Genomic DNA, 55,853 nt, shown 5'->3' on the forward strand with positions numbered 1-55,853 from the left:
CCGGGAAGTCTGTCTCGCCCCCTCTCCGCGAGCGCCCGTGGGTCGGTCGGCAAAGGAGTCGATGCCGGTGGCAACCGCGCCCCTTCATCGTCGTGTCTCGGCACCGTCCCCCCGGAGCACCGGTCCGCGCCGGGCGCTTACCCGGTTGCTCGCCCTGGTCGCCGCCGTCGCCGTCGGCGCCGGGCTGCTCGCCACACCGGCGTACGCGGAGCCCACGGTCGACGAGATCGAGGCGCAGATCGACAAGCAGTGGCGACAGCTGGAGCCCACCATCGAGCAGTACAACAAGGTGCGCTCCCAGCTGAAGGTGAACCGCCGCAAGTCGGCCGACCTGGAGAAGAAGATCCTGCCGCTCCAGATGGAGAGCGAGCTGGCGATGAACCGGATCGGTGAGCTGGCCAGCCGCTACTACGTCATCGGCCCGTCCCAGGAGTTGGGCGCGGTGCTGCTGAACAGCCGGCCCGGTGCGCTCGGTGAACAGCTCACCATGCTTGACCGGGTGGCCATCCAGGAGCGCAAGGAGATCGAGGGCGTCCTGGCCATGCAGGCCAAGTACGGCACCCAGAAGCAGAAGCTCGACACGCTGGTGGCCACCCAGGTCAAGCAGGAGAAGGAGCTGGCCGCCAAGCGCAAGAGCATCACCGCCGAGATCAAGCGCCTTGAGGCGTCGATGCCGAAGACCACGGTGAAGACGGCGAACTGCCCGACCATCGACGGGGTGGTCAACGAGGCCGCACGGGTCGCCATCCGGACGGCGTGCGCCCAGGTCGGCAAGCCGTACGTGTTCGGCTCCACCGGGCCGAACTCCTTCGACTGCTCCGGCCTCACCCAGTACGCGTACAAGGCCGCCGGGATCAGCCTGACCCACTTCACCGGGGCCCAGTGGAACGAGGGCAAGGCCATCCCGCGCAACGAGGCCCGCCCGGGTGACCTGGTCTTCTTCTTCAGCGACCTGCACCACGTCGGCCTCTACCTGGGCAACGACACGATGGTGCACGCGGCCCGCGCCGGCAAGCCGGTGAACGTCTCCAGCATCAACACCATGCCGGTCGCCGGATTCCGCCGGCCCGGCTGACCGGCCGCACCGACCACGAGGGCCCCCGACGGCGCGTCGGGGGCCCTCGCCGTCGTGGGAGCGGGTCCGCGAGTGAGCAAACGTGAGACGGAGTGTCATGGCCGAATCCGTTGCGGATCGATGGGGGCCTCTCTACGCTGGTGAATCGTCGGCCGGTCGCAGGTCCGCCCAACCCGGGCGGTAACGGCCGACACCGCCGAGTCGCCGCCCCAGGCGATCCGGGGACCCAGGTACGCCGGGGTGAATCCACAGCCACTGTGGTAGGGCGTCCCCTTCCGCCCGAACCCGTCAGCTAACCCGGTAGGCGGTTCGTCAGAAGGAGTACCGAGCCCGGTGGCACACCATGCCCCGCGGCCACCGTCGACCCGGTCGGCCTCCGCCGACCAGGTGACGGCTGCGCCGCGCCTTCGCTGGTTCCGCTGCACCACCGTCCTCGCCGCGCTGGCGGTGACCGCCGGCATCCTGACCGGGGTGCCCGGCGCGGCCCACGCCGACCCGTCGGTGTCGGACATCGAACGCCAGATCGACCAGGACTGGAACCGACTCGAACCGATCATCGAGCGACACAACGCCGTCCGTCAGGACCTGGCCGAAAAACGCCGGGAGGCCGCTGCTCTCGGCGCCCGGATCGAGCCGCTGCGACGCCAGGTGGACGCGGCGCTGAGGAAGGTCAGCGCGCTCGCCGTCCAGGCGTACAAGGGTGAGACCGTCTCGGCGGTCAACGCGCTGCTGGCCGGCCGTACGCCGGGTGAGCTGATGAGCCGGATCGAGCTGGTCGACCGGTTCGCCCACCGGCAGCAGGAGCAGGTCCGGGCGGTACGGCTGCTCCGCGACGAGCTGGCCGCCCGCAAGGCGCCCCTGGACCGGATGATCATCCAACTCAGCCGCACCGAGGCGGGGTTGGCCGCCAGTCGGAAACAGATCGACGCCGAGATCGCCCGGCTGCAGAAACTCCGGCTCCGGGTCTACGGTCGGGGCGGCGGTGGCTCGTTGCGTCCGGCGCCCTGCCCGGCCACGTACCCGGGAGGCGCGGCCGGGAAGGCGGTCACCTTCGCCTGCGCCCAGATCGGCAAGCCGTACGTCTGGGGGGCCGAGGGGCCCGACGCGTACGACTGCTCCGGTCTGATGCTCGCCGCCTGGGCGAAGGCCGGCGTCCGGCTGCCGCACAACGCGGCCCGGCAGCGCAAGGTGACCCCGTCGGTGAGCCGGACCGAGCTGCGCCCCGGCGACCTGGTCTTCTACTACCGCGACCTGCACCACGTCGGGATGTACGTCGGTGCCGGCTGGGTGGTGCACGCCTCCCGGGCCGGGGTGCCGGTCCGGATGAAGCGCCTCGACGACAGTCCCGTGCACAGCTTCGGCCGCCCCGGCTAGGGGCGACCTCGCCGCCGCTGCCGGTGGTGAACCGGGGTCCCCGCACCAGGATCCCGGCCACCCCGGTCAGCCGCGGGGCCCGGGTACCCGCCGCCCGGCGGGGCCCTGTGCGCCGCCCCCGCCGGTCCCGCGGGGGCGGCGCCGGGTCCCGTCGAGGCTCGGCGTCCCGTCGGCGCTCGGCGTTTCGCCGGTCAGCGGGTGGGCCAGGTCTGCCAGCTCTGCCAGGAACGGCTCGGGGTGGGGCCCCGCTGGCCCTGGTACCGGGAGCCGTACCGGGCGGAGCCGTAGGGATGCTCGGCGGCGGAGGAGAGCCGGAAGATGCAGAGCTGGCCGATCTTCATGCCCGGCCAGAGGGTGATCGGCAGGTTCGCCACGTTCGACAGCTCCAGCGTGACGTGGCCGGAGAAGCCCGGGTCGATGAAGCCGGCGGTCGAGTGGGTGAGCAGCCCCAGCCGGCCCAGGCTCGACTTGCCCTCCAGTCGGGCGGCGAGGGTGTCGGCGAGGGTGACCACCTCAAGCGTGGAGGCGAGCACGAACTCGCCGGGGTGCAGCACGTACGGCTCCCCGTCGGGCACCTCGACCTCGGTGGTCAGGTCGTCCTGCTGCTGCGCCGGATCGATGTGGGTGTACAGGTGGTTGTTGAAGACCCGGAAGAGCCGGTCCAGGCGTACGTCGATGCTGGACGGCTGCAACAACTCGGGCTCGAACGGCTCCAGCGCGAGCGTGCCCGCCTTGATCTCGTCGAGCAGGTCGCGGTCGGAGAGGAGCATCGGATCACCTTAGCGACCGCCGGACGCGGAACTCGATCCGGTGCCGGTGACCAGCGCGTCGGGTCGCTTGTCGTACACGTGTTCGATAAGATGTCCACATGGCATCCTGGTCCGAATTCGCCGCTGACGAGCCTCGCCTCGCCGACGGGATCCGCGTTCTCATGCAGCAGTACGGGCCGGGCTTCGGCTACCTGGCCACCGTCCGCGCCGACGGTGGGCCCCGGGTGCACCCGGTCTCCCCGGTGATCACCGACGAGGGGCTGTTCTGCTTCGTCATCGACTCACCCAAGCGCCGCGACCTGGAGCGCGACGGGCGTTACGCGCTGCACTCGTTCCCGCCGGAGGAGAGCGACGACGAGGCGTACGTCGCCGGCCGCGCCCGCCCGGTGACCGACCAGCGCCGGGTCGCCCGGCTGGCCGAGATCGGGCGGGCCGCGCCGCAGGTCGACTGGCGGCTCTTCGAGTTCACCGTCGACGTGGCGATGCTGGCCCGGCACGGGCAGGGCCAGGCGGTGCCGGGTCAGGCCCCTGAGCGCCCGGCGGTGCAGGTCTGGCTCGACCCGCACGGCGGTGCCGGCGCCACCCGCCTCGTCACCGCCGACGTGCCGGACCAGTGGGCCGGTCGACGACGCGACCGTGACCCGCACTACTCCGCCGCCTGACGGCGGATATCCGCCGTGCGCCGCGCCGCCGGGTGCCGGCCCCGTCGTGCGGAGCCGGCACCACGGGCACAACCCCGGTCAGACCGCCCGGTACGCGCTCCACGCGCTGCTCATCCGGCTCGCCTGACCAGCGGTGAACTGGTACATGCACGAGTCGTAGCTGTAGTCCATGAAGTTGGTGATCGGGTCGAGCCCCGCCGCGCTGCAGGTGTCCCGGCCGGTCGGGCAACCCGAGGCCGCCGACGCCTCGGCCGGGGTGTCGCTGACGCTGTCACCCGTGCTGGAGCAGCCGCCCTGGAAGGTGTGGTACAGGTTCAGCCAGTGCCCCACCTCGTGGGTGCCGGTGTCGCCCTGGTTGTAGTTGGTGGCGGTGCCACCTGGCAGTGACTCGCTCAGAACCACCACGCCGTCCATGGTGCTCAGCGTGCGCTGCGGGAAGGTCGCCCAGCCCAGCAGGTTGTTGCTCAGCTGGCCGAGGTAGATGTTGAGGGTGTTCTTGCCGCCCGTACGCAGCGAGGACTTCATCGACCGCTCCGCCGAGGAGCCCTGCCTGATCGGATACCACGCCGAGTTGGTGACCCGGTTGATCTGCTGCAGCTGGAACCCGAACGCGGTGGACGCCCCGCCGGTGGCCCCGCTGAACGCCTGGTTCAACACGCTGATCTGCGAGTTGACCATCGAGTCCGGGATGTTGCCGCCGGCCCGGGTGCTGTCCCGCTGGATCACGTGCACCACCACCGGGATCGTGATGGCGGCCAGCGGACCCACGATCGCGTTACGCGAGGAGGCCCGCTCCCGCAGCGCGGCGGCCAGGTCGGCCTCCCGCGCCTGCACCTGCGCGGCGGTCAGCTCGTTGGGCTCCTGCGCCGCCACACCACCCGGCCTGATCCGGGCGTCGGCATGGCTCTCCGCGGGCTCGACGCAGACCTCGTCGGCTGCGGCGGGTACGGCGGCGACCGCGGGTGCCACACCCACGGCGGCGGTGCTGAGCAGCAGCGCCAAGGTCGTCGAGGCGACACCGGCGGCACGCCGGGTCAGCAGGGAGGGACGGGGTCCCATGGGCCCACCTCTTTCTGGCGACGCGACCGGGGGTGTGTCGCGTCGGGGCGAAAACGTGGGCCAGACGTTACAACCCATCCAAGTATTTGAGAACGTCTAAATGTTGCCGGCGTGAAACTTCTTGCCGGTGAGCCCTCCGCCGTGGGCTCTGGAGGTGGGGCTGTCGAGGGGCTCTGGGTTGGAGCCGCCGAAGGGCCGGGGATGGGGGCCGCCGAAGGGCCGGGGGCGGGGCGGTCCGGCTCGTCCGGGGGCGGCTGCTGCGTGGTGGGGGTGACTCAGGTACAGTGGTGCCGCCTGCGGGTGTAGTTCAATGGCAGAACATCAGCTTCCCAAGCTGACAGTGCGGGTTCGATTCCCGTCACCCGCTCCAGCGTGAAGGCCCTGACCAGGATGTGAATCCGAGTCAGGGCCTTCGATGTTCTGACACCCGGGCGCGAGTGCAGTCCGACGTCAGCCGTACGCCTGCGCCTGCTCCCGATACAGCTGCGCGTACCGGCCACCGGCGGCCAGCAGGCTGCGGTGATCTCCGGTCTCGACGACCTGGCCCTGCGCCAGGACGACGATCAGGTCGGCCGACGCGACGGTGGAGAACCGGTGCGAGATGAAGACCGTGACCGCGCCGCTGGCCTGACCGGCCTGCTTCGCCGTCGTGGCCAGCCGTTCGAACAGCAGGTGCTCAGCCTGCGGATCCAACGCCGAGCTGGGCTCGTCGAGCACCAACAGCAGCGGAGTACGCCGCATGAACCCCCGGGCCAGGGCCAGCTTCTGCCACTGCCCCCCGGACAGTTCCGTACCGGCCGCGTACGCCGTGCCCAGCGTGGTGTCCAGCCCCGCCGGCAGCTGCGCCGTCAGGTCGGCCGCGTCGGCGCGGCGCAGCGCCTCCCGCACTGCGTCGTCGTCGTCCAGCCGCGGCAGGTCACCCAGACCGACGCTGTGCCGGGCCGACAACTCGAACCGGACGAAGTCCTGGAAGCCGACCGCCATGCGCTCCCGCCACCGGTGCACGGGGAACCGGCGCTGGTCCACCCCGTCGATCAGGATCCGGCCGGCGGTCGGCTCGTACAGCCCGCACAGCACCTTCACGAAGGTCGACTTGCCGGCGCCGTTGTCGCCGATCACCGCCACGGTCGAACCGGCCGGCAGGCTCACCCGGACCTCGCGTAGGGCGGCGCGGTCCGCGCCGGGATGGACGAACGACACCCCGTCGAAGGTGATCCCCTGCGTCAGGCGCGGCGGCGGATCGCGGTCCGCGTCGCTGGTCGGCGGCAACAGTTCGGCCCGCAGCTCGTCGACGTGCCGGTACGCGCTGGCGATTCGGTACAGGTCCCGCACCAGCGCGACCGCGGCGGTGATCTGGTGGTTGACCTGCATGGCCAACGCGACCACCAGCACGACGCCGCCGAGGTCGCCACCGCCGACGACCGCCTGGCGGACCGCGACCAGGACGGCACCGCAGTAGGCCAACGCGAAGAGTCCCTGACCTGCGGCACGTACCCAGGCCGACCGCAGGTGCCCGGCCCAGAGCCGGTCGGTGGCGGCCCTCCAGAGGGTGTCGTGGCGGCGGCGCAGCTGCGCACCGAGCCCGAAGATCCGCAGCTCACCCGCGTACCGCACCGAGGTGCTCAACCCGAAGAGGTTGCGGGCGACCCGGGTGTTCTCGGCCGACCCGGTGCGGGCCCGGTCCTGGATCCGCTCGGCCAGCCGGGCGGCGATCAGGGGCGGCGCCACCGCCAGCGGGAACAGCAGCAGCAGCGGGCTCACCTGCGCCAGCAGTACGACGGTGACGGCCATCGCGACGGCCAGCCCACCGAGGCTGAGCACGGCGCCGAGCCCGGTGTGGAACTGCCGGGTCTCCCGCTGCAGGACGGTGAACCGGTCGGCGAGATCGGGCCGTTCGTGGTGCGCGATGCCGGGCGGCCCGTGCGACAGGTCGGCCAGTTCCCGGTCGAAGTCCAGCTCGGTGAGCTCGGCCAGTTCGAAGTAGGCGACGTGGCTGAAGTGCGCGCAGACCAGCGCCGCGACCGCGGCCACCGCCACGGCCAGACCGGCGAGCGCGGCCGAGGTGGTGTTGCCGGCCACCACCTCCCGGGTCAGCGAGGCGAGCCCGACCGCGACGAGCGGGGTGGCCACCGCCCCGACGACGGTCAGCGCGCCGGCGGTCAGGGTCCGGCCACGGCTGGCCCGCCACGCCGTCCCCAGCATCCGGCCGATCGCCCGGATCACGCCCGCACCTGGCCGAACCGGGCGGCCTGCAACCGGAACATGCCCGCGTAGCGGCCCTGTTGAGCCAGCAGCTGCGCGTGGCTGCCCTGCTCGGCGACCCGACCGCCGTCGAGCACGACGATGTGGTCGGCGCGCCGCACGGTCGAGAACCGGTGGGAGATCAACACCGTCGTCGCCCCACCCACCAGGTCGGTGAACTCGTCGAAGAAGCGCGCTTCGCTGCGGACGTCCAGGCTCGCGGTCGGCTCGTCGAGCACCAGGATCGGGCAGCCGTGCCGCAGCGCGAACACCGCGCGGGCCAGGGCGATGCGCTGCCACTGGCCCCCGGAGAGCTGCACCCCGCCGCCGATGTGCCGGGCCAGCGGCGCGTCCGGCCCGCCGGGCAGCCGGTCCAGGTCCGCCGCGATGCCGGCGGCCTCTGCGGCGGCGCGGATCCCGGACTGGTCGTCGATCGCCCGCACCGCACCGAAGCCGATGTTGTCGGTGGCCGAAACCTCGTACCGGGCGAAGTCCTGGAAGATGACCGCGAGCTTGCGCCGCCAGGCGTCCAGCGGATAGTCGGCGATGTCGGTGCCGTCCAGCCGCACCGCCCCCTGGTCCGGGGCGTGCAGCCGGGCGAGCAGTTTGACGATCGTGGACTTACCGGCTCCGTTCGCCCCGACGATCGCCGTGCACTGTCCGGCGGCGAGGGTGAGGTCGAGGCGGTCGAGCACGGCTTCCCGGCGCCCCGGGTAGCGGAAGGTCACCTGGTCGAAGTGAATCCCGTCGCGAGGGTCGGGCACGCGGGACTGCGCCGGGTCCGGGATTCGGGGGGTGACCGTGGCACCACCGGTGCGCGGCCGGTCCGGGACCTTGGCCACCTCGGTCCGGAACCGCCGCACCGCGTCGTACGCCCGCATCCCGACTGTGACCTGCAGGTCGGTCTCCGGGTAGAACTCCCCCAGCCGGACGGCACCCAGCGTGGCCTGGGTGACCAGGAAGAATCCGGTGAGGCTCAGCGCACCCGACGCGGTCGCGCCCAGCCCGGCGAGGACCCCGCCGACCGCCACCACGCCGACTGCGGTGACCAGGTAGAACGGTCCCAGGTAGGCCTTCCGGCGGGCGGCCCACACCGGCGTCAGCCAGGCCCGGTACGCCGCGCCCAACTCGTCCCACAGCCAGCCTCGCAGGCCGAAGACCCGGATCTCCGGGCCGGCGCCCGGCTCGACCGAGAGTCGGCGCAGGTAGTCGACGCGCCGCTCGGCGCCGTCCAGCGCGGCCCGGGCCTCGGCGTAGCGCCGCAGCCCGCGCCGCTGCGCCCGACGGAACAGCAACACGACCGCGCCGAGGACGAGCCCGGCCCACCAGGCGAACAGCACCGCCACCGCCAGGCAGTAGCCGAGCCACTCGACCACCCGGGCCAGCAGCGCGAACGCGCCGGCGGCCGCCTGGCCGGGGCTGCGCACCCCCTCCTCCAACTCCCGCACCGCCGTCCGCAGCGCGTCGGTGACCCGCGGGTCGGTCAGCGGCACGAGGTCGTCGGTGCCGAGGGCCGCAGCCATCAGGTCGTCGATCAGGACACCGTCGATCCGCCGGGCGAGCAGCTCACCCACCGCGTCCCGCAGCGGGGTCAGCGCCTCCCGCAGCAGCAGGGCCCCCACCGCCACCGCGAAGTTGGTGACCAGCAGTCGCTGGGTGGAGGCGTTCCAGCCGGCGTCGGCGACCTGCGGCACCGCGCCGAGCAGCCGGCTGCTCGCCACCACGAACACGATCGGCAGTACGCCGACTGCGGTGTTCAGGACAAGCAGGGCGGTCACCGGGCCGGGGCCGGCCAGCGGCGCGAGCCGCAGGGCCCGCGCCGGGGTCCACTGGCGGATCACGGGTTGGCGCCCAGCACGTCGGCGCAGCGGGGGAGGTCGAGGTGATCCGCCACCTGGTCCAGGTTGAACGGGTTGATGGTCGGGATCGCGGGGAGCAGCCGGACGGTCGGGGTGTCGTACTTGGCGGCGATGTAGCAGTAGTTCGGCACCAGGGTGGTCAGGTTGTCCGCGAAGAGCTTGTCGTGCGGATAGTGCAGCGAGGCCGCCGCCCGATCGACGACGAACCGCGCCCCGGCCAGGTGCAGCCGGATGCCCAGGTCGACGTCCTCCCCGCCCCAGCTGCGGAAGGTCTCGTCGAAGGCGCCGACCTCACGCAGCGTCGCGGTGCGCACGGAGACGTTGCAGGTCCAGAAGACCGTCCAGGGTGCCCGGAGCGTCGCGATGTCGTCGTCGTGGCTGCGGTAGAAGTCCTCCCGCATGTCGGGCCAACGGCCGTCGGCCGCGAGGGCCTTGATTGCGGCGTCCGCGTCGGTCGGATCCACCAACCCCCGGATCGCCTCGGCGTCCTCGTTGTCCAGGTTGAAGCCGTAGACGTAACCGATGACCGCCTGTGGTGGTCCGTCGGCGGCGTGGCTGTCCAGGTGGGCGCGGAGGCACCCGGAGTGCGGCAGTACCCCGGAGTCGAGCAGGACGCAGACGTCGTTGCGGGCCGCGTTGATTCCCACGTTGCGGGCGGCGGCGACGCGGTAGCCGTCGTCCGGCTGGAAGTGGTAGCTCAGGTCGAGCCGGTCCCGGTACGCCTCGACGACGGCTGCGGTGTCGTCACTGGATCCGTCGTCGACGACGACGACCTCGAACCGGTCCGCCGACAGGTCCTGGCGGGTCAGCGCGGCCAGGGTGTACCCGAGCAGCTGAGCCCGGTTGTACGTGGGGACGACCACGGTGGCGGTAAGCGATTGCGCCATGGCGGGTTGCTCTCTCCTGTCCTAGCTGGCGGCGCGCACGGCCGCGACGAACCGGTCGATCCGCTCGTGGGTGACGCCCGGGGTGCAGACGATGTGGCTGATCTCGCCGACCGCCGGCATGGGCCACCGGTCGAGCACGGCCGGCGGTGGGGTCCGGAACACCACGGTCAGGGCGTACCGGTGTGCCCGCCACGCCGGCCAACCGGCGGCGCTGAGGCGCCGGGCCGCGTACTCGGCCACGGCCTGGCAGCGCAGCGCCATCCGCCGCAGGCCGCCGGCTCCGTGCCGCCGTAGGTGGTACCAGAGGAGCAGGGCCGCATGACCGTTGCGGGAGCTACTCGTGCCGTCGGGTGCCCCGCACAGGGTGCTTCCCGGGACGGCCGTGGGTAGCGGGCCGGACCGGGCGAGCAGCAGTCCGGTGGGGAATGGAGTGCCGAGGAACTTGTGGCCGCTGATGGAGAGGCTGTCCCCGCCCTGGTTGTGCAGGCCGAAGCTCGGCGGACACCCGCTGGCCAGGGCGATCGGCATACCGGCCAGCGCGGCGTCCACGTGCAGGTACTGGTCGGTCACGCCGGCGTCGGCCAGGACGGCGCGGATGCGGGGCACGTCGTCGACCGCCTCGGTCAGGGTGGTGCCGACCGTCGCGACGACGACCGCCGCACTGCCGGGGGTCCGTGCGCACCGGCTACGCAGGGCGGCGTAGTCCAGCTCGCCGCGCCCGTCGGTGGGGACCGCCACCGCCGGCATCCGCAGCAGCGCCGCGGCCCGGAGCACGCTGGGGTGGGCAGCGGTGGAGTGGAAGACGCAGGCGTGTGGGAAGCGCTGACGGGCGTGCCAGAGTCCGTACAGGATGGCCTCACCGCTGCCGACCGTGACCATTCCCCAACGACTGTCCAGACGTGCCCCGAACATCTCCGCGACCTGGTCGATCACCTCACGTTCGAGGTCCTTGGTGTGCCAGGGGAACACCGGGTCGCCGTCCGGGTCGCCGTAGTTGTTCAGCTCGTGGGAGAAGAACGGCAGCAGCGCCTCCGGCATCGGTGTCGACCAGCCCGGAAACCCCACCTTGTACGGCTCGGCCGAACGCAGCCGGTCCAGTCGATCGGCCAGGGCGGCGGGCAGCGCGCCGTCGCGTACCGGCATCACCGTCACCGGCGGGCCCGCCCCGGCGCATGGGCCTCGACCAGGTCGGCGATCGTGCCCAGCGGGTCGAAGCGGGACAGTTCGTCCTGCAACGCCCGCGCGTTGCGCCGGAAACTGTCGTCACCGAGGACCTTGCGGACCGCTGCGGCGACCGCGTCCGGGCCGGGATGCCCGGTGCGCAGGTCGAGGCCGACCCCCGACCACTCGACCCGGGCGGCCACGTCTGGCTTGTCCTCCGTGTCGCCGCAGACGACCAGCGGCACCCCGTTACGCAGGGCCGCCTGCACCCCGCCGTACCCGCCGTTGGTCACCAGCACGTCGGCGTGCGGCAGTAGCTGGTCGAAGGGGATGTAGCCCTCGACCCTCGCGTTGTCGGGCAGGTTGGGCAGCGACCGGCGCAGGTCTGTGGGCCCGTCCGGGCGGGCGGTCGCGACGACCAGCAGCAGGTCCATCCCGGCGAGTCCGCGGACGGTGGGTTCGATGAGTTCGGAAAGGTCCTCGTTGGCGAGGGTCCCCTGGGTGACCACCACCACGGGCCGGTCGTCGGCCAGTTCGGGCCACCAGGTCGGCTGCTGGAATCCGGGGGTGGGCTGCTGGGGCAGGGCTCCGACGCACCGGAAGGTCTCTGGCGCGTCGGAGCGGGGAAACTCGAAGCCCGGCGCGGTCAACTGCAGGTAGTGGTCCGGTGCCGCAGTCACGCAGTCGAAGATGAAGCCGGGCAGCTTGACGTCGACCTGCGCGAGGACCTGCTCGATGTAGTGCTGCATGCCGGCGTAGACCGTTCGGATCTCCTCGTTGAGTTGCCGGTGCCGGTCGGCCGCACCGGGGCCGGGCAGTGGGCGCTGCCCGGTCGTGAACGGCGGCGCGTCCGCGCTCAGCAGCATCGGTGGCAGGACTCCGACGCAGACTGTGGTGGGCCGGGTGGCGGCGGGCTCGCGCAGGGGGAACGGCAGTGCGCCCAGAAAGATCGTGTCATGGATGAGCACGGTGGCGGGGAAGTCGGCGAGGATCTGCCGCAGCTGGTGGTACTGGGCCACCGCCGCGTCGGCGAAGACCCGCTGCCAGAAGAAGATGTGCAGCTGCGGGCCGGGTGCCACGGTGGCGAACTCCGGGAACTCGTCTGACATCACCCGGTCGTCGAAGTCCGCGCTGGGGTCGAGCGCGACGAAGCGCATCCCCGACTCTGTGATCTTCTCTGCGAACCGCGCGCCGGTCAGGAACAGCACCTCGTGTCCGCGCCGGGAAAGGTCGGCCGCCACCGCGTACAGCGGGGTCACGTGCCCGTGAAACGGCGTTGCCGCCACGATGATTTGCGCCATGGGGTTTCCTCGACTAAGTCATCTGTACTTGAACCCCGTGATATGGCGCGTAAGGCTACGGAGCAGTCAGTCAGGCAGTAAATGCGCAGGCGTTGTGATCATCATGACCCATGGGAGCGCTTCCATATACCCATGCAGGCCGCTACGATGCCTCGCGGTTTGGGGTGGTCGCCGGTCTCACTGGGCGGTGCCGGCCAGCAGCCACCGGCGTACCGGCACCTCCAGCAGCACCCGGTCGTCGCCCCGGATGTCCCAACCGGCGTACTTGCCGGCGAACGCGGTCACGATCGGCGCGGGGAAGTCGGCGTGGTGCACCCGGGCGGCACCTTCGGCGACCACCGGGGCGACCCCGTCCTCCAGGGCCAGGGACACCCGGGGATCGGCCCGGACGTTGCGGACCTTGACGCTTCGCCCGTCGCAACCGATCCACCAGACGCAGTCGAGGTACACGAACCAGACCGGGGTCACGTGCGGGGAACCGTCGCCGCGCAGCGTGCAGAGCCAGACGTTGCGCTCATCCGCCAACCGCAGCCGGACGTCGTGCGGCAGCGGAACCGTCGAACCACTCATCGAGCCATGGAACCAGGTCGACGCCCACCGCACCCCCAGCGCGGCGCAGCCCAGCGGCGGGGTCCCGCCCTCCTCCTGCCGTCGTAGGCTGGCGGCCATGCGGATCGGCATCGTGATTCTTCCCGACCAACGCTGGGCGCGGGTCGAGCACCGGTGGCGGCAGGTGGAGCAGTGGGGCTTCGACCACGCCTGGACGTACGACCACCTGGGCTGGCGGGATCTGGTGGACGGGCCGTGGTTCGACGCGGTGCCGACGCTGACCGCCGCCGCCGCAGTGACCTCACGGATCCGGCTGGGCACGCTGGTGGCGTCGCCGAACTTCCGGCATCCGGTCTCGTTCGCCCGACAGGTGACCGCGCTCGACGACATCTCCGCCGGTCGGTTGCTGCTCGGTGTCGGCGCCGGCGGGATCGGTTTCGACGCGACCGTCCTCGGTGGTGAGACGTTGCCGCCGCGACGGCGGGTGGACCGGTTCGCCGAGTTCACCGAGCTGCTCGACCGGGTGCTGCGGACCGACGGTACGACCTGGCGCGGCGAGTGGTACGCGGCGGTGGACGCGCGGAACAACCCGGGTTGCGTGCAGCGGCCCCGGGTGCCGTTCGTGGTGGCCGCGAACGGTCCCCGGTCGATGCGGTTGGCGGCCCGGTTCGGGCAGGGCTGGGTCACCATCGGGGCGGACGTCGAGGATCTGGAGGCCTGGTGGGACAGCGTGGCCGAGTTGGCCGAGCGGTTCGACCGGACGTTGGCCGCGCAGGGCCGCGACGCTGCCACGGTGGACCGGTACCTGTCGTTGGACTCGGCACCGGTCTTCTCGCTGAGCAGCGCCGAGTTCTTCGCCGCGCAGGTACGCCGGGCCGCCGACCTCGGCTTCACCGACGTGATCACGCACTGGCCACGGGAGCGCAGCTGGTACGCCGGTGACGAGGCGGTGCTGACCGAGGTGGCGACCTCGGTCCTGCCGGAGATTCAAGCCAGCTGATCGAGGCGGGCCGGGTCGAGCAGGCCGCGTATCCGTAGTGTCGTGGCGATCTCGGGTGGGCAGGTGACGACGACGGCGGCGGTGCCGACCAGCAGTGCTCCCCGGGCCGCGCAGATCTCGGCGATCGCCCGGACCTGTGCCCCGGTGGCCACCCAGTCGTCGACCACCAGGACCCGGTCGGAGGCGTCGAGGTGCTGGTCGCGGAGGCCGAGTGCGACCCGTCGGCCCCGGAAGTCCGGTGCGCTCTGCGCCCAGGTCGTCGCCCCGGGTGGCAGCCGGCCGTCGGTCGGTTTGTGTGCCGGCACGAAGCCGACCCCGAGGGCGGTCGCCGCGAGCGGGCCGAGGATCAGGCCGGTCACGGCGGGTGAGACCACCACCGTGGGACGCTCGCCCCGGAACGGCGCGACCAACGCAGGCCCCAGCTCGGCCAGGATCTCCGGGTCGCGCCACCACCCGGAGACGTCGCTTACCAGGTGACTACTGGCCGGCCCCGGATCAACCCAGCGGAACCGGCTGACCAGCCGCTCGGCCAGGTCGGCGCGGCGCGTAACCAGGTCGGCCCGGCGGTCGTCCGAGTCGGCGTGGCGCTCGCGCAGGTCGGGGCGGTCGCCCGGGTAAGTAGGGCACTCACCCAGGTCGGGGCGGTCGCCCGGGTCGGTACGGCGGTCGTCCGGGCCAGGACGGGTCGGATGATCGGCCACACGTATCCCCTCAAATGCAGACTTAACATCATGATCAGGTTGACTTCGTAAGTGCTTCTCTCGTTACGGTCCGACCGATTTGTTGCAACGGTGAAAGGACCGGCCGGTGACTGGCAGCTCCCTGCGTACCCGAATCCTCTCCTCGCCGGCCGGGATCGCGGCCACCGCCGTCGTCGGTGTCGCGCTGGCCGTCGGCGGCACCGTCGGTGCCGTACAGCTGACCGCCGGACCGGCCGGGACGGCGCCGCAGCCGGCGTTCGTCGATCCGCTGCCGCCCAGCTCCGTCCCGGTCGAACCGAGTGTGACGGGGTCACCCGGCGTGACCGCTTCTCCGAGCCCGACCACCTCACCGAGCGCCTCGCCCAGCCCGAAGCCGAGCCGTACCGAGGCGGCGTCGCGCAGCCGGGCCCGCACCACCGCGCCGAAGCCGAAGCCGAGCCCACCGAAGTCGACGGCCGCGAAGCCGGCCGCACCGGCGACGACCGCGGCGAAGAAGCCCACCGCGACCGTGGTCGACAGCGGCACCTGCGGGGCCTCCTTCTACGCCTCCGGGCAGGTCACCGCGAACGGTGAGGCGTTCAACCCGAACGAGTTGACCGCCGCGCACAAGACCCTGCCCTTCAACACCCGGGTCCGGGTCACCAACCCGGACACCGGCGCCTCGGTCACGGTACGCATCAACGACCGCGGCCCGTTCATCGCCGGCCGCTGCCTGGACCTGTCCCGTGCCGCGTTCGCCGAGATCGCCTCGCTGGACGTTGGCGCGTTCACGGTGCGTTACGAGGTGCTCGGCTGAGCCCGGTTTCCGTCGGCCGTCGGTCCGGCGCGGGGGTCCAGCCGGGCAGAACCGGCTAGGACGACGGGCCAGGTTCATTCACCTGTTCACGAGGATCAGGCATGCTGTCCCTCGTACGCACGCATCCCTCCCAGTCGGGTCGCGGCCCGCTGAACCCCGGATCCCGCGCCGGCCTCGGCGCGGCCGTCGTCCTGCTCGCGTTCGTCTGCGTGCTGGAGCTGGCCGACCGCAGCACCGTCCGGTTCGTACCGTTGGCCGCCGCCGCGCCGCTGCTGGCCGCGGCGGTCACCTCCTGGCGGGTGGTGCTGGGGGTGGGCGCGGCGGCGACCGTCGTCGGCGCGGTCTTCGCGCTGACCGAGCCGACCATGTCGGTGGTGGCTGCCGTCGGCGTGACCACGGTGGCGGTGGCCACCGTGCTCTCCGGGGTGGTGGCGGCGATCCGGCAGCGGCAGGCCGAGCAGCTCGTCGAGTTGTCGAAGCTCGCCACCGTGGCCCAGCAGGCGGTGCTCCGGCCGCTCGGCCCGCAGGTAGGCACGCTCGCGGTCGCCGGCCGGTACATCTCCTCCACCGCCACCGCCGAGATCGGTGGTGACCTCTACGAGGCGATCGACACCCCGTACGGCGTCCGCATGATCATCGGCGACGTGCGGGGCAAGGGGCTGGACGCGGTCCGGCTGGCCAGCATCGTGCTGGGCTCCTACCGGCACGTGGCGTTCGAGCGGGCGGATCTGCGGGCGATCGTGGCCGACCTGGACCGGGCGGTGGCCCGCAACGTGGGCGACGAGGACTTCGTGACCGCCGCCCTGGTGGAGGAGCGTGGCGGCACGCTGACCATTGTGAACTGCGGCCATCCGCCGCCGCTGCTGTTGCGCCGGGGCAAGGTGATCCCGCTGGAGCCGCCCGCCCCGGCACCACCGCTGGGCTTCATGCCGGTGGTCCGGACCCGGGTGGAGCGGCTCGAACCCGGCGACCGGTTGCTGCTGTTCACCGACGGGTTGGGTGAGGCGCGTCGGGACGGTGAGTTCTTCCCCACCGCCGACCGGGCCTGGCGGTTGCTCGGCCACGGCACCGTCGGCGACGGTCTGGCCTCCCTGGAGGCCGCGCTTGTCGAGTGGGTGCACGGCCAGCTCGACGACGACATCGCCCTGGTCCTGATGGAGTACGCCGGGCCGCGCAGCACTCGGGCCGTGGCGGTGCCGAGCTGGGAGGTGGGCGCCGCTGAGGCGTGAGCGTCCGCCTACCCACCGCGAGAAAATTCGGGTTGTCGCTGCCTACCGGTCGGTAATATAGTGTGGTTACTGATCGGTAACGCCTGTCCGGGAAGCGGGGCCAGCGGAACATGACCCACTACAAGAGCAACCTCCGGGACCTTGAGTTCAACCTGTTCGAGGTCTTCGCCGCGGATCGGGCGTTCGGCCAGGCGCCGTACTCGGATCTGGACGTCGACACCGCACGCAGCTTCCTCGCCGAGGTCGACCGACTCGCCCGCGAGGACCTCGCCGCCAGCTATCTCGACGGCGACCGCAACCCGCCGGTGTACGACCCGGCCACCCACACCGCACCGCTGCCGGAGTCGTTCAAGAAGTCGTACCAGGCGTTCATGGACTCCGAGTTCTGGCGGCTGGACCTCCCGGGCGACCTGGACGGCACCCCCGCCCCGCGTACCCTCTGGTGGTCGCTCGCCGAGATGGTGCTCGGCGCGAACGCCCCGGTCTGGATGTACGCCTCCGGCCCCTCCTTCGCCCACGTGCTGCACGTCGAGGGCACCGAGGAGCAGAAGCGGTGGGCGAAGTTCTTCATCGAACGGCAGTGGGGCTCCACCATGGTCCTCACCGAGCCGGACGCCGGTTCGGACGTCGGCGCCGGCCGGACCCGGGCGATCCCGCAGCCGGACGGCTCGTGGCACCTGGAGGGCGTCAAGCGCTTCATCACCTCCGGCGAGCACGACCTGAGCGAGAACATCGTGCACTACGTGCTGGCCCGCCCGGTCGGCGTCGAGGGCGTCGGCGGCCCCGGCACCAAGGGGCTCTCGCTCTTCGTGGTGCCGAAGTTCCACTTCGACTCCACCACCGGTGACCTGGGTGAGCGCAACGGCGTCTACGCCACCAACGTCGAGCACAAGATGGGGCTGAAGGTCTCCAACACCTGCGAGGTGACCTTCGGCGAGCACGGCGTACCGGCCAGGGGCTGGCTGCTCGGCGAGAAGCACGACGGCATCCGGCAGATGTTCATGATCATCGAGTACGCCCGGATGATGGTCGGCACCAAGGCCATCGCCACCCTCTCCACCGGCTACCTCAACGCCCTGGAGTACGCGAAGAACCGGGTGCAGGGTGCCGACCTGACCCAGATGGCCGACAAGACCGCGCCCCGGGTCACCATCACCCACCACCCGGACGTCCGCCGTTCGCTGATGCTGCAGAAGTCGTACGCCGAGGGGTTGCGGGCCCTGGTCTGCTACACCGCCTCCTGGCAGGACCGGGTGGCCATCGCCGAGGCGGCCGGTGACGAGCCGACCGTGGCCCTGGGCAAGCGGGTGAACGACCTGCTCCTGCCGCTGGTCAAGGGGGTCGGCTCGGAGCGCGCCTACGAGCTGCTCGGTCACGAGTCGTTGCAGACCTTCGGCGGCTCCGGTTTCCTCCAGGACTACCCGCTGGAGCAGTACGTCCGGGACGCCAAGATCGACACCCTGTACGAGGGCACCACCGCCATCCAGAGCCTCGACCTGGTCTTCCGGAAGATCGTCCGGGACCAGGGCAAGGCCCTGCTGACGGTGGCCGGCGAGATCCAGGAGTTCATCACCGCCGAGGGCGGCAACGGCCAGCTCAAGCAGGAGCGGCAGGCGCTCGGCAAGGCGCTCACCGAGGTGCAGAGCATCCTCGCCGTGCTGACCGGCTGGCTGGGCGAGGCCCAGGCCGGTGACACCCGCGCCCTCTACAAGGTGGGGCTGAGCAGCCGCCGGTTCCTGCTGGCGATCGGTGACGTGATCGTGGGCTGGCTGCTGCAGCGGCAGGCCGACGTGGCCCTGCGCGCCCTGGCCGGCGAGGTCTCCCCGACCGACCAGGCGTTCTACACCGGCAAGGTCGCCGCCGCCCGGTTCTTCGCCCGCGAGGTGCTGCCCCGCATCGGCGCCGACCGGCGGATCGTCGAAGGCACCGACCTGGACCTGATGGACCTCCCGGAAGAGGCCTTCTGACCGCTTCCACCCACCCTGGCCGGCGAGCTCCACCCACCCTGGCCGGCGAGCTCCGCTCGCCGGCCAGCGCGCTTCCGCTCTTTCCTGGATGTGGTGGACGTCCGCCCGTCCGCATCGCCTCTTTCCTGGATGTGGTGGCCTGATGGGGGCGTGGCGCGCTGAATCAGGGATGTGGTGACCTGATGTGGGTGTTGGCGCGCTGAATCAGGGATGTAGTCCGGTCAGGGCGACGGGAGACCACTGTTTCCTGGAAAGAGAGCTGCCGTCTGCCGTGGGGCGGTTCCGGGCGCGGTATCGGTGGGGCGCGGGCGGGTAGGGGCGGGACAGGTCGGGTATGCGGGGGTCGGCAGCAGACGAGCACGCCCGCAGGCCACCGCACGGGGGAGTGCAGCGCACATGGGTATTGGTAGCGGCATCTTCCTGATCGCCATCGGCGCGATCCTGACCTTCGCCCTCAGAGCCAACATCTGGTGGGTCGACCTGCGCGCGGTCGGCTGGGTGTTCATCCTGGCCGGGCTGGCCGTACTGCTTACCACGCTCTGGTTCTGGCAGGACCGGCGCAAGCGGGCCCGGACGCTGATCGTGGAGGAGAACCGGCTGTCGCACCCGACGGCGATGATGCCGCCACCGCCGGACCCGCCGCCGCCCACCGCACCTCCGTCCTGACCCGCCCGGCCGCCTGGCCGAGATGCCCGCCCGGCGCCTGGCCGAGGTGCCCGCCCGGCGCCTGGCCGAGGTGCCCGCCCGGCCGCCTGGCCGAGGTGCCCGCCCGGTCGCTTGGCCGAGGTGCCCGCCCGGTCGCTTGGCCGAGGTGCCCGCCCGGCCGCCCGGCCGAGGTGCCCGCCCGGCCGAAGTACCGGGCCGCTGCGGCCAGGCTGCGGGGATCAGTCGAGCAGGCGGTGTTCCCAGGCCCAGGCGGCGATCCCGGCGTTGGTGGCACCCCGGGCGACCAGCCGCGCCACCTCCAGCTCCCGTGGGGAGAAGGCTGCCCGGTGGGGCGCCGGCCGGGGTGGTCGGCGCGTTGAGGTGCCGCAGCAGTCGTACCGTGATCGAGGGGCTGATCAGCGCGTCGCCGGAGGCGGCGGCGCGGACCGTCTCCACCACGGAGTCCCCCGGGGACGCCGTAACCCTCGCTACGGCCTGATCGGCGCGCTGCTCGGCCTGCTGCTGGCGGGACCGTACGCGACCCTGGCGGTGCTGGCCGTCGGCGAGCACGCGCCGGTCACCTTCCCGACAGGACAGTTGCTCCTGGTGGCCGTGGCGTTGACGGGGGCGACCGCGCTGGCCGGGCTGTTGCCGGCAGACCGGGCCGCCCGGGTCAGCCCGGTCACCGCGCTGGCCGCCGGCGACTGAGCCGTCACCGGTTCCGGGGGGCCCGGCCGGCGGCCAGCGTCGACCAGGGTCCCCGGAACCGGTGCGTCGCCAGTTCGGCGGTACGCAGTTCGACCGGGACCCCGGCCGGATCCAGCAGGCCGGAGAGCAGCGACACCCCCGGGTTGTGGCCGACCAGCAGGACCGTGGTCGCCGTCGACGGCACCGTCCGGAGCAGCGCCAACAGGGTCTGTGGCAGGGCCTGGTAGATGCCGGCCTCGGCGCGGACGACCGGGGTGGCGCCGGCCGGGCCACCCTCCGGCGGATCGCCGGTCATCCCCACCGCCACGGACTGCCAGGTTTCCCGGGTCCGGCGGGCCGGTGAGCAGAGCACCACATCCGGCAGCAGGGTGTGCCGGGCCAGCCAGGCCCCGACGGCCGAGGCGTCGGTCTCGCCCCGGGCGCTCAGCGGCCGGTCGACATCCGGGACGCCCCGGGGCGATTCGGCCTTGGCGTGCCGCAACAGCAGCAGGGTGCGTTCGGTACCCGGGTCGTCCGTCATGGTGCCAGCTTGCCGGATTGGTGATCTCGATGCCGGGGTATGTCGATGGGAGCCGCAACCTCAGCAGTGGCCGCGGCGGTAGGAAACGCCAGCTGGACGCCAAGGAGGCGACAAGATGGGCATCGGTGGCAGTATCTTCCTCATCGCGGTGGGGGCGATCTTCGCGTTCGCCGTGGAGGCGAATCTCGGGTGGCTCAACCTGAGTGTCGTCGGCTGGGTGCTGATGCTCGCCGGGCTCGCCGGCCTGATCACCACCCTCTACTTCTGGAACTCCCGCCGCCGCCCGGTGGTCGCGGCCCCGGTCGCCGAGAACCGGGTGGTCACCGAGCGCGCCGTGCCCGTCCGCGAGCAGGTGGTGCGGGAGCACCGCGAGGTACGCGGCCCGGGCTACCCCGTCTGACCCGAACCACCCGGACCTCTCGGGGGACCCGCAACGACGCGGGTCCCCCGAGTGCTGTCCTGGGGTGTCCGGGACTCGGTCGAACAGGGACTCAGGCGAACAGGGACTCAGGCGGACAGGGTCTCAGGCGACAGGGTCTCAGGCGAACAGGGCGAAGTAGATGGCGATGTGGTGGCAGATCGCGGCCACCAGGGTGCAGGCGTGGAAGAACTCGTGGTGGCCGAAGACCGTGGGCCACGGGTTGGGCCGGCGCAGCGCGTAGCAGACCGCGCCGACGCTGTAGATCGCGCCGCCGACGGCCAGCAGCACCAGCGCGGTCACCCCGCCGACGTGCAGGATCGCCGGCAGCATCACCACCGACACCCAGCCCAGGGCCAGGTAGAGCGGGGCGGAGACCCAGCGCGGCGCGTGCGGCCAGATCAGCTTCACCGCCACGCCGCCCAGCGCGCCGCCCCAGACCAGGGCGAGCATCGCGGTCGCCGGTCGGGGCTCCAGCAGCAGGACGCAGAACGGGGTGTACGTGCCGGCGATGAACACGAAGATCATCGAGTGGTCCATCCGGCGCATCACCTGGTAGCCGCGCTCCGTCCAGACCCGACGGTGGTAGAGCGCGCTGGTGCCGAAGAGCCCGCACACGGTCAGGCTGTAGATGGCCGTGCTGACCAGTGGGGCCCAGCCTGGTCGGGAGGCCGCGATCGAGCAGAGGACGATGCCGCAGACGAGCGCGACGAAGAACGCGTAGGTGTGCAGCCAGCCGCGCATCCGGGGTTTGCCGATGTCGACCGGCTTCATGCGAAGCGGTGCGGAGGTGGTCACGACTAAAGGTTACGGCACCGTAGGTTACTTTCAGGTAGTGGCACCGGTCACGATGTTCGCGTCGCCGGATGCGGCAGGATGACGGGATGCGGATCCGACCCGTCGGCCGACACGCCCTGTTGCTCGACTGCGCCGACCCGGCACAGGTCGAGGCGTGGCGCGCGGAGCTGTGGCGACGCCGCCAGGGCGGGGAGCTGACCGCCGTCGAGATCGTGCCGGGGGCGCAGACCCTGCTGCTCGACGGGGTGCCCGACCCGCACCGCCTCGCCGCCCGGCTCACCGACTGGACCCCGGGCCCGGCACCCACCGCCGAACCGGATCCCACCAACGCCGGCACGCGGCCCACCACCGCCGAACCGGATCCCACCAACGCCGGCACGCAGCCCACCAGCGCCGGCACGCGGCCCACCAACGCCGGCACGCGGCCCACCAGCGCCGGCACGCGGCCCACCAGCGCCGAGCCGCAGCCCACCAGCGCCGGCCCGGGTGCCGGCTGGCTGGTCGAGGTGCCCACCGAGTGGAACGGCCCGGACCTCGCCGCCGTCGCGGAACACTGGCGGACCGGCGTACCCGAGGTGATCCGGCGGCTGACCGGCACCGAGTTCCGGGTGGCCTTCTGCGGCTTCGCACCCGGCTTCGCGTACCTGACCGGGCTCCCCGCCGAGCAGGCGGTGCCCCGACGGGCCACCCCGCGGACCCGGGTGCCGGCCGGCTCGGTGGCGCTGGCCGGGCCGTACGCCGGGATCTACCCGACCGAGTCACCGGGCGGGTGGCAGCTGGTCGGCCGCACCGACCTGCCCCTCTTCGACGTACACGCCGACCCGCCCGCCCGGCTCACCCCCGGCACCCGGGTCCGGCTGGTGTCCGCGTGACGTCGGCTCCCGCCGGGACGCTGACCGTGCTCCGGGCCGGCGCGTTGACCACCGTGCAGGACCTCGGCCGGCCCGGCTGGGCGCACCTGGGCGTACCCCGGTCCGGTGCGCTCGACCCGGGGGCGCTGCGGCTGGCCAACCGGCTGGTAGGCAACCCGGAGACGGCCGCCGGCCTGGAGATCACCCTGACCGGCTGTGAGCTGACCCTGTCCCGGGCCGGCACGGTCGCCGTCACCGGCCCGCCCGCGCGGGTCCGGGTCGGGAACCGGCCGGCGGACGTCGGCCTGCCGATCGCCGTACCGGCCGGGGTGCGGTTGCGGATCGGCCCGGCAGACCAGGGGGTACGCAGCTACCTGGCGGTGGCCGGCGGCCTCGACGTGCCACCGGTGCTCGGCAGCCGCGCCACCGACCTGCTCTCCGGCCTCGGCCCACCCCCGCTCCGCGACGGCGACCGGCTGCCCCTGGGCACCCCGGTCGGCGGCCCGGCCGGGGTCGACGTCACCCTCGGCCGGCCGGTGCCCGAGCAGCTGCGGCTGGACCTGCGACTCGGCCCGCGGGAGGACTGGTTCACCCCGCAGGCGGTGGAGCGGCTGCTCGGCACCCCGTACACGGTGGGGGTGCGGAGCAACCGGATCGGGGCGCGACTGACCGGCGCGCCGCTGCCCCGCGCGGTGGCCGGGGAACTGCCAAGCGAACCCCTGGTGCTGGGGGCGGTGCAGGTGCCGGCGGACGGCCAGCCGTTGATCTTCCTGGCCGACCATCCGACCACCGGCGGGTACCCGGTGATCGGGGTGGTGACCGACGTGACCGGGCTCGCGCAGGCCCGGCCGGGGACTACGGTGACATTCCATGGACCTCAACGCTGACCTCGGCGAGGGATTCGGGATCTGGCGGCTCGGCGACGACGAGGCGCTGCTCGACGTGATCACCTCGGCCAACGTGGCCTGCGGCTTCCACGCCGGTGACCCGTCCACCATGCGCCGGGTCTGCGCCGCCGCCGCCGAACGCGGCGTCGCCGTCGGCGCCCAGGTCGGCTACCGCGACCTGGCCGGCTTCGGCCGCCGGCACATCGCGTACGACTTCACGGAGCTGCGCGACGAGGTGACGTACCAGCTCGCGGCCCTGGACGGGTTCTGCCGGCTGTACCGGACCCGGGTGCGCTACCTGAAGCCGCACGGGGCGCTCTACCACGCGGCGGCCACCGACGAGACACAGGCAGCGGCGCTGGTGGCGGCGGTCAACGACGTCGACCACGAACTGCCGCTGCTCTGCTCACCCGGCTCGGTGCTGGCCCAACTCGCGGTCGGGGCCGGGCTGCGGGTGGTCGCCGAGGGCTTCGCCGACCGGGGTTACCTGCCCACCGGCGCGCTCACCCCGCGCACCCACCCCGGTGCCCTGCTCACCGACCCCGACGCGGTGGCCGCCCAGGCGGTCCGGCTGGCCACCGAGCGGACCGTCGTCGCCGTCGACGGCACCGTGGTCGCCTGCCCCGTCGAGTCGATCTGCCTGCACGGCGACACCCCCGGCGCGGTCGCCGCCGCGACGGCGGTACGGGCCGCGCTCACCGCCGCCGGGGTCACGCTCACCCCCTTCGCGTGAAAGGAAGGGCCCCTTCCTAACGCTTTCTGTACTAAAAGGGCCCCCTCCTTACACCTCAGGGGTCCAGGCCGCGCAGGACTAGCGGGAGCCGGGTGGGGGCACCGTCGACCACCCGGACCGGCACGCCCCAGTCCTGACGGGTGAGGTGGCAGGCCGCGTGCTCGACGTCCGCGTCGCAGGTCGCGGCCTGCGCCACCACCTGGAGCACCCCCTCGGCGACCGCCGGATTGACCACCAGCGGCCGGGACAGGTCGGTGCCGGTGCCCGCCCCGGAGAGCAGCAGCTCCGGTGGCGAGGCGGAGACCACCAGCCGGGTCGACGGTCCGTACGTCTCGTCGAGCTTCTGCCCCGGCGCGGGCGTGAAGACCACCTCCAGGGTGACCTCACCCGGAGCCAGGTCGGTGGGGCGGCGCTCGGTCCGGTGCCGGGGCCCGGCCACGGTGTCCGCGCCGGTCGCGGTGAGCGCCCCCGGGGCGAGCTGGGTCAGCCGGTGCGCCGTCGACTCGACCACGAGCACCGCGCCGTCGGCGGTCAGCACCAGGTCGCTCGGCTCGGCGAGCCCACCGGCCACCGTGCCGACCAGCCCGGTTGCCGGGTCGAACCGCCGGACCGCCCCGTTGTACGTGTCCGCCACCAGCACCGAACCGTCCGGCAGCGCGCAGACCCCGAGCGGATGCTGCAGAAGCGCCTGGTCGGCCGGCCCGTCCACGTGCCCGAAGTCGAACAGCCCCTGCCCCACCGCGGTGCTCAACACGCCGTCCTCGACGTACCGCAGGGCACTGGTCTCGCTGTCGGCGACCCACAGCCGGGTGCCGTCGGCGGAGGCGGCGAGGCCGGAGGGCTGGGCCAGCCAGACGTCCGGCAGCGGGCCGTCGCGCAACGCCTCCACCGTGGTGCCGGCGTACATTCCGGCGGTCCGCTTTACCGGGTCGAACCACCAGAGCTGGTGAATGCCGGCCATCGCCACGATCACCTTGCCGTCGTACCAGGCCAGGTCCCAGGGGGAGGAGAGGTCGACGGAGACCGCGTCGTGCGCGTGGTCGTCCACCGTGGAGCGCCACGGCCGGCCCGTCCCGGCCACCGTCGTCACCTCACCGGTGGTCAGCCGTACGCCGCGCAGCAGGTGGTTGACGGTGTCCGCGACGACCAGGTCGTACCCGGCCACCTCGGCGACGTGCCTCGGCAGCAGGCACAGCCCCTGCGGTTCGGCGAAGCTGGCCGCCTCGGCCGGTCCGTCGGCCCGCCCCCGCTGACCGCTGCCGATCACCCGGACCGGGGTCTCGCCGTCCGGCTCCAACTCGACCAGCCGGTGCCGGGCCGAGTCGGAGACCAGCAGGTGCCCGTCGGGCAGCGCCACCGCCTTGCCGGGGAAGCGCAGCGCCGTCTCCGGCTCGGCGGGCGGCACGTACGGGCCGTCGCCCCGGCGCAGGGTGCCCTTGGCCTCGTGTACCCCGATCAGCTCGTCGATCAGCCGGGTCAGTCCCTCGGCGTGACCCTCGCCGGCCATGGTGGCCACCACGTACCCTTCGGGGTCGACCACCGCCAGCGTCGGCCAGGCGCGGGCCGCGTACTGCTGCCACATGTCCAGCTCCGGGTCGTCGAGGACCGGATGGTGTACCCCGTACCGCTCGACCGCCGCCGCCAGTGCCGCCGGGTCCTTCTCGTGCTCGAACTTGGGCGAGTGGACGCCGACGGCGACCAGGACGTCGGCGTACTTCTGCTCCAACGGCCGTAGCTCGTCCAGGACGTGCAGGCAGTTGATGCAGCAGAACGTCCAGAAGTCCAAGATCAGAATGCGCCCGCGCAGGTCGGCGAGGGTGAGGTCCCGTCCGCCGGTGTTCAACCACTGACGGCCCTTGAGTTCGGGCGCACGGACGCGGGGCGAGGTAGCCATGCGATCAACCCTGCCACGCCACGGTGCACCCCGCCCGGCACCCCCGGCAACCCGCCGCCGGCCGGGCCCGCAATGCGAACGGCGCGGGTCCGGCGTCAGCGGTGGGTCACCGGGGGTGAGGCGGCTGGCCGGAGATCAACTATCGGTCACGGGCCCTTCGGCGCGGCCTTCCTGCTGCTTGCCTGTCCATACTGTTGTCCCTGCTGGGCGGGGGGCTGACCGCTGCCAGGGCCCTGCCCGGAGCCCCCGGCCGGGAAACTGGACTGCCGCATGGCCGCGGCCCTTGCGATTTCCCGCTCGACGTCAGTCGCAGTCTGGGACGTGTGGGTCTGCCGCGAACTGAAGGCCGCGGAAGGCTGCTGGCTGCTGCTCGCTCCGCTGGTCGGCCCCTGACCCGAGAAGGGGACCGGCGTGTACGCGGCCTGTGCCGTCTGCTGTTGCCTCAGGTCAGCGGCATTCTCCTGCTCGCGACGGGTCAGAAAGCTGCTGTAGACGTTGAGGCCATCGCTGGCCTCGTTCATCCTGCCGAGGTACCGCTCATCACGCTGCCTGTCGGACAGACTTCTGCCGTCGGACGGGTCGACGCCAGTCGCCGCGTACCAGCTGTTGCTTGCGCGGGCTCCCTGATAGGCATTCGCCAGCCTCTGCTGATCGTCGGAGTCGAACGGGTTGTAATTCGGCGGGCCGTGTGAAGGCATGTCGGACCCTCTCCAGTTCTTGGTCACCCTCCGTGGGTGACCGACCTCCTCGACTACGGTCCGGAGGCCCTGCGGTTCAAGAGGAACCGAGTCGATAGAGCGACGAACCTCACTGTTTATCCCGCCCGACACCGCAGCCGGGTCCGGCTCGTACGGCAGATGGGATGGACGCCGACGGGGGCTGCGGTGTCGCACCGCAGCCCCCGTGACGTGCCGGGTGGTTACTTGGCCGGTTTCAGGCAGAGCACCTTGTTCGGTACGTTGCCGCGCAACTCCGCGTGCGGCTGGCTCGGGTCGGCGCACTTGTCCTTGGCGTCGACCTTGGACACGATCGTGAAGGCGCCCTCGTCCTCGCAGTTGGCCGCGAGTGCCCGCTCACCGGACTGCTTGACGCAGGAGTTGACCGCCGGGTCGAAGGCCGCCGGGTCGTCACCGCCGCCGATCTTGCCCAACAGCAACAACAGACCCAGCGGTACGGCGAGGATCAGCGCCGCCGCGACCAGGACCGCTGCCAGCACCCGTCCGTTGCGGACCTTCGGTGCCGGCGCCTCGGGCTTCGGCTCGGTTGCCTCGGGCTTGAACGAGTCGAAGCGGCTCTGGTCCGCCTCGCTGCCACCGGTGGCGCCCGGCCAACCCGGCCCGGTCTGCTGTCCACCCGCCTGGTACGGGGGCGGGAAGGCACCCGGGCCCGGCTCGTTGCCCGGCACCGCGTGCTGCACCGCCGTACCACCGACCACCGGGGACTGCGGACCGCCGAAGCGGTCGTCGCCCTCCGGCGGGGCGTCGTGCGGCCGGGTGCCGTTCATCGGGCGCTTGACGCTGGTCGGCTCGCCGAACGACGGGGCTGCGGCGGGCGGGAAGGCCGGCGGAGCGGAGGTGGGGTGCGGCTCGCCGAAGCCCTGCGGGTGTGCGGTGGTCCGCTCGTGCTCGTCGAAGCGCGACTGCGGAGTCGGCCCGGGGCCCGGCCCGAAGCGGTCGGCACCTGCCCCGAACTGGTCCGGCCCCGGCCCGAATCCTCCGGAGCCCGGCTCGAGTCCGCCGGCTGCCGGCCCGAAGCCACCCGGGCCCTGGTCGGATCCGCCGGGGCCCTGGTCGAACTGGCCCGGCGCGCGGCCGTACGGCTCCGGACCCCGGTCGTGCTGCCCGGGAGCGGGGCCGAAGCGGTCGCCGCCCTGGTCGGCACGGTCCGCAGCCGGCGGGAAGCCCTGGCCGAACTGCCCCGGCGGCTGGCCGAAACCGCCCGGCCCCTGCTCGAATTGGCCCCGGCCCTGGTCGAACTGGCCCGGCCCCTGCGTGAAACGCCCTGTCGCCTCGTCGAACTCTCCCCGGCCCTGGTCGAACTGCCCGGCCGCCTGGTCGAACTGGCCCGGTCCCTGATCGGGTCGGCCCGGCCCGTCGTCGACCTGCCCACGGCCCTGGTCGAACGGGGCCTGGGCACCGTACGGGGCCGGCTCGGGGTCGCTCTGCTCGTCGCCTTCGGCGCGGGCCGGGCGACCGTAGACCCGGGGTTGGGGGACCGGCTGTCCGCCGGGCGGCAGCTCCTGGTCGGTCGGGGTGATGCGGCTGCCGGTCGGCACCGACGCGCTGGCCGAGACGCTGCCCTGGCCACCGGCCTCGTCGGCCTCGGCCGGTACGGCAGCCCGACCGCTGCCGGCCTCGACGGCGGCACGCGGGGACGGCACCAGCGGCCCCGCCGGGGGCTGGGACTGCTCCTGCGGGCTGTCGGCCGGCGGCCAGCCGCCGCCGGAGCCGTACTCGTGTCCGCCGGAGTTGCCCGGCTCGTAGGCCTGCGGGCCGCCGAACCCGGCCGGCGGGCCGAAGTCGGCCGGCGGTGCGGCGGCCAGGCTCGCCCCCGGTACCCGCTGCTCCTGACCCGGTGGCAGCGGCACGGCGTTCCCGGCCGAGATGCCGGGCCCCGGTGCCGGGCGGTACACCGGCGGTTCTTCGGGGCGGTCCGTGGCCTCGGCGGCGCGGTCCGGGCCGGCGTCGTTGCGGCCCCAGGCCTCGCCGGGGGCCCACGGCTCGGCGTCCGGCAGCACCGGTCGGTCGGCACCGGCCCACTGTGGTGGTTGTTCGGCCCCGCCGGCTCCCCAGGCGGCGGGTGGGGCACCCGGCACCGAGGCGCTGCCCCGGCCGGGTGGGGCAGCGCCGGGCGTCCACCCGGCGGGCTCCGGTCGGTCGTCCGGGGTGGGCTGGCCGCCCCAGCCGCCGGGCTGCGCGGATCCACTGGGCTGCCCGGATCGACTGGGCTGCGCGGAGCCGCTGGGCTGCCCGGATCCACTGGGCTGCGCGAAGTCACTGGGCTGCGCGGAGTCACCGGCCGCCGGCCACTGCGCCGGCTGGGATCGGTCGGCCTGACCGTCGTGGGGTGGCGACTGCCAGCCGGCCGGGGACTGCGGGGCCGGCGGTGCCCACGCCGCACCGGTGCCCTCGGCCGACGGTGGGGCCCAGGCGGCTGGCCGGCCCTGGTCGTCATCGGCGGGAGCCCAGCCACCCGATCGGGCGGGATCGTCCGATCCGGACGTGCCGGGGGCCCAACCGCCGGGCTGTGCCCTGGCCCCGGTGGTGGCCCTGGTCGGCTGGTCCCGGGTCTCGGCGTCGTTCGGCGCGGGCCAGTTGTCGTGGGTAGGTGCCGGCTGCTGCGGCACCGAGGCAGCACCCCGGGCACCCGCCGGCGACGGCGGCTGCTGGGCCCAGTCCGGTGTGGCCGGTGCCGCTGCCTGTGCCCAGGCGGGCTGGCCGGGCTCCGCCGGTGCCTGCGCCGGCGCGGCGGCCCAACCGGGGCCGGCCTGCTCGGGCGGCGGGTTGCCGGCCCAGGCCGGTTGGGGCTGGCCGGCCTGCTCGGACTGACCGGTGGCCCAGGCCGGTTGGGACTGCTGGCCGGCGGGGCCGCCCCAGTTGCCCGGCTCGCCGTGGCCCTGGGCGGCCCAGTTGGCGGTGGCGGGCTGGTCGTTCTGGGCGGCCCAGGCCGGGGCCGCCGGCTGGTTGGCCGGTGGCGGCGGGGCCCAGCCCAGGTCGGGAGCGTTGCCGTAGCCTTCGTGTTGTTGCGCTGGCCGGTCGCCGTACGGCGCCGGTCCGCCGGCGCCCGGCGACACCTCGTCCGGCTCTCGGCCGGGGTGGTGTGAGCCTTCGGACGTCATCGGTGCGCCTCCTCCATCATGTCGGCTGCCGGCGCCGGTCGGGTCCCGTCGGCGTGGCTGCCGGCGTCGCCAGCGGTCCCGGCCGCCCGGACTTCTCGCACCCTAGCCGGTGTCCGCCCGGGGCGACCGGCGAGCATCTAGCCGTCACTCCGCGTCGCCGGACCGTTTCGAGGAGCTTCTATCGGCTCGATCCGGGTCACCGGCCGCGGTGACGGCCGGGTCCCACCGTACCGGGCGCGCGCACCGAGGTGGAATCCCGGTGTCGACCGGAACGGATGCCGAAGACCCGCCCGGGAGGTCGGGCGGGTCAGTGCGTTGCGCGGTGTTGGAAAAGGGGTCGGGGGTTCAGCTCACGTGACGCTGAGCGATGGCGATGATCTCGTTGCGGACCGAGGGCGAGTTCGCGGAGCGCAGCGCGTGCTCGATGGCACGGGCGCGTCGGGTGGCGTCGCGGCGGTCGCGGATTCGCTTGATCATGCTCATGGTTCTCTCCTCCTGGCTTATTCGGTTGTCAGCCTGTCGTTGCCTCTATTCAAGCGCAGAACGCGGTAGGTTGCCATCGATTCTTAGGTGAGCTGCAACACCAGCCGAACGATCGAAGGTTCATCCCGTCTTTCGCCGACGTAACCGACTGCCAACGGCAACGGCCGGTGTGCCGGGGAGATCCCCGGGCACACCGGCCGTGGCGGGTGGTGCCGTGCTCAGGTCCAGGCGAGCAGGGCCGCCTCCGGGTCGCTGAGGAATTCACCGATGTCCCGCAGGAACTTCGACCCCAGTTCACCGTCGACGATCCGGTGGTCGAAGGAGAGCCCGAGGGTGGTCACCTGGCGGGGACGCACCTTGCCCTTGTGGACCCAGGGCATCTCCCGTACCGCGCCGAAGGCCAGGATGGCCGACTCGCCGGGCGGCAGGATCGGGGTACCGGTGTCCACCCCGAACACGCCGACGTTGGTGATGGTCAGCGTGCCGCCGGACATGTCCGCAGGTGAGGTACGGCCGGCCTTCGCCGTCTGCACCAGGTCGGTCAACGCGTCGGCCAGTTCGCGCAGCGAGAGCCGGCCGGCGTCCTTGACGTTCGGCACGATCAGGCCGCGCTCGGTGGCCGCCGCGATGCCCAGGTTGACGTAGTCCTTGACCACGATCTCGTCACCGGCCCAGGTGGAGTTGACCATCGGGTGGCGCTTGACCGCCAGCAGCACCGCCTTCGCCACCAGCAGCAACGGCGACACCCGGACGTCCCGCCACTCCCGGCGGGTCCGGAGCCGGTCCAGGGCCTTCATCGCCCGGGTCACGTCGACGGTCAGGAACTCCGTCACGTGCGGCGCGGTGAACGCCGAACGGGACATGTTCTCCGCGGTGAGCTTGCGTACCCCCTTGACCGGGATGCGCCGCTCCCGCTCCGCGCCGACGGCCGCGACCGCACCGGTGCCGGTCACCGTACCGGCGTCGGCCACCACGGCGGACGCCGTCGACCCGGCAACCGCGGCGGACGCCGTCGAACCGGCAACCGCGCGCTGGACGTCCTCGCGCGTGATCGAACCCGCCGGGCCCGAACCGGTCAGGGTGGCCAGGTCGACCCCGAGATCCCGGGCCAGCTTGCGTACCGGCGGCTTGGCCAGGACCGACGCCCGACCGTGACCGTTCGTCGACGCCGGGACCGTCGCGGCCGTGGTCGTCGAGGCGTCGGCCGTCGGCGCGGCGGTGACCGTCGGCGTGGCGGTGACCGGCGGCGGGGCCGTCGGCGTGGCGGTGACCGTCGGCGTGGCCGCCGGTCGGGGCACGTCGGTGGCCCGGGTCGGTGCGGCGGCGGAGTGGGGCGGGGCGGTGCCGCGCCGGGGGCGGCGCTTGGCCGCGGTGGTGCGCGGGCCGTAGCCGACCAGCACAGCGGTCCGGCCGCCCGGCGCGGGGCCGCCGATCAGACCCGGCTCGACCGGCTGGTCGGCCGGTGCCACCTCGACCGCGGCCAGCGAACCCGCCGACGGTGCCGGCAGGGCCGCGTCGGGCTGGCCGGTGGTCGACACCTCGGTCGGCTCCAGCGGCGGGGCGTCCGGGTCGGTGTCGATCGCGATGATCGGGCTGCCGACCTCGACCGTGGTCCCCTCGCCGTGGAAGATCGTCTGGACCCGGCCGGCCCACTTGGCCGGGATCTCCACGGCCGCCTTGGCCGTCTCCACCTCGACGATCGGCTGGTTCAGCTCGATGACGTCGCCCACCTTGACCAGCCAGGCGAGGATCTCGCCCTCGGTCAGGCCCTCGCCCAGGTCGGGCAGGTTGAACTCCTTGATCCGTGACATCCCGCTCACCAGCCGAAGGCGCGGTCGACGGCGTCGAGCACCCGGTCGAGGTCGGGAAGGTACTCCTCCTCCACCCGGGACGCCGGGTAGGGGGTGTCGAAACCGGTCACCCGCAGCACCGGGGCCTCCAGGGAGTAGAAGCACTCCTCGGTGATCCGGGCCGCGATCTCCGAACCCAGGCCCAGGTTGCCCGGGGCCTCGTGCACGACCACCGCCCGGCCGGTGCGGCGCACCGACTCGTAGACCGCGGTCAGGTCCAGCGGGGAGAGGGTGCGCAGGTCGATGACCTCCAGCTCGCGACCGTCCTCGGCGGCGGCGGTCGCCGCGTCCAGGCAGGTGCGGACCATCGGCCCGTAGGCGAGCACTGTCGCGTCGGTGCCGGGCCGCGCCACCCGGGCCGAGTGCAGCGGGTACGCCTGCGACAGCGGGACGTCCGACTCGACCGGACCCTTCTCCCAGTAGCGCCGCTTCGGCTCGAAGAAGACGATCGGGTCGTCCGAGGCGACCGCCTGCTGGATCATCACGTACGCGTCCTGCGGGTTGGCGCAGGTCACCACCTTCAGGCCGGCGGTGTGCGCGAAGTACGCCTCCGGCGACTCCGAGTGGTGCTCCACCGCGCCGATGCCCCCGCCGTACGGGATCCGGATGACCATCGGGATGCGGACCTTGCCCTGCGAGCGGTAGTGCAGCTTGGCCACCTGGGTGACGATCTGGTCGTACGCGGGGAAGACGAAACCGTCGAACTGGATCTCGCAGATCGGGCGGAAGCCGCGGATGGCCAGGCCGACCGCGGTGCCGATGATGCCGGACTCGGCCAACGGGGTGTCGATCACCCGCTGGTCGCCGAAGTCCTTCTGGAGACCGTCGGTGATCCGGAAGACGCCGCCGAGCTTGCCGACGTCCTCGCCCATGATGACGACCTTCGGGTCGTTCTCCAGGGCTTTGCGCAGGCCGGCGTTGAGCGCCTTGCCGAGGGTGAGCGTCTGCGTGGCCATCAGTGGGCGCTCCCCTCGAACGACTCCAGGTACGTGCTGAACTGCGCCCGTTGCTGGTCCAACTCGGGCGAGCCGTGCGGGTAGACGTGGTCGAACATGGTCACCGGTGCCGGGTCGGGCATGGCGAGCACCCGCTCGCGCAGGTGCACCGACTCGGCGCGGGCCTGCTCGTCGACGGCGGCGAAGAAGTCCGCGTCGGCGATCTGCTGCCGCTGGAGGAACGCCTTCATCCGGGCGATCGGGTCCTTGGCCTGCCAGGCCTCGACCTCGCTGGCGATGCGGTACCGGGTCGGGTCGTCGGAGGTGGTGTGCGCCCCCATCCGGTAGGTGTACGCCTCGATCAGGCTGGGGCCCTGGCCGAGCCGGGCGTTGTCGAGCGCGTGCCGGGTCACCGCGTACGTCGCCAACACGTCGTTGCCGTCGACCCGGACCCCGGGGAAGCCGAAGCCGGCGGCCCGCCGGTACAGCGGCACCCGGGTCTGCCGCTCCAGCGGCTCGGAGATGGCGTACTGGTTGTTCTGGCAGAAGAAGACCAGCGGGGCGTTGAAGACGCTGGACCAGACGAAGGCCTCGTTGACGTCACCCTGGCTGGTGGCGCCGTCACCGAAGAAGGCGATCACCGCCTCGCCGTCCTCGGTCCCGGTCTTGCCGTCCATCGTGACGCCCATGGCGTAGCCGGTCGCGTGCAGGGTCTGCGCCCCGATCACGATCGTGTACATGTTGAACTTGAACTCGTTCGGGTCCCAGCCGCCCTGGTCGACGCCGCGGAACAGGCCGAGCGGCATGATGGGGTCGATCCCCCGGCAGTAGAGCACCCCGTGCTCCCGGTAGGTCGGGAAGGCCATGTCCTGGGTGCGCAGCGCCCGACCGGCACCGACCTGTGCCGCCTCCTGGCCCAGCAGGCTCGCCCACAGGCCCAGCTCGCCCTGGCGTTGCAGGGCCGTCGCCTCGGCGTCCAGCTTGCGTACCAGTACCAGGTCCCGGTAGAGGCCGCGGTACTCCTCGTCGGTGAAGTCGACCCGGTACTCGATGCCGTCGGAGCCGGTGACGGCCTCGACCCGTTCGCCTTCCGGAGTGAGCAGCTGCACCAGTTCCGGGTCGCCGGTGGCGCGCTTCCTGGACCGTGGAGCGGCTCGTCGGCCACGGGCGGTGGCCCCGGGGTCTCCCTTTGCCATGCGTCTCTCCCTGTCATGTCGGTGCTGGCGGCGGGGGTCACCCGGCCGCACGACTGGTGCGACGGCCCGGCTGGCGCCGGACCGTCCTGGTTGCCGCGCCTGGCCCGGGTGGGGCTGCCGCACGGCGTGAGCCAGGCCCGGTGTGGCCGAACCCGACTCGGGAGCGCCGGCACCAACCGCGCCTACCGCGAGGGTGCGCGGAGGGTGTGGCTGCGTTGCCGTCGTGCTCCATAGTCGCAGAGAGGTGAGCGGGCACACAGTACGGCCGGCCCTCGATCGGGTTTACGGACCAGTTCGTGACACCCGCCTGAGCTGGGCCTGACACGACGAATTCCGGGTGTCGACACGCTGTGCGGGATAGCCAACCGAGCGTCACTGGTGCACCCTGATTGATGCGAGATGACAGCGATTCGAGGGTTTTTCCTATTTGGTGGTTGTCCTCCGGTTCGCCGGAGAGCGGACGAGGAGGATGCGGTGTCCGAGCATGGAGCGGGTCCCGGGTCGCCGCTGCTCGGCCGACACCGCCCGGCCGGTTACCGACGGGTGGTCGGCGTGCACCGGGCCACCGGCACGACCGGTCCCAGCCGGGGTTACCTGCTCACCGTCGCACTGCTCGCCGGTACGGCGTCGATGCCGGTTCTCGCCGCGATCAGCACCGGCTCGGCCACGATCGGCAGTACGGCCCCACCGGGCAGCGAAGCCCTGTTCATCCCGACGCCCTCGGCCGGGCCGGTGGTGATCCCCTGGCCGACGGCCAGTCAACCGGCGGTGACGCCGCCGCTGCCCGTCCCGGCAACGACCGCCACCGCCACGGCCGCCCCGGAGACTCCCGGGCCGCTCGTCCCGGTGGCCCCCGCGGCCCGCAGCGAGCCCGGCCGGCCGACGCCGCGCCCCTCGCCGCCGTCGAGCCCGGTCAGGCCGGCACCCGGACCGGATCCCTTCCCCGGCCACCCGTCGCCCGGCCCGACACCGCGTCCCTCACCGGCGCCGTCGCCCAGCCCCGCGCCGTCGCCCAGCCCGGCTCCCACCGCCACGTCGGGCCCACGGCCGGCACCGACCCCGTCCCGCCTGGTCGAGCCGACCGCCGCGCCGGGCGCGACCGCGCACCCCGATCCGGTGCCACCGGAGGAAGCGCCGGCCCCGGGTCCGGTGACCTCCGAGGCCCCTGCGGCCCCGGCCCCGTTGGCCTCCGAGGCACCCGCGGCCCCGGAGGCCTCCGGCCCGGTCCCGCCGACCCTGGCGGCACCAGTCCCGGCGGGGTCGGACGCGGAGGTGCACCCGGGTCGGGTCAGAAACCCTCGTCGGTGAGGCGTTGCCGGTTCGCCTCGATCCAGGCGTTCAGCGCGACCGGATCGTCCGGGTCGATGCCGTCGGCCATCAGCTGCGCCACCGCGGCGGTGGCCGGGCTGCGCCGCTCACCGGTGGAGTAGAGCCGGGCGAACTCCGGCACCATCTCCTCGATGGCCTCGTCGGTCTGCGTCGCCGCCCGCTCCGGCAGGGCGCGCTGGCGGGCCGCGTACCCGGCCCAGGCGCGCAGCACCCGGGGCAGCATGGCCGCGTCGTCCATGTCCAGCACCGCCCGCCGGTGCACCCAGTCGAGCAGGAACAACCCGGCGACCGCCGGGCTCCACCGCATCGGGTCGGCCTGCGGGAAGGTGGCCGCGTGGTCCAGCAGCAGGCTCAGGCAGAAGTGCAGCGAGGCCTGATCGGCGCCGTCGACAGCGTCCAGGCCGAACCGGGCGGCCTCCGGGCCGGCGAGGAACCGGCGTACCAGCTCGGTCCGCTCGGCCGCGGACAGCGGCTCCGCCGCGCCGGCGTCGACGGTGGTGTCGGTGTCGGTGTCGGGCAACAGGGCCAACCGGGCGCCGAACAACGCCCGGTCGGTGGCGAGGGAGCCCTCCCCGGGCAGCTCGGACAGCTCGTCGGTGATCGCCAGGTGGCGCCCCACCTCGGCACGCATCCGGGCCGGATCCTCCTGCCGGAACCAGGTCAGCTCGTCACCGGCACACATCTGCCGGACCTGTTCCAGGATCGGCGCGGCGGGGCTGCCGACGAAGACGTCCTTGGTGATTCCGATGTTGTGGTCGACCAGGGCGACCAGGGCGTGTTCCGGTCCGCCGGCGTCGTCGTCGTAGGCGAAGGTGGCCAGGTAGGAGGTCTGGTCGCCGTACACGTCGCCGTAGGCCCAGGTGCCGGTGAGATGCACCCGGCCGAGCTGGCCGGACCAGGTAGGCGCCTGGGCGCCGGGGCGGACCTTGGCGGTCCCCTCGGCGTCGGGAACCAGGGCGGCGAAGACCGCCCGGATGGTGGTCGCCGCCGCCGTGCGGCGACGGGAGGTGACGGTCAGGAAGCCGCCGACGAACTCTCGCACGGCGGTGTTCCGGTCGGTCTCGGCGATGGCGTAGACGCTGCCGAGCAGGGCGGTGCCGAGCATCTCGGCGTCGAGGGCACAGTCCAGCCTGGTCACGTCGCGGGCGGCGTGCAGTACCGCGTCGTAAGGGGTCTTTGGCGTGGCCATGCACCGAACCCTACGCCGCCGACGCGCCCGTGACACCGGTTGCCGACCCGCCCACCCGTCGACCGGGAGGGGTCAGCGACGGGTGGCGGCCCGCAACGCCGCGCCCGCCTCGGCGTACGACGCGAGCACGGTACGCACCGGCGAGACGACGTACTCCTCGCCGACCTCGGCGACCGCGGCGGTCAGCCGCTGCTCGGCGCGGTGCCGGGCCCGACCGGCGGCCCACCGGACGACCGGACGGGTCACCACCGCCACCAGCAGGCCGGCGAGCAACCCGCCCAGCAGCAACAGGGTCGGCAGTGGAACCGCACCCACCTGTGGATTGTCCAGCGGCGGCAGCCCGATCGCCCGCAGCCCGTAGCCGAGCACGAGCCAGCCCAGCCCGGCCACCGCGGCGAGGGTCACCAACCACTGCAGCCCGCCGACGACGCGCCACCAGAGCGGGCGGGAGTCCATGCCCAGGTCGGTGCCGGCGACCGCGCGGTCCAGCGCGTCCGGCAGGTCCGCCAGCCGGGACCGGGCGGCGCTGGTGACCGCGGCCGGCCAGGTACCCGGCAGCCCCTCGCCGGCCTGGTCTGCGACGGTCCGCACGGCCAGCCCCAGCGCGGACCGCTGGGCGGCGGTGGGGTCCGGCACCGAGGTGGCGGCCAGCGGCTTCTCCGCCGGTGCGTCGGTGTCCGTGCCGGCCGGGTCGGGCAGGTGCAGCCGGCGCAGCGGATCGGGGCGCAACCGGCGCCAGCCGCGGACCAGTGGCCAGTCCGTCGCCCCGCCGGCCCGATGCCGGTACGCCTGCCCGACCGCCTCGGCCACCACCGGCACCCCGGCCGTACCCGCCAACGCCCGGTGCAACGCCCGGACCGCCGTCTCGTCGGGCCCGGCGGCCGACCTGTCCGGACCGACCAGCTCGTCCAGCCCGGCCACCACCACGTCCACGTCCCCGGCGAGCCGGCGCAACACCGCCTGGCGCTCGGCCACGGTGCGTTCCAGGGCGGCCCGCAGGTCGTCCAGGCCGCCCGGATCGACAGCCGCGGTGGCCAGCAGCGGTACGCCGTCCAGCCGGTCGGTGTCGAGCAGCCGGCGCAGGTCGGCCATGACCCGGGGCAGCTCGGTCGGGGGCAGCCGGTCGGCCTGGTTGAGCACGACCACCGTGACGTCCTTGTGCCGGTGGAACTCGCGCAGGTAGCTGGTGTGGATCACCCGGTCGGCGTACTTCTGCGGGTCGACCACCCAGACCACGAGGTCGACCAGGCCGAGCAGCCGGTCCACCTCCAACTGGTGCGAGCGCTGCACCGAGTCGAAGTCCGGCAGGTCGAGCAGGACCAGTCCGTGCAGATCGGACTCGTCGTCACCGTCCAGCACGCTCTCCCGGACGAACCGGTGGCGGGGCAACACCCCCACCCAGTCGAGCAACCGGTTCGCGCCGTCCAGCGGCCCCCAGACACAGGCGTGTGCCACACCGGTGGTGGGACGCCGCACCCCGACCGGGGAGAGACTCATCCGGGCGAGCGCGTTGAACAGGCTCGACTTGCCACTTCCGGTGGACCCGGCAAGCGCGACCACGGTGTGGTCCCGGGACAGCGCGAGCCGGGTGCCGGCCCGCTCGACGAGGGTGTGCGCGGGCACGAGCTGGCTGTCCGGCAGGTGACCGTCGACCGCCGTCAGGAACCGGCGGACCGCGTCGAGTCGCGTGAGCAGCTCGTCGGCGTCGACCCGCTGGTCACCGCGGAACGCCTGCCGCATCCGACCCACGATGTCGGTCACGGACCGAACCTCCTCGCGCTCACGGATTGAGCCTTTCGTCGGCCAGCCCGCTGTGCTGGCGGTTGATCTCGACCCAGGCGGCCGCGCCGCGTAGCTCCGCGGCGGTCGCCGGGTCGGGCCGGGCCTCGGCGGTCCGCGCGAGGTAGCGGGCCGCCTCCTCGTCCAGCAGCGTGCGGACCCGCTCCAGCAGGTCGGCCCGTGCCTTGGCGGCCAGCGTACGCACCGCCTGGTCACCGAAGATCGCCTGGAGCACGGTCTGCGCGGCGACGGTGGTGCCGGCTCCGGCGGCCACCTCGGCGCCGGTCGGGATGAAGGCCGTCGAGGCGAAGACCGCGATCATCACCGCCAACCCGGTCGCGTTCACCGCGTACGCGGCCGTACGGGCCACGAAGCGCCGGTCACCGCCCTCCTCGCGGACCAGCTCCAGCACCCCCCGCTGCCAGTCCCGGACCAGCCGTTCGGCACGCTCGGAGAGGTCGTCGGCGGGGTGGGCGAGCCCGGGTTCGAGCAGTGCCGCCCCGGCCGGATGGGCCCGCCACGCGGTGTGGGTGTGCTCGGCGGCCTCGGCGGCCACCCCGCGGAGCAGCGTGACCAGCTGCGACTCGATCGCGGTACGCAGCTCGGCGGCGGGTGCGGGTCGGCCGGTGACCGCCGCCACCACCCGGTCGCGCAACCGCCCGATCCGGGCCTCCAGGGTGCGGAAGAACTCGCCGGTGCCGACGAACTCCTGCCACCGGGCGAGCACCTCACCCCGGAGCAGCCGGCCGTCCCGCAGCCCCTGCTCGACGGTGCGGTGCGCCCCCCGGTACGCGGCGTCGACCCGGTCGTCCAACGCGTCGGCGGCGGCGGTCTGCTCGTCGGCAGCGGCGGCGAGGCCCTCGACGGTCGGCAGCAGGGCGGCCAGCGCGCCGTCCAGTGTCTGCCGGACCACTGCGGCGCGGGCCTCGGCGTCGGCGGCGAGTCGGGCGAACCAGGTCGACAGCGGGGCGGTGGCCCAGTCGGGCAGCAACCCCTGCCCGTCGACCTGGGTCTCCGGCAGGACGAACAGGGGCGCGGCGGCCAGGTCCTGCTCGGCGAGCATCTCGGCCAGGTGGGCGCCGACCTCGTCGGTCGCCTCCGGCGGCACCCGGTCGAGCACCATGGCGATGGCCGCTCCCCGGCCGCGGGCGCTGCGCAGCAGCTCCCAGGGGACCGCGTCGGCGTACCGGGCGGCGGTGGTGACGAAGAGCCAGAGGTCGGCAGCGGCGAGCAGCTGGCCGGCCAGGGCCCGGTTGGCGTCGACCACCGAGTCGATGTCGGGGGCGTCGAGGAAGGCCAGGCCCGGCGGGAGCGCGGGCGCGGCGACGATCTGCAGGGTGCCCGGGTCCTCGCTGGGCTCGTTGGTCCGGGTCAAACCGGGCAGCAGTTCACCCCGGCGGAACCAGCCGGAGTCGGCCGGGTTGCAGACCAGCACCGGGGACCGGGTGGTCGGGCGGAGCACCCCGGCGGTGCTCACCCGGGCCTGCACCAGGCTGTTGACCAGGGTCGACTTGCCGGCGCCGGTGGAGCCCCCGACGACCACGAGCAGAGGTGCGTCGAGCCGGCTCAACCGGGGCAGCAGGTAGTCGTCGAGCTGGTCGGTCAGCGCGGTGGTGGTGCGTCGGGCCGGCTCCGCCGAGGGCAGCTCCAGCGGGAAGCGGGCGGTGCTGATCGCCAGCCGCAGATTGCCGAGCGCGGCGGGCAGGCTGCCGTCCGCGCCGAGGTCAGGAGGGATCTGCACGGCATCCGGTTGCCCGGGGCGGGCCACGGTGGTGGGCGCGCCGGACTCTGTGGCGGGATCGCCGTGCGGAATCACCGCTAAAGCGTGCCCGACCGATGCAACAGAAGACAACCGGTGGGTAGCCGAACGTCGGGTTGCGTCGGGTCGGCTCAACCCGGATTTGACGAATGGCGTGAGCGTGGCACTATTGAGTCACGTTCACTCAACTTGACGCGGGTGCACTCCCGTCACCTGCTCCAACGGTATGAAGCGAGGAAGCGAACATGGCACGTGCGGTCGGTATCGACCTCGGCACGACGAACTCCTGCGTCAGCGTTCTCGAGGGCGGTGAGCCCACCGTCATCGCCAACGCTGAGGGCTCGCGGACGACCCCGTCGATCGTCGCGTTCGCCCGCAACGGTGAGGTGCTCGTCGGTGAGGTCGCCAAGCGCCAGGCGGTGACCAACCCGGACCGGACCATCCGGTCGGTCAAGCGGGAGATCGGCACCAACTGGTCCGTCGACATCGACGACAAGAAGTACACCCCGCAGGAGATCTCGGCGCGCACGCTGATGAAGCTCAAGCGGGACGCCGAGGCGTACCTGGGCGAGCAGATCGCCGACGCGGTGATCACCGTCCCGGCCTACTTCAACGACGGCCAGCGGCAGGCCACCAAGGAGGCCGGTGAGATCGCCGGCTTCAACGTGCTGCGGATCGTCAACGAGCCGACCGCGGCCGCCCTGGCGTACGGGCTGGACAAGGGCTCCAAGGAGCAGACCGTCCTGGTCTTCGACCTCGGTGGGGGCACCTTCGACGTCTCCCTGCTGGAGCTGGCCGAGGGGGTCATCGAGGTCAAGTCCACCAGCGGTGACAACAACCTCGGTGGTGACGACTGGGACCAGCGGATCATCGACCACCTGGTGAAGACCTTCCGGGGCGAGCACGGCATCGACCTCGGCCAGGACAAGATGGCGCTGCAGCGGCTCCGGGAGGCTGCCGAGAAGGCCAAGATCGAGCTGTCGGCGGCCACCACCACCAACATCAACCTGCCGTACATCACGGCCGGCTCCGCCGGCCCGCTGCACCTGGACGTGACGCTCAGCCGCGCCGAGTTCCAGCGGATGACGCAGGACCTGCTGGATCGCTGCAAGGGCCCGTTCGAGCAGGCGATCAAGGACGCCGGCATCAAGCTGGCCAGCGTCGACCACGTCATCCTGGTCGGTGGATCGACCCGGATGCCCGCCGTGACCGACCTGGTCAAGCAGCTCACCGGCAAGGAGCCCAACAAGGGCGTCAACCCGGACGAGGTCGTCGCCGTCGGCGCCGCCCTGCAGGCCGGTGTGCTCAAGGGCGAGGTCAAGGACGTCCTGCTGCTCGACGTGACCCCGCTGAGCCTGGGCATCGAGACCAAGGGCGGCATCTTCACCAAGCTGATCGAGCGCAACACCACCATCCCGACCAAGCGCTCCGAGGTCTTCAGCACCGCCGACGACAACCAGCCGTCCGTGCTGATCCAGGTCTTCCAGGGTGAGCGGGACATCGCGGCCTACAACAAGAAGCTCGGCACCTTCGAGCTGACCGGCCTGCCGCCGGCGCCGCGGGGCGTGCCGCAGATCGAGGTCACCTTCGACATCGACGCCAACGGCATCGTCAACGTGCACGCCAAGGACCTGGGCACCGGCAAGGAACAGAAGATGACGATCACCGGCGGCTCGTCGCTGCCGAAGGACGACATCGAGCGGATGCGCCGGGACGCCGAGGAGCACGCCGACGAGGACAAGCGTCGCCGCGAGGAGGCCGAGGCCCGCAACGTGGCCGAGGCGCTGCAGTGGCAGACCGAGAAGTTCCTCGCCGAGAGCGGTGACAAGCTGCCCACGGAGAACCGCGACCAGATCAACGAGGCGCTCGGCGAGCTGCGTGGCGCCCTCGGCGGCACCGACATCGAGAAGGTCAAGTCGGCGCACGAGCGGCTGGCCAAGGTCTCCCAGGAGGCCGGCGCGCTGCTCTACGCCCAGCAGGCCGAGCAGGGCCAGCCGGGTGCCGAGGGCCCGGGTGGGCCGGGCGGACCGGGTGCCGGGCCGGCCGGCGGCGCGCAGGCCGGTGGCACCAACGCCGGGCCGGCCGGTGGCGCGGACGACGTGGTCGACGCGGAGATCGTGGACGAGGACAAGAAGTGACAGCCCGTCCCCGCCACGTACGCACCGCACAGGGATCGAGGTAGCCGCGATGACGGATAAGCCACGAGCCGCCGACCCGGAGACCACCGGGTCGGTGCCGGGTGGCTCCGCGCCCGGCCGGCACGCCGCCGCCGAGCCGCAGGTCGTCAGCCCGGACAGTCAGCAGAACGACGAGGTCGAGCAGGAGTCGGCGGCGACCGACGCGAGCGCCGACGTCCCGGCCGACGGCCTGGTCGAGGAGGCCGAGGTCGTCGTCGACGAGATCGAGGTCGAGGAGGCCCCGGCCGGGCCACCGGTGGTGGACGCCCCGGCCCAGCCGGCGGAGAGCACCAAGCCGGCAGCGGAGAGCAAACCGGCGGCGGAGAGCAAGCCCAAGGACGCCGCGCCGGCCCTCGGCGCGGAGCTGGCGGCCCTCCGCTCCGACCTCGACGAGCGGACCCGGGACCTGCAGCGGGTGACGGCGGAGTACGCCAACTACCGCAAGCGGGTGGACCGGGACCGGGGCGTCGTCCAGGAGCAGGCCACCGGTTCGGTGCTGGCCGGGCTGCTGCCGATCCTGGACGACCTGGACCGGGCCCGCGAGCACGGTGACCTGGTGGGTCCGTTCGGCGCGGTGGCCGAGCAGCTCACCACCGTGGTCGGCAAGCTCGGGCTCACCCCGTTCGGCGAGCAGGGTGACCCGTTCGACCCGACCCGGCACGAGGCGGTGGCGCACCAGACCTCCGCCGACGTCACCGAGCCGACCTGCGTGCAGATCATGCGTCGGGGCTATCTGCTCGGCGAGCGGCTGCTGCGGCCAGCGCTGGTCGCGGTCGCCGACCCGGAATAGTGCGAATCCGTGGCCGGGTCGTCCCGTCCGTCGACGATCGGCGGGCGGGACGACCGGGCCACGCCTGGCAGGGGGTGGACCGGTGAGTTCCAAGGACTGGATCGAGAAGGACTTCTACGCCGTGCTGGGCGTGGACAAGTCCGCCTCCTCGGACGAGATCAAGAAGGCGTACCGGAAACTGGCGCGGGAGTCGCACCCGGACCACAACCCCGGTGACACCAGGGCCGAGGAGCGGTTCAAGGCCGCGTCCGAGGCGTACAACGTGCTCTCCGACGACAACCGCCGTCGGGAGTACGACGAGCTGCGTGCCCTCTTCGGCTCCGGCGCGTTCCGGCGTGGAGCCCGTACCGGTCAGCCCGGTGGCACCCCCTTCGACGTCTCCGACCTCTTCGGTGGCGGCGCGGGCGGGGGTGACCGGCGCTTCGGCGGGGCCGGCGGCGGTTTCTCCGACCTGTTCACGTCGATCTTCTCCGGTGGTGGGGCCGGCGGTGGGCCGGGTCGCCCCGCCGGGCCGGCCCGGGGCCGCAACGTCGAGGCCGAGGTCGCCCTGGACTTCACCGATGCGGTACGCGGGGTGACCATCCCGTTGACGTTGCGCTCGCCGGGGGTCTGCGACACCTGCCACGGCAACGGCGCCAAGCCCGGCACCCAGCCACGGACCTGTCCGGTCTGCCACGGGGCCGGGACGACCACCCGCAACCAGGGTGCGTTCAGCTTCGCCGAGCCGTGCCGCAACTGTCAGGGCGTCGGCACCGTCGTCGAGGAGAAGTGCCCCGAGTGCCAGGGCACCGGCGGCGTGACGAAGACCCGTACGTTGAAGGTCCGGTTCCCCGCCGGGGTGGCCGACGGCCAGCGGATCCGGCTCAGTGGCCGGGGCGAGGCCGGTGAGCGTGGCGGCCCGGCCGGCGACCTCTTCGTACACGTGAAGGTCCGGCCGGACGAGTTGTTCGGGCGTACCGGGGACGACCTGACCCTGACCGTGCCGATCACGTACGCCGAGGCGGTCCTGGGCACGGACCTGCGGGTGCCGACCCTCGACGGGGTGGTGACGCTACGGGTGCCACCGGGTACGCCGAGCGGGCGGGTGCTGCGGGCCCGGGGCAAGGGGGTCAGCCGTCGCGAGGGCCAGGCCGGCGACCTGCTGGTCACGCTGGACGTGGTGGTACCGGCGAAGGTGTCCGACGAGGCGCAGGCCGCCCTGCGGGCGTTCGCCGAGCAGACGCCGCCGGCCGGGCGGGAACATCTCGACGCGCGGGTACGTCGCTTCGGGTAACCGTGGAGTGCATGCGGAGGTGAGCGGGATGTCGGACGAGTTCGCCGGTTCGGGCGACCCTGCCTACGAGGCCAAGGTCCTGATGATCTCGGTCGCGGCGCGGATGGCGGGGATGCACCCGCAGACGCTGCGCCAGTACGACCGGCTGGGGCTGGTGCAGGCCGGGCGGGCCGCCGGTGGCGGTCGGCGGTACAGCGTCCGGGACGTGGTACTGCTCCGTGAGGTGCAACGGCTCAGCCAGGACGACGGGGTCAACCTGGCCGGGATCAAGCGGATCATCGGCCTGGAACAGTTGCTGGAGCAGGCCCAGCAGCGGCTGGCCCGGATGGAGGCGGAGCTGGACGCCGCGTACCGGCGGGTGGCCGAGCTGGAGTCGCTGGCCCGCTTCCCCGGTCGTGACCTGGTCCAGACCACCCGGTCCTCGACGGCGCTGGTGGTCTGGCGGCCCCGCCGCAACCCGGACCGCTGAGCCGGCTGCGGTTCGGTCGGATCCCCGGCGCGGTCAGTCCACCCCGTCTAGCCTGTGACCAGGTGTTGTCCGCCCGATCTGGGCCCTTGGTGAGGGGGAGTAGTGACAGGAGCGGCCAAGAAGGTGGCGCAGGCGGCGGAGGACCAGCTCGACCGGGTCGCCGAGGGCGTCCGCGAGAAGTTCGACGAGATCACCGACGCCCGGCTCTCCGGTCGCACCGACCGGGCCGCCGGCCACCGACCGCAGTCGGGCCAGGACGCCGGCCACCGGCCGCAGTCGGGCCCGGATGCCGGGCAGCGGTCGGACGCCGACCAGGGTGCCGAGCGGGCGAAGCCCCGACCGCCGGCTGGTGGCGGCGCGGATCGTCGTCCGCCGGCCGGTGGCGGCGCGGACCAGAACAGCGAGCGCGGCCGGCCGGAGCGCCGGACCGAACGGCACGGCCGGTCGATCGGCTGACCGCCGCACCAGGCCGGTCACCCGGCTCGGTCGCTCCGGCTCGGTCGCTCCGGCTCGGTCGCTCCGGCTCAGGGCCGCGAACGGGCCGGGACCCACGGGGGGTCCCGGCCCGTTCGCTGGCTGCGGGTCGCGGGTGCGTCGGCGGCTCAGTCGAGTCGGCGGTTCTCCCGGACCAGACCGCCCTCACACCAGTCCCGGTAGACGAAGAGGGTCGGGCGGGCCAGCAGCACCCGCGAGTTGTGCGCCCAGGTGCGCATCAGCTCGTCGCCGGAGCGCTCGGCCTGGTCGACCAGCTTGCGGAACCGGCGCCTCGGGTGGGCCCGGAAGCCCGTCCGGATGCCGTCGGCGGCGTAGATGTAGAGGCAGTGCAGGGCGAACCGGCGGGCCGGACAGGTCGGATCCATCGCCAGGTCGAAGAGGGTCGTCACCAGCCGGTCTCCGGCGACCAGCAGGTCCCAGTCCTGCGGCATGCTGGTCAGCGGCACCGAATCGGGTTGGTACGCCCAGGCCCGCAACTCCGCGGGGGACGGGTCGACGGGGTTGGCGAAACCGGAGAAGCTCGATTCCTGCACGCTCAACCGGCCAACCTTCCGCATCGCGCCCGCGCCGGCACCGGCCGGCCCGCAGGCCCCCTGGGCTGCTGGGGCGACACGTTAACGCGGTACCGGTGACCTGCGGTAGCCCCTTGCTGGGAGATTTCGGCAACCGTCGGTCCGACCGGACCGGCCGTACGGGCAAGCCGCCTGGACACGGTGCCGAAGGTCACGCCGGTGAGGTGGCCGCCGGCGTCGGCGACGGCACCGGGATCCCGGTGCCGCCGGTCGCGGCGACGCGGGCCTGCCGGAGCGACCCGGGCCGGTCCCCGTCGCTCAGTCCGGGGTGGGTAGCGGCGGTCCCTCGGGGGTGGGGACCGGCCTGGCCAGCCGGGCCGCCGACCGCTGGCGCAGCCACTGCTTGAACCACGCCAGGTCAGGCAGTCGGGCCAGCATCGGCCCGGTCACCACCGTGATCAACACGTACGCGGTGGCGAGCGCCGTCAACCGGGGTTCCACCGTCCCGGCGGCGACCGCGAGCCCGGCGATGACGATGGAGAACTCCCCGCGTGGCATCAGGGCCAGGCCGGCCCGCCACCGGCCGGGCTCGGCGATGCCGACCCGCCGGGCGGCCAGGTACCCGGTGAGCAGTTTGGTCCCCATGGTGACCACGGCCAGGGTGAGCGCGGGCAGCAACACCGGCGGCATCTCCCGGGGGTCGGTCACCAACCCGAAGAAGACGAAGAAGACCGCGGCGAACAGGTCCCGCAGCGGGGAGAGCAACTCGGTCGCGTGGTGCGCCACCGGCCCGGACAGGGCGATGCCCACCAGGAACGCGCCGACCGCCGCCGACACCTGTAGCTTCGCCGCGATGCCGGCGACCAGCAGGGTGAGCCCGAGCACCCCGAGCAGCAGCGCCTCCGGGTCCCGGGCCGACAGCGCCGCGGAGATCCACCGGCCGTACCGGATGGCGACGACCAGGACGACCATCACCGTGCCCGCCGCGACGGCGAGGGCCAGGCCGCCCCGGACCAGGCCGACGCCGGCCAGCAGCGCGGTGAGCAGCGGGAGGTAGAGCGCCATCGCGAGATCCTCGATGACCAGCACCGACAGCACCACCGGGGTCTCCCGGTTGCCGACCCGACCCAGGTCGCTGAGCACCTTGGCGATCACGCCGGAGGAGGAGACCCAGGTGATGCCGCCGAGCACCACCGCGGCCAGCCAGCCCCAACCGAGCAGCAGGGCGAAGGCGACCCCCGGCGTCGCGTTGAGCACCGCGTCGATCAGCCCGGCCGGGGCGGCCGACCGCAGGTTGCCTACCAGTTCGTTGGCCGAGTACTCCAGGCCGAGCATGACCAGTAGCAGGATCACGCCGATCTCGGAGCCGACGGCGATGAACTCCTCGCTGGCGGTCAGCGGCAGGATGCCGCCGTGGCCGAAGGCCAGGCCGGCCAGCAGGTAAAGGGGGATCGGGGAGAGCCCGATCCGGCGGCTGAGCCGGCCGAGCAGGCCAAGGCCGAACAGCAGGGCGCCCAGCTCGACGAGGAGCGAGGTCTCCGCCGGCATCCGGCTCAGCCGTCCGGGTCACTGTCGGCGAAGATGGCGGTCACCCCGTCGAGGCCCTGTCGGGTCCCGACCACGACCACCACGTCACCGGCCGCGAAGCAGAACGAGGGGACGGGCGAGACGATGACCTCGCCGTGCCGTAGCACCGCGACGATGGAGGCACTGGTACGCGTCCGTGCCCTGGTGTCGCCGAGCAGCCTGCCGACGTAGGCGGAACCGGCCGGAATGGCGATCTGCTCGGTGAGCAGCCCGGCGGCCTGCTCCCGCAACCCGGCGAGCTGGCCCAGCATCAGCGACGCGCCGAGAATGTCGGCCAACGCCTCCGCCTCGTCGTCGGTCAGCGGGATGTCCGCCTGACACGCGTCCGGATCGTCCGGGTCGTAGAGGACCAGGTCACGGCGGCCGTTGCGGTGGGAGACCACCCCGAGTCGGCGACCGGACTCCGTCACCAGGTCATGACGCATGCCGATGCCCGGCAGCGCGGTCTGTTCGACGCGTACTCGCACCAGCCCACGCTACTCCGCTTCACCGAAGCTCTCCGCCCCTCGTTCTCGTCGACCGCGCGGGGGCTCGGCGGAGGGCACGGTCAGACGGTCACGACCACCTTCGCCCGGGCGTGTTCGCCTTCGAGGTAACGCAACGCCTGCGGCACCTCGGACAGCGGGTAGCTGCGGTCGACGACCGGGACGAGCCGGCCGGCCTCGGCGTACCCGCGCAAGGTGTCGAGGTGCTGGCGGCCGGGGACCGTGTCGAGGACGACGATGCGCTGTCGTACGAAGGGTGCCAGCAGTCGTCCGCGGGTGAGGAGCCAGACCGGTCCGACCAGACCGCCGCCGCGGTACACCCCGCCGCCGGAGAGCACCAGGGTCCCGGTCGGGGCCAGCACCCGGCGCAGTGCGGTGAGGGAGCGGTTGCCGACCAGGTCGAACACCACGTCGTGGCGGCCCGGGCGGCGGGTGAAGTCGTCGCGGGTGTAGTCCACGACCTCGTCGGCGCCGAGCGAGCGGACCAGGTCGACGTTGCGGGTGCTGCACACGCCGGTCACCCTCGCGCCGAGGGCCTTGGCCAGTTGGACGGCCAGGGTGCCGACGCCGCCCGAGGCGCCGTTGATCAGCACGTGCTGGCCGGTCTCGACCCGCCCGGCGGCACGCAGTCCCAGCAACGCGGTGACCCCGGCCAGCGGCAGGGCGGCGGCCTGCTGCGGCGTCAGGTTCGCCGGCTTCGCCGCGACCAGTGTCTCGGGCACGCAGACGTACTCGGCGAACGCGCCGTTGGCGTCACCGAGGTCGCCGAAGACCGCGTCGCCGGGGCGTACCTGCCGCACGTTGCTGCCGACGGCCTCGACCCGACCCGCGAAGTCACGGCCCCGGATGCGTGCCCGCGGCGCCGTCCGCCCCAGGGCCAACCGGGCCAGCCGTGGATCGCCCCGCACGACATGCCAGTCGTACGCGTCGAGCGCGGCGGCCTCGACCCGCACCAGCACCTCGTGGGCGGCCGGCACCGGCCGGTCGACGTCGGCGAGGGTGAGTGTCTCCGGTGGTCCGTACCGGTCCTGCACTATCGCCCTCATCTGCCCCTCCTCGATGTGTACGGCGTACACCGACTGTCGAAAGGGTAAGTGTACGGCGTACACAGGTCAAGGTGGTTAGGGTTTTGACCGTCGACGGAGGACGGGGACCTGAGATGGCTGAGCAGACCGAGACGCTGCGCCGGACGCCGCTGAGCAGGGATCGGATCCTGCGCGCCGCCGTCACCCTCGCCGACGGGGCCGGCATCGAGTCGCTCAGCATGCGCAACCTCGCGCAGGAACTGGGCGTCGTGCCGATGGCGCTCTACCGGCACGTGGCCAACAAGGACGAACTGCTCGACGGCATGATCGACCTGGTCGTCGGCGAGATCAGCCCCCCGGCCGCCGGCGTCGACTGGAAGCCGGCAGTGCGCGGACGCGTCCTCTCCGCCCGCCAGGTGCTGCTCCGCCACCCCTGGGCGTCGCTCGCGATCGAGTCGCGGAACATGGCGACGCCGGCCGTCCTCGCCTACCTCGACTCGGTGGTGGGAACCTTGCGGGCCGGCGGCTTCTCCGCCGACCTCACCCACCACGTGATGCACGCGATGGGCAGCCGGGTGCTGGGCTTCAGCCAGGAACTCTTCGACGCCGGCCGGCGCGCGGGCCGCTCCGGTGCGGTCGACCCCGAGCCGTCGATGGCCCTGCCGCCGGAGGTGGCGGCCCGGTTCCCGCACCTCGCGGAGATCGCCACGGCCGCGTCACACGAGGACGCCTCGGTGGTCGGGTCGGGCTGCGACGACCAGTTCGAGTTCGAGTTCGCGCTGGACCTGCTGCTGGACGGCATCGAGCGGCTGCAGCGGCAAGGCTGGACCTCGACCCGCCGACCCCGCTGAGATCCGGTCCACCGCGAGACGTCACCCCGCGCCCCGCCCCCGCGCCGCACCCCGCCCCCGCGCCCCGCCCCCGTGAGAGGGGTGACCTTCTCTACCGAAAGCGTTAACAGGGGGCCCTTCCGCGGTTGCGCAGGTTGGTGACGCGGCCGGCCAGGATGCGGTCGGCCCGGGCCTCGTCGGCCACGACGATGCCCTCGATCGCCGACGAGGCGGTGATGCTGGCGACCCGGGCGCGGTCGGCCAGTTGGCTGAGCAGGCCGGGAAGTTGGTCGCGGTAGAGCGCCTCGGAGCCACGTCCCACATCCACCGTGCTCAGCGCGGTCACCAGGGTGCCGGGGATCTGGCCGAGGAGTCGGTCCAGGTCGACGAAGCTACGCATCAGCTACCTCGAGAATTAAGTGCATAACCACCAGCCAGACTATTTAGTTTGTCGGATTCCGTTGGGTAGTTAACGACGTCGGCGTGACCGAGGGGCGGGGGGTGGAGGGTGATGTGGGTCACCGGTTAGAGTTGAGTGGAATACGCTCAACTCTGGCTTCGTCCTAACCACTGGACACGCCTATCCGGGGGAGCCCATGAACACGGAACGTCTCACCACCAAGAGCCGCGAATCCATCACCGGTGCCGTCGCCCTGGCCAAGCGGGGCGGCCACGCGACCGTGGAGCCCTGGCACCTGCTGCTGGCCCTGCTGGACACCGACGGGTCCACCGCCGCCGGCCTGCTGCGCGCCGTCGGGGCAGACCCGGTCGAGCTGCGCCGGGCCGCCCAGCGGGCGGTGGACGCCCTGCCAGCGGCCCGGGGCTCCAGTCTCGCCGAGCCCACCCTGGCCCGCGAGTTCGTCAACGCCATCGGGGCCGCCGAGCAGATCGCCCGGCCGCTCGGTGACGAGTACACCTCGACCGAGCACCTGCTCGCCGGGCTCGCCCAGGTCGGTGGCGGGGTCTCCACCACGCTGAAGAACGCGGGGGCCACCGAGGAGAGCCTGGTCGCCGCCTTCCCGTCCGTGCGGGGCGGGGACCGGCGGGTGACCAGCGCCGACCCGGAGCAGACCTACCAGGCCCTGACCAAGTACGGCGTCGACCTGACCGCCAGCGCCCGGGACGGCAAGATCGACCCGGTGATCGGCCGGGACTCCGAGATCCGCCGGGTGATCCAGGTGCTGTCCCGGCGTACCAAGAACAACCCGGTGCTGATCGGCGAGCCCGGGGTCGGTAAGACCGCGATCGTCGAGGGCCTGGCCCAGCGGATCGTCGCCGGTGACGTGCCCGAGTCGCTGCGGGACAAGAAGCTGGTCTCGCTGGACCTCGGGGCGATGGTGGCCGGCGCGCAGTACCGGGGGCAGTTCGAGGAGCGGCTCAAGTCGGTGCTGGAGGAGATCAAGGGCTCCGACGGCCAGGTGATCACCTTCCTCGACGAGCTGCACACCGTGGTCGGCGCGGGCAAGGGCGAGGGCTCGATGGACGCCGGCAACATGCTCAAGCCGATGCTGGCCCGGGGCGAGCTGCGGATGGTCGGCGCGACCACCCTCGACGAGTACCGCGAGCACATCGAGAAGGACCCCGCCCTGGAGCGCCGCTTCCAGCCGGTGCTGGTCGGTGAGCCGACCATCGAGGACACCATCGGCATCCTGCGTGGCCTCAAGGAGCGGTACGAGGTGCACCACGGGGTACGGATCACCGACGCCGCCCTGGTCGCCGCCGCGTCCCTGTCGGACCGGTACATCACCGACCGGTTCCTGCCGGACAAGGCGATCGACCTGGTCGACGAGTCCGCCTCCCGGCTCCGGATGGAGATCGACTCCCGGCCGGTCGAGGTGGACGAGATCGAGCGGGCCGTCCGCCGGCTGGAGATCGAGGAGATGGCGCTGGCCAAGGAGCCCGACGAGGCCTCCGCCCAGCGGCTGGAGCGGCTGCGCAAGGAGCTGGCCGACAAGCGTGAGCAGCTCACCGCCCTCTCCGCGCGCTGGCAGACCGAGAAGGGGCACATCACCAGGCTCTCCACCGCCAAGGAGGAGCTGGAACGGCTCGGCGGCGAGGCCGAGCGGGCCGAACGCGACGGCGAGCTGGAACGCGCCGCCGAGCTGCGTTACGGCCGGATCCCGGCGCTCAAGGCCGACCTGGCCACCGCCGAGGAGGAGCTGGCCCGGTTGCAGGCCGACGGCGCGATGCTCAAGGAGGAGGTCGGCGCGGACGACATCGCCGCCGTGGTCGCCTCCTGGACCGGCATCCCGGCCGGCCGGCTGCTGGAGGGCGAGACCGCCAAGCTGCTGCGGATGGAGGAGTCGCTTACCGAGCGGGTCATCGGCCAGGCCGAGGCGGTCACCGCGGTCTCCGACGCGGTCCGGCGGGCCCGGGCCGGCATCGCCGACCCGGACCGCCCCACCGGCAGTTTCCTCTTCCTCGGCCCCACCGGTGTCGGCAAGACCGAGCTGGCCAAGGCGCTCGCCGGGTTCCTCTTCGACGACGAGCGGGCGATGGTCCGCATCGACATGAGCGAGTACGGCGAGAAGCACTCGGTGGCCCGCCTGGTCGGTGCCCCGCCCGGTTACGTCGGGTACGAGCAGGGCGGCCAGCTGACCGAGGCGGTGCGCCGCCGGCCGTACTCGGTGATCCTGCTCGACGAGGTGGAGAAGGCCCACCCGGACGTCTTCGACCTGCTGCTCCAGGTCCTCGACGACGGCCGGCTCACCGACGGTCAGGGTCGTACCGTGGACTTCCGCAACACGATCCTGATCCTCACCGCCAACCTCGGGTCGTCGGTGATCAGTGACCTGACGCTCGCCGACGAGCAGCGTCGGGAGGGGGTCCTGGCGGTGGTCCGGGCGCACTTCAAGCCGGAGTTCCTCAACCGCCTCGACGACATCGTGGTCTTCGCCGCTCTCCGGGGTGACGACCTGCGGGCCATCGTGGACATCCAGCTGGGACTGCTGGGCAGGCGCCTGGCGGACCGCCGGCTGACGCTGGAGGTCACCGACCCCGCCCGGGTGTGGCTGGCCGAGCACGGTTACGACCCGATCTACGGTGCCCGGCCGTTGCGTCGGCTGGTCCAGTCGGCGATCGGCGACCAGCTCGCCAAGGCCCTGCTCGCCGGCCGGATCCGGGACGGCGACACGGTCCAGGTCGACCTGGCCGACAGCAAGGACGCCCTGACCGTCACCGCCGCCTGAGCCCGGCCGTCTCCGCGCTGCCTGAGCCGGCCGTCCGCCCGCTGCCGCCCCGTCGGGTCCGCCCGTCGGGGCGGTGTCGTGACGCAATCCGGGAGTTGTCGCCCCGAAGAGGGGCGAAGTGCGCTACGCATGTGCGCATGCGTATCCAACGGATCGACCATCTGGTGCTCACCGTGACGGACCTCGACCGGACGGTCGACTTCTACACGAAAGGGCTGGGCATGCGGGTGGAGACGGTCGACGAGGGGCGCCGGGTGCTCAGCTTCGGCGGACAGCGGATCCACCTGCACGAGGCGGGCCGGGAGGTCGACCCGAAGGCGACCCGCCCCACCCCGGGCAGCGGCGACCTCTGCCTGGTCACCGACTCGCCGCTGGCCGAGGTACGGGAGCACCTGACCGGCCTGGGCGTCACCGTCGAACTCGGACCGGTCCGACGTACCGGGGCGATGGGGCCGATGACCAGCATCTACGTCCGGGACCCGGACGACAACCTGATCGAGGTCGCCAGCTACCGCCGGGAGCCCACCGCGAGCTGAGCCCGCCCCGGGAGCTGAGCCCGCCCCGGGAGCTGAGCCCGCCCCGGGAGCTGAGCCGGCCCGCCCCGGAGGCTGAGCCGGCGCGTTCCGGAATGTTCGGCCGGGGCCCCGGCTGGGAACAGTGGCCGGCATGGCCGACAACCCGGGACCGGACGAGCGCCTGGCCGTGACGATCGCCGAGCTGGACGCGGCGACCGGAACACTGGCCGGGTCGGACACCCTCGCCTTCGGCGGGGTCGGCCTGGCCGGCACGATGCTGCCCGCCACCGAGGCGTACCAGCGGTTGCTTACCGCCGTGGCGGCTCGACCGGACGAGGTACGGACCCGGCTGGACTGGTTGCTCGGCAACGGCTCCCCGGCCGGTCGGGCGTACGCGGCCACCCTGCTGGACCGGCTCGACCCGAGCGCCGGGCGGGCCGCCTGGGCGGGGCTGCGGGGCGAAACAGGGGAGTTGACCACCTTCACCGGCTGCCTGATGGAGCGCACCACCCTGGGGCAGTACGCCGACGCCCGGCTCGTCGCACCGTGAACCCGTCGCGGGCGGGACTCCCGGTAGTCGGCCGATCACCGGTCGGCCTTCGAGTTCCCGCAGGTGCGCGAGGTTGTTACCGTCTGCGCCAACACACCTGGGGGGTCGAGTGTTGAACGGTTCAGTCGCGTACCTGGTCTCGGCGGTCGGCTGTCTGGTCGGGGTGGCCGGGCTGGTGATCGCCCTGGTCGCACTCCAGAAGAGCAGGTCCCGGCCGGCACCGGCACCCGCCGCGCCCGCCGACCCGTTCCGGGACGTCGACGCCGACGCGCTGCGGGGCGACCCACGTCGGCTGCGCCCCGGCGACATCATCGACGTACGTGGCCGGTCCTGGACCGTGCGCGGCTCGATCCACCTCGTCGAGGGAAGCTGGAGCTGGGCCGAGCACCTGCTCGACGACGCCGGGGGCGTCAAGCGCTGGCTCTCCGTCGAGGAGGACCCCGACCTGGAGCTGGTGCTCTGGGAGGCCGAGCCGGGGGCCACCGTGACCCCGGGCGCGCCGACCATCGACTTCGGCGGTCGCCGCTACAACTGGGACGAGACCGGACAGGCCCGCTACACCGCCGTCGGCACCACCGGTCTCGACCCGACCGGCACCATGCGGTACCACGACTACCAGGGGCCCGGTGGCGCCCGGCTCTCCTTCGAGGCGTACGGCGACGCGGGCTGGGAGGTCGCCCGGGGTGAGCTGTTGCACCGCGGCGAGGTCATGATCTACCCGCAGGGCGGTCCGGAGAAGGTGAACTGAGCGGTGCTGGTCACCCTGGACACCCCCTACGTCGACACCAGCGCCGCCGACCTGAGCCTGGCCCTCGGTGACGCCGAGCGACCCGCCCTGCACGTGCTCGACCTCGTCCTGCCCGGGCCGGTCGAGCTGCGGCTGCGCCTGCTCGGCGCCTCGCACCAGGTGCTGTTGCGCACGGCCGGCACCGAGCTGAGCGAGACCGTCGCCTGCCTGCCGGGCCGGCCGCCGGAGCTGCCCGACGCGGCGTACGACGAGGCGGCCGGTCACCGGTTCACCGCCTCGGTGCTCCGGCTGGCCCCGGCCGAGCTGAGCGCCCGGGTCGCCGAGCTGCGCGCTGAGCTCGCCGACGATCCGTACGCGCTGGTGGGTGTCTTCGGCGGGGACGTGGACGCGGTGACCGCGCTCTCGGTACGCCGGGATCCGCCGGCCGGGGCGGCCGGTTGGCGCACCTGGCACGCGTATCCCCAGACCGGCGAGCTGGTCCTGACCGAAACGGTGGTGGCACTGAGATGACGTACCGGCGGTGGTTCGTGATGGGGGTGGCCGTCGCGATGGTCGGCGTACTGCTTGCCGGGTTCGCCATCTTCTACGGCAACTTCTCCCCGCGCGGGTTCGTCGAGGACCGGTACAACCGGGCGGCGAACCGGGACATCGGCCGGGAGGCGATCGCCTACACCTCCAGCCGGCCACCGAGCGCGGTGGCCAAGGAGGTCACCGACGCCTGGCAGCCGGCCGACCAGTACGTCGACGGCAGTGGTGTCTACCTCCG

Annotated in this window: 52 protein-coding genes, 1 tRNA gene and 1 riboswitch (1 of these 54 only partly in view); of the genes, 27 read left to right on the plus strand and 26 right to left on the minus strand. The window is 72.8% G+C overall.

Going from position 1 to position 55,853, the window contains the following annotated elements; translation table 11 throughout:
• Positions 1-61: 61 nt before the first annotated feature.
• A complete protein-coding gene (locus GA0070617_RS01175; protein WP_091432753.1) occupies positions 62-1,075 on the plus strand; it encodes a C40 family peptidase in 1,014 nt (337 codons plus the stop codon).
• A 184-nt stretch (positions 1,076-1,259) separates the two neighbouring features.
• Positions 1,260-1,398: riboswitch (cyclic di-AMP (ydaO/yuaA leader) on the plus strand.
• Between the two features lie 10 nt (positions 1,399-1,408).
• A complete protein-coding gene (locus GA0070617_RS01180; RefSeq protein ID WP_091432755.1) occupies positions 1,409-2,449 on the plus strand; it encodes a C40 family peptidase in 1,041 nt (346 codons plus the stop codon).
• Positions 2,450-2,640: 191 nt separating this feature from the next.
• Here the strand turns inward: GA0070617_RS01180 and dcd are convergent, their stop codons facing one another.
• On the minus strand, positions 2,641-3,219 hold the full coding sequence (dcd, locus tag GA0070617_RS01185; RefSeq protein ID WP_091432758.1) for a dCTP deaminase: 579 nt from the start codon (positions 3,217-3,219) through the stop codon (positions 2,641-2,643).
• Positions 3,220-3,317: 98 nt separating this feature from the next.
• On the opposite strand from dcd, the gene GA0070617_RS01190 reads away from it, so the two are divergent.
• Positions 3,318-3,881: a pyridoxamine 5'-phosphate oxidase family protein gene (locus GA0070617_RS01190; protein WP_091432761.1), complete on the plus strand. Its 564-nt coding sequence runs from the start codon at positions 3,318-3,320 to the stop codon at positions 3,879-3,881.
• 78 nt (positions 3,882-3,959) lie between these two features.
• On the opposite strand, the gene GA0070617_RS01195 is transcribed toward GA0070617_RS01190, so the two are convergent.
• Positions 3,960-4,940 carry a zinc metalloprotease gene (locus GA0070617_RS01195; protein ID WP_091432765.1) on the minus strand — a complete coding sequence of 327 codons (981 nt, stop codon included), beginning with the start codon at positions 4,938-4,940 and terminating at the stop codon, positions 3,960-3,962.
• Between the two features lie 296 nt (positions 4,941-5,236).
• Between GA0070617_RS01195 and GA0070617_RS01200 the strand changes: the two genes are divergently transcribed.
• Positions 5,237-5,310, plus strand: a tRNA-Gly gene (locus GA0070617_RS01200).
• A gap of 80 nt (positions 5,311-5,390) precedes the next feature.
• On the opposite strand, the gene GA0070617_RS01205 is transcribed toward GA0070617_RS01200, so the two are convergent.
• The 6 genes from GA0070617_RS01205 to GA0070617_RS01230 all read right to left on the minus strand — a co-directional run bounded on the left by GA0070617_RS01205 (position 5,391) and on the right by GA0070617_RS01230 (position 13,070).
• Entirely contained in the window at positions 5,391-7,163 is a 1,773-nt protein-coding gene (locus GA0070617_RS01205; protein WP_229688281.1) for an ABC transporter ATP-binding protein, read from the minus strand.
• Complete coding sequence (locus tag GA0070617_RS01210; RefSeq protein WP_091432767.1) at positions 7,160-9,022, minus strand: ABC transporter ATP-binding protein; 1,863 nt, start codon at positions 9,020-9,022, stop codon at positions 7,160-7,162. The genes GA0070617_RS01205 and GA0070617_RS01210 overlap by 4 nt, the downstream gene beginning before the upstream one ends.
• Positions 9,019-9,927, minus strand: coding sequence for a glycosyltransferase (locus GA0070617_RS01215; RefSeq protein ID WP_091432771.1), 909 nt, complete (start codon positions 9,925-9,927; stop codon positions 9,019-9,021). The genes GA0070617_RS01210 and GA0070617_RS01215 overlap by 4 nt, the downstream gene beginning before the upstream one ends.
• Before the next feature lie 21 nt (positions 9,928-9,948).
• Positions 9,949-11,070, minus strand: coding sequence for a pyridoxal-dependent decarboxylase (locus GA0070617_RS01220; RefSeq protein WP_139135545.1), 1,122 nt, complete (start codon positions 11,068-11,070; stop codon positions 9,949-9,951).
• A 5-nt stretch (positions 11,071-11,075) separates the two neighbouring features.
• Positions 11,076-12,389, minus strand: coding sequence for a glycosyltransferase (locus tag GA0070617_RS01225; protein WP_139135546.1), 1,314 nt, complete (start codon positions 12,387-12,389; stop codon positions 11,076-11,078).
• 177 nt (positions 12,390-12,566) lie between these two features.
• Entirely contained in the window at positions 12,567-13,070 is a 504-nt protein-coding gene (locus tag GA0070617_RS01230) for a pyridoxamine 5'-phosphate oxidase family protein (RefSeq protein ID WP_229688282.1), read from the minus strand.
• Here GA0070617_RS01230 and GA0070617_RS01235 point away from each other — a divergent pair.
• The gene (locus GA0070617_RS01235) at positions 13,057-13,938 is read left to right on the plus strand and encodes an LLM class flavin-dependent oxidoreductase (protein ID WP_091432783.1); all 882 of its coding nucleotides are present in this window, start codon (positions 13,057-13,059) and stop codon (positions 13,936-13,938) included. The two genes, GA0070617_RS01230 and GA0070617_RS01235, sit on opposite strands and share 14 nt — an antisense overlap.
• Here the strand turns inward: GA0070617_RS01235 and GA0070617_RS01240 are convergent.
• Positions 13,926-14,492, minus strand: a complete 567-nt coding sequence (locus tag GA0070617_RS01240) for a phosphoribosyltransferase (RefSeq protein ID WP_373868339.1) — start codon at positions 14,490-14,492, stop codon at positions 13,926-13,928. The genes GA0070617_RS01235 and GA0070617_RS01240 overlap by 13 nt on opposite strands.
• A gap of 253 nt (positions 14,493-14,745) precedes the next feature.
• Here GA0070617_RS01240 and GA0070617_RS01245 point away from each other — a divergent pair, with 253 nt between their 5' ends.
• From GA0070617_RS01245 to GA0070617_RS01265, 5 genes are all read left to right on the plus strand, one after another.
• Positions 14,746-15,435, plus strand: a complete 690-nt coding sequence (locus GA0070617_RS01245; RefSeq protein ID WP_091432787.1) for a septal ring lytic transglycosylase RlpA family protein — start codon at positions 14,746-14,748, stop codon at positions 15,433-15,435.
• 101 nt (positions 15,436-15,536) lie between these two features.
• Complete coding sequence (locus GA0070617_RS01250) at positions 15,537-16,664, plus strand: PP2C family protein-serine/threonine phosphatase (protein ID WP_091432790.1); 1,128 nt, start codon at positions 15,537-15,539, stop codon at positions 16,662-16,664.
• Between the two features lie 110 nt (positions 16,665-16,774).
• Positions 16,775-18,631, plus strand: a complete 1,857-nt coding sequence (locus tag GA0070617_RS01255) for an acyl-CoA dehydrogenase (protein ID WP_091432794.1) — start codon at positions 16,775-16,777, stop codon at positions 18,629-18,631.
• 396 nt (positions 18,632-19,027) lie between these two features.
• Positions 19,028-19,297, plus strand: coding sequence for a DUF6458 family protein (locus GA0070617_RS01260; RefSeq protein ID WP_091432797.1), 270 nt, complete (start codon positions 19,028-19,030; stop codon positions 19,295-19,297).
• 267 nt (positions 19,298-19,564) lie between these two features.
• Positions 19,565-19,984, plus strand: coding sequence for a hypothetical protein (locus GA0070617_RS01265; RefSeq protein WP_139135547.1), 420 nt, complete (start codon positions 19,565-19,567; stop codon positions 19,982-19,984).
• A 4-nt stretch (positions 19,985-19,988) separates the two neighbouring features.
• Here the strand turns inward: GA0070617_RS01265 and GA0070617_RS01270 are convergent, their stop codons facing one another.
• On the minus strand, positions 19,989-20,504 hold the full coding sequence (locus GA0070617_RS01270) for a SixA phosphatase family protein (protein WP_091432805.1): 516 nt from the start codon (positions 20,502-20,504) through the stop codon (positions 19,989-19,991).
• Positions 20,505-20,619: 115 nt separating this feature from the next.
• Here GA0070617_RS01270 and GA0070617_RS01275 point away from each other — a divergent pair, with 115 nt between their 5' ends.
• On the plus strand, positions 20,620-20,904 hold the full coding sequence (locus GA0070617_RS01275) for a DUF6458 family protein (RefSeq protein ID WP_091432808.1): 285 nt from the start codon (positions 20,620-20,622) through the stop codon (positions 20,902-20,904).
• Between the two features lie 138 nt (positions 20,905-21,042).
• On the opposite strand, the gene trhA is transcribed toward GA0070617_RS01275, so the two are convergent.
• Positions 21,043-21,720, minus strand: a complete 678-nt coding sequence (gene trhA, locus GA0070617_RS01280) for a PAQR family membrane homeostasis protein TrhA (protein ID WP_091432811.1) — start codon at positions 21,718-21,720, stop codon at positions 21,043-21,045.
• Between the two features lie 86 nt (positions 21,721-21,806).
• Here trhA and GA0070617_RS01285 point away from each other — a divergent pair, with 86 nt between their 5' ends.
• From GA0070617_RS01285 to GA0070617_RS01295, 3 genes are read left to right on the plus strand one after another with little or no spacing between them, the layout of a single operon-like run.
• Positions 21,807-22,592, plus strand: coding sequence for a 5-oxoprolinase subunit B family protein (locus GA0070617_RS01285; RefSeq protein WP_091445710.1), 786 nt, complete (start codon positions 21,807-21,809; stop codon positions 22,590-22,592).
• A complete protein-coding gene (locus GA0070617_RS01290) occupies positions 22,589-23,458 on the plus strand; it encodes a 5-oxoprolinase subunit C family protein (RefSeq protein WP_091432814.1) in 870 nt (289 codons plus the stop codon). The genes GA0070617_RS01285 and GA0070617_RS01290 overlap by 4 nt, the downstream gene beginning before the upstream one ends.
• Complete coding sequence (locus GA0070617_RS01295; RefSeq protein WP_091432817.1) at positions 23,442-24,191, plus strand: LamB/YcsF family protein; 750 nt, start codon at positions 23,442-23,444, stop codon at positions 24,189-24,191. The genes GA0070617_RS01290 and GA0070617_RS01295 overlap by 17 nt, the downstream gene beginning before the upstream one ends.
• 55 nt (positions 24,192-24,246) lie before the next feature.
• On the opposite strand, the gene GA0070617_RS01300 is transcribed toward GA0070617_RS01295, so the two are convergent.
• The 7 genes from GA0070617_RS01300 to pdhA all read right to left on the minus strand — a co-directional run bounded on the left by GA0070617_RS01300 (position 24,247) and on the right by pdhA (position 34,387).
• Positions 24,247-26,085: an NHL domain-containing thioredoxin family protein gene (locus GA0070617_RS01300; protein WP_091432820.1), complete on the minus strand. Its 1,839-nt coding sequence runs from the start codon at positions 26,083-26,085 to the stop codon at positions 24,247-24,249.
• A 146-nt stretch (positions 26,086-26,231) separates the two neighbouring features.
• Complete coding sequence (locus tag GA0070617_RS01305; protein ID WP_091432823.1) at positions 26,232-26,810, minus strand: hypothetical protein; 579 nt, start codon at positions 26,808-26,810, stop codon at positions 26,232-26,234.
• Positions 26,811-27,004: 194 nt separating this feature from the next.
• Positions 27,005-29,923, minus strand: coding sequence for a hypothetical protein (locus GA0070617_RS01310; protein WP_091432827.1), 2,919 nt, complete (start codon positions 29,921-29,923; stop codon positions 27,005-27,007).
• A 345-nt stretch (positions 29,924-30,268) separates the two neighbouring features.
• Positions 30,269-30,406 (minus strand): hypothetical protein, encoded by a 138-nt coding sequence (locus GA0070617_RS30315; RefSeq protein WP_175440401.1) that lies wholly within the window; start codon positions 30,404-30,406, stop codon positions 30,269-30,271.
• A gap of 218 nt (positions 30,407-30,624) precedes the next feature.
• On the minus strand, positions 30,625-32,217 hold the full coding sequence (locus GA0070617_RS01315; RefSeq protein ID WP_091432829.1) for a dihydrolipoamide acetyltransferase family protein: 1,593 nt from the start codon (positions 32,215-32,217) through the stop codon (positions 30,625-30,627).
• Positions 32,218-32,222: 5 nt separating this feature from the next.
• On the minus strand, positions 32,223-33,212 hold the full coding sequence (locus GA0070617_RS01320; RefSeq protein WP_091432832.1) for an alpha-ketoacid dehydrogenase subunit beta: 990 nt from the start codon (positions 33,210-33,212) through the stop codon (positions 32,223-32,225).
• A complete protein-coding gene (pdhA, locus tag GA0070617_RS01325) occupies positions 33,212-34,387 on the minus strand; it encodes a pyruvate dehydrogenase (acetyl-transferring) E1 component subunit alpha (RefSeq protein WP_091432834.1) in 1,176 nt (391 codons plus the stop codon). The genes GA0070617_RS01320 and pdhA overlap by 1 nt, the downstream gene beginning before the upstream one ends.
• 474 nt (positions 34,388-34,861) lie before the next feature.
• Between pdhA and GA0070617_RS01330 the strand changes: the two genes are divergently transcribed.
• On the plus strand, positions 34,862-35,695 hold the full coding sequence (locus GA0070617_RS01330) for a hypothetical protein (RefSeq protein ID WP_091432837.1): 834 nt from the start codon (positions 34,862-34,864) through the stop codon (positions 35,693-35,695).
• On the opposite strand, the gene GA0070617_RS01335 is transcribed toward GA0070617_RS01330, so the two are convergent.
• From GA0070617_RS01335 to GA0070617_RS01345, 3 genes are all read right to left on the minus strand, one after another.
• Complete coding sequence (locus GA0070617_RS01335; protein WP_091432840.1) at positions 35,676-36,905, minus strand: hypothetical protein; 1,230 nt, start codon at positions 36,903-36,905, stop codon at positions 35,676-35,678. The two genes, GA0070617_RS01330 and GA0070617_RS01335, sit on opposite strands and share 20 nt — an antisense overlap.
• A 72-nt stretch (positions 36,906-36,977) precedes the next feature.
• Complete coding sequence (locus tag GA0070617_RS01340; protein WP_091445712.1) at positions 36,978-38,645, minus strand: GTPase; 1,668 nt, start codon at positions 38,643-38,645, stop codon at positions 36,978-36,980.
• 40 nt (positions 38,646-38,685) lie between these two features.
• On the minus strand, positions 38,686-40,500 hold the full coding sequence (locus GA0070617_RS01345) for a GTPase domain-containing protein (RefSeq protein WP_091432843.1): 1,815 nt from the start codon (positions 40,498-40,500) through the stop codon (positions 38,686-38,688).
• A gap of 188 nt (positions 40,501-40,688) precedes the next feature.
• On the opposite strand from GA0070617_RS01345, the gene dnaK reads away from it, so the two are divergent.
• The 5 genes from dnaK to GA0070617_RS01370 all read left to right on the plus strand — a co-directional run bounded on the left by dnaK (position 40,689) and on the right by GA0070617_RS01370 (position 45,608).
• Entirely contained in the window at positions 40,689-42,581 is a 1,893-nt protein-coding gene (gene dnaK, locus GA0070617_RS01350; protein ID WP_091432846.1) for a molecular chaperone DnaK, read from the plus strand.
• Between the two features lie 49 nt (positions 42,582-42,630).
• Positions 42,631-43,410: a nucleotide exchange factor GrpE gene (gene grpE / locus GA0070617_RS01355; RefSeq protein WP_091432849.1), complete on the plus strand. Its 780-nt coding sequence runs from the start codon at positions 42,631-42,633 to the stop codon at positions 43,408-43,410.
• An 82-nt stretch (positions 43,411-43,492) separates the two neighbouring features.
• Positions 43,493-44,683 carry a molecular chaperone DnaJ gene (gene dnaJ, locus GA0070617_RS01360; protein ID WP_091432852.1) on the plus strand — a complete coding sequence of 397 codons (1,191 nt, stop codon included), beginning with the start codon at positions 43,493-43,495 and terminating at the stop codon, positions 44,681-44,683.
• Between the two features lie 28 nt (positions 44,684-44,711).
• Entirely contained in the window at positions 44,712-45,152 is a 441-nt protein-coding gene (locus GA0070617_RS01365) for a heat shock protein transcriptional repressor HspR (RefSeq protein WP_091445714.1), read from the plus strand.
• Between the two features lie 102 nt (positions 45,153-45,254).
• Complete coding sequence (locus GA0070617_RS01370) at positions 45,255-45,608, plus strand: hypothetical protein (RefSeq protein WP_091432855.1); 354 nt, start codon at positions 45,255-45,257, stop codon at positions 45,606-45,608.
• 146 nt (positions 45,609-45,754) lie between these two features.
• Here the strand turns inward: GA0070617_RS01370 and GA0070617_RS01375 are convergent, their stop codons facing one another.
• The 4 genes from GA0070617_RS01375 to GA0070617_RS01390 all read right to left on the minus strand — a co-directional run bounded on the left by GA0070617_RS01375 (position 45,755) and on the right by GA0070617_RS01390 (position 49,277).
• On the minus strand, positions 45,755-46,186 hold the full coding sequence (locus GA0070617_RS01375) for a hypothetical protein (protein WP_091432858.1): 432 nt from the start codon (positions 46,184-46,186) through the stop codon (positions 45,755-45,757).
• A gap of 291 nt (positions 46,187-46,477) precedes the next feature.
• Positions 46,478-47,707 (minus strand): cation:proton antiporter, encoded by a 1,230-nt coding sequence (locus tag GA0070617_RS01380; RefSeq protein WP_091432861.1) that lies wholly within the window; start codon positions 47,705-47,707, stop codon positions 46,478-46,480.
• Between the two features lie 5 nt (positions 47,708-47,712).
• The gene (locus GA0070617_RS01385; RefSeq protein ID WP_091432865.1) at positions 47,713-48,213 is read right to left on the minus strand and encodes a cation:proton antiporter regulatory subunit; all 501 of its coding nucleotides are present in this window, start codon (positions 48,211-48,213) and stop codon (positions 47,713-47,715) included.
• Between the two features lie 80 nt (positions 48,214-48,293).
• Positions 48,294-49,277, minus strand: coding sequence for an NAD(P)-dependent alcohol dehydrogenase (locus tag GA0070617_RS01390; protein ID WP_091445716.1), 984 nt, complete (start codon positions 49,275-49,277; stop codon positions 48,294-48,296).
• 113 nt (positions 49,278-49,390) lie between these two features.
• Between GA0070617_RS01390 and GA0070617_RS01395 the strand changes: the two genes are divergently transcribed.
• A complete protein-coding gene (locus tag GA0070617_RS01395; protein WP_091432868.1) occupies positions 49,391-50,107 on the plus strand; it encodes a TetR/AcrR family transcriptional regulator in 717 nt (238 codons plus the stop codon).
• 103 nt (positions 50,108-50,210) lie between these two features.
• Here GA0070617_RS01395 and GA0070617_RS01400 read toward each other — a convergent pair whose 3' ends face one another.
• Complete coding sequence (locus GA0070617_RS01400) at positions 50,211-50,486, minus strand: hypothetical protein (RefSeq protein WP_091432872.1); 276 nt, start codon at positions 50,484-50,486, stop codon at positions 50,211-50,213.
• A 196-nt stretch (positions 50,487-50,682) separates the two neighbouring features.
• Between GA0070617_RS01400 and clpB the strand changes: the two genes are divergently transcribed.
• The 6 genes from clpB to GA0070617_RS01430 form a co-directional block, all read left to right on the plus strand.
• Complete coding sequence (gene clpB, locus GA0070617_RS01405) at positions 50,683-53,274, plus strand: ATP-dependent chaperone ClpB (protein ID WP_091432875.1); 2,592 nt, start codon at positions 50,683-50,685, stop codon at positions 53,272-53,274.
• A gap of 137 nt (positions 53,275-53,411) precedes the next feature.
• On the plus strand, positions 53,412-53,810 hold the full coding sequence (locus GA0070617_RS01410) for a VOC family protein (RefSeq protein WP_091432878.1): 399 nt from the start codon (positions 53,412-53,414) through the stop codon (positions 53,808-53,810).
• A gap of 130 nt (positions 53,811-53,940) precedes the next feature.
• On the plus strand, positions 53,941-54,339 hold the full coding sequence (locus GA0070617_RS01415; protein ID WP_091432882.1) for a hypothetical protein: 399 nt from the start codon (positions 53,941-53,943) through the stop codon (positions 54,337-54,339).
• Between the two features lie 112 nt (positions 54,340-54,451).
• Positions 54,452-55,087 carry a DUF4178 domain-containing protein gene (locus tag GA0070617_RS01420; RefSeq protein WP_091445718.1) on the plus strand — a complete coding sequence of 212 codons (636 nt, stop codon included), beginning with the start codon at positions 54,452-54,454 and terminating at the stop codon, positions 55,085-55,087.
• 3 nt (positions 55,088-55,090) lie between these two features.
• The gene (locus GA0070617_RS01425; RefSeq protein WP_091432886.1) at positions 55,091-55,597 is read left to right on the plus strand and encodes a DUF2617 family protein; all 507 of its coding nucleotides are present in this window, start codon (positions 55,091-55,093) and stop codon (positions 55,595-55,597) included.
• Positions 55,594-55,853, plus strand: partial view of a DUF4247 domain-containing protein gene (locus GA0070617_RS01430; RefSeq protein WP_091432890.1) — the 5' portion only. 166 nt of this gene lie beyond the right edge of the window; the window shows 260 of its 426 coding nt (coding positions 1-260); the start codon lies at positions 55,594-55,596; its stop codon lies off the right edge, out of view. The genes GA0070617_RS01425 and GA0070617_RS01430 overlap by 4 nt, the downstream gene beginning before the upstream one ends.

Origin of the sequence: Micromonospora yangpuensis, assembly GCF_900091615.1 — a bacterium.
Taxonomy (GTDB): domain Bacteria; phylum Actinomycetota; class Actinomycetes; order Mycobacteriales; family Micromonosporaceae; genus Micromonospora; species Micromonospora yangpuensis.

Bases quoted from the DNA above. Each gene is read 5' to 3' on its own strand.
- GA0070617_RS01175 (WP_091432753.1), top strand. From the start codon at position 62: ATGCCGGTGGCAACCGCGCCCCTTCATCGTCGTGTCTCGGCACCGTCC.
- dcd (WP_091432758.1), bottom strand. From the start codon at position 3,219: ATGCTCCTCTCCGACCGCGACCTGCTCGACGAGATCAAGGCGGGCACG.
- GA0070617_RS01190 (WP_091432761.1), top strand. From the start codon at position 3,318: ATGGCATCCTGGTCCGAATTCGCCGCTGACGAGCCTCGCCTCGCCGAC.
- GA0070617_RS01195 (WP_091432765.1), bottom strand. From the start codon at position 4,940: ATGGGACCCCGTCCCTCCCTGCTGACCCGGCGTGCCGCCGGTGTCGCC.
- GA0070617_RS01215 (WP_091432771.1), bottom strand. From the start codon at position 9,927: ATGGCGCAATCGCTTACCGCCACCGTGGTCGTCCCCACGTACAACCGG.
- GA0070617_RS01220 (WP_139135545.1), bottom strand. From the start codon at position 11,070: ATGCCGGTACGCGACGGCGCGCTGCCCGCCGCCCTGGCCGATCGACTG.
- GA0070617_RS01225 (WP_139135546.1), bottom strand. From the start codon at position 12,389: ATGGCGCAAATCATCGTGGCGGCAACGCCGTTTCACGGGCACGTGACC.
- GA0070617_RS01235 (WP_091432783.1), top strand. From the start codon at position 13,057: ATGCGGATCGGCATCGTGATTCTTCCCGACCAACGCTGGGCGCGGGTC.
- GA0070617_RS01230 (WP_229688282.1), bottom strand. From the start codon at position 13,070: ATGCCGATCCGCATGGCCGCCAGCCTACGACGGCAGGAGGAGGGCGGG.
- GA0070617_RS01250 (WP_091432790.1), top strand. From the start codon at position 15,537: ATGCTGTCCCTCGTACGCACGCATCCCTCCCAGTCGGGTCGCGGCCCG.
- GA0070617_RS01255 (WP_091432794.1), top strand. From the start codon at position 16,775: ATGACCCACTACAAGAGCAACCTCCGGGACCTTGAGTTCAACCTGTTC.
- GA0070617_RS01260 (WP_091432797.1), top strand. From the start codon at position 19,028: ATGGGTATTGGTAGCGGCATCTTCCTGATCGCCATCGGCGCGATCCTG.
- GA0070617_RS01270 (WP_091432805.1), bottom strand. From the start codon at position 20,504: ATGACGGACGACCCGGGTACCGAACGCACCCTGCTGCTGTTGCGGCAC.
- GA0070617_RS01275 (WP_091432808.1), top strand. From the start codon at position 20,620: ATGGGCATCGGTGGCAGTATCTTCCTCATCGCGGTGGGGGCGATCTTC.
- GA0070617_RS01285 (WP_091445710.1), top strand. From the start codon at position 21,807: ATGCGGATCCGACCCGTCGGCCGACACGCCCTGTTGCTCGACTGCGCC.
- GA0070617_RS01295 (WP_091432817.1), top strand. From the start codon at position 23,442: ATGGACCTCAACGCTGACCTCGGCGAGGGATTCGGGATCTGGCGGCTC.
- GA0070617_RS01300 (WP_091432820.1), bottom strand. From the start codon at position 26,085: ATGGCTACCTCGCCCCGCGTCCGTGCGCCCGAACTCAAGGGCCGTCAG.
- GA0070617_RS01310 (WP_091432827.1), bottom strand. From the start codon at position 29,923: ATGACGTCCGAAGGCTCACACCACCCCGGCCGAGAGCCGGACGAGGTG.
- GA0070617_RS30315 (WP_175440401.1), bottom strand. From the start codon at position 30,406: ATGAGCATGATCAAGCGAATCCGCGACCGCCGCGACGCCACCCGACGC.
- GA0070617_RS01315 (WP_091432829.1), bottom strand. From the start codon at position 32,217: ATGTCACGGATCAAGGAGTTCAACCTGCCCGACCTGGGCGAGGGCCTG.
- GA0070617_RS01320 (WP_091432832.1), bottom strand. From the start codon at position 33,212: ATGGCCACGCAGACGCTCACCCTCGGCAAGGCGCTCAACGCCGGCCTG.
- pdhA (WP_091432834.1), bottom strand. From the start codon at position 34,387: ATGGCAAAGGGAGACCCCGGGGCCACCGCCCGTGGCCGACGAGCCGCT.
- GA0070617_RS01335 (WP_091432840.1), bottom strand. From the start codon at position 36,905: ATGGCCACGCCAAAGACCCCTTACGACGCGGTACTGCACGCCGCCCGC.
- GA0070617_RS01340 (WP_091445712.1), bottom strand. From the start codon at position 38,645: ATGCGGCAGGCGTTCCGCGGTGACCAGCGGGTCGACGCCGACGAGCTG.
- dnaK (WP_091432846.1), top strand. From the start codon at position 40,689: ATGGCACGTGCGGTCGGTATCGACCTCGGCACGACGAACTCCTGCGTC.
- grpE (WP_091432849.1), top strand. From the start codon at position 42,631: ATGACGGATAAGCCACGAGCCGCCGACCCGGAGACCACCGGGTCGGTG.
- GA0070617_RS01365 (WP_091445714.1), top strand. From the start codon at position 44,712: ATGTCGGACGAGTTCGCCGGTTCGGGCGACCCTGCCTACGAGGCCAAG.
- GA0070617_RS01380 (WP_091432861.1), bottom strand. From the start codon at position 47,707: ATGCCGGCGGAGACCTCGCTCCTCGTCGAGCTGGGCGCCCTGCTGTTC.
- GA0070617_RS01390 (WP_091445716.1), bottom strand. From the start codon at position 49,277: ATGAGGGCGATAGTGCAGGACCGGTACGGACCACCGGAGACACTCACC.
- GA0070617_RS01395 (WP_091432868.1), top strand. From the start codon at position 49,391: ATGGCTGAGCAGACCGAGACGCTGCGCCGGACGCCGCTGAGCAGGGAT.
- GA0070617_RS01400 (WP_091432872.1), bottom strand. From the start codon at position 50,486: ATGCGTAGCTTCGTCGACCTGGACCGACTCCTCGGCCAGATCCCCGGC.
- clpB (WP_091432875.1), top strand. From the start codon at position 50,683: ATGAACACGGAACGTCTCACCACCAAGAGCCGCGAATCCATCACCGGT.
- GA0070617_RS01410 (WP_091432878.1), top strand. From the start codon at position 53,412: ATGCGTATCCAACGGATCGACCATCTGGTGCTCACCGTGACGGACCTC.
- GA0070617_RS01415 (WP_091432882.1), top strand. From the start codon at position 53,941: ATGGCCGACAACCCGGGACCGGACGAGCGCCTGGCCGTGACGATCGCC.